At 65.0% G+C, this 57,267-nt stretch carries 49 protein-coding genes and 1 tRNA gene (2 of these 50 running past the window's edge); 25 read left to right on the top strand and 25 right to left on the bottom strand.

All coding sequences use genetic code 11. The features are described from left to right. Positions 1-251 carry the beginning of an MFS transporter gene (locus API01S_RS13225; RefSeq protein ID WP_061304737.1) on the bottom strand. It extends 1,204 nt beyond the left edge of the window, so 251 of the gene's 1,455 nt are visible here — the first part of the coding sequence; the start codon lies at positions 249-251; its stop codon lies beyond the left edge, outside the window. 124 nt (positions 252-375) lie between these two features. Here API01S_RS13225 and API01S_RS13230 point away from each other — a divergent pair, with 124 nt between their 5' ends. The 3 genes from API01S_RS13230 to API01S_RS13240 all read left to right on the top strand — a co-directional run bounded on the left by API01S_RS13230 (position 376) and on the right by API01S_RS13240 (position 2,884). Continuing rightward, a complete protein-coding gene (locus API01S_RS13230; RefSeq protein WP_061304739.1) occupies positions 376-1,248 on the top strand; it encodes a helix-turn-helix transcriptional regulator in 873 nt (290 codons plus the stop codon). Positions 1,249-1,336: 88 nt separating this feature from the next. Then, the gene (locus API01S_RS13235) at positions 1,337-2,038 is read left to right on the top strand and encodes a PadR family transcriptional regulator (RefSeq protein ID WP_061304741.1); all 702 of its coding nucleotides are present in this window, start codon (positions 1,337-1,339) and stop codon (positions 2,036-2,038) included. Positions 2,039-2,068: 30 nt separating this feature from the next. After that, positions 2,069-2,884, top strand: a complete 816-nt coding sequence (locus API01S_RS13240; RefSeq protein ID WP_061304744.1) for a siderophore-interacting protein — start codon at positions 2,069-2,071, stop codon at positions 2,882-2,884. A gap of 36 nt (positions 2,885-2,920) precedes the next feature. Here API01S_RS13240 and API01S_RS13245 read toward each other — a convergent pair whose 3' ends face one another. Further along, positions 2,921-3,802 carry a LysR family transcriptional regulator gene (locus tag API01S_RS13245; protein ID WP_050728608.1) on the bottom strand — a complete coding sequence of 294 codons (882 nt, stop codon included), beginning with the start codon at positions 3,800-3,802 and terminating at the stop codon, positions 2,921-2,923. 101 nt (positions 3,803-3,903) lie between these two features. Here API01S_RS13245 and API01S_RS13250 point away from each other — a divergent pair, with 101 nt between their 5' ends. Beyond that, positions 3,904-4,764, top strand: coding sequence for an isocitrate lyase/PEP mutase family protein (locus API01S_RS13250; protein WP_050728609.1), 861 nt, complete (start codon positions 3,904-3,906; stop codon positions 4,762-4,764). Positions 4,765-4,794: 30 nt separating this feature from the next. On the opposite strand, the gene API01S_RS13255 is transcribed toward API01S_RS13250, so the two are convergent. Together API01S_RS13255 and API01S_RS13260 are read right to left on the bottom strand one after the other, a co-directional pair. Next, positions 4,795-7,674 carry a WG repeat-containing protein gene (locus API01S_RS13255; protein ID WP_061304746.1) on the bottom strand — a complete coding sequence of 960 codons (2,880 nt, stop codon included), beginning with the start codon at positions 7,672-7,674 and terminating at the stop codon, positions 4,795-4,797. A gap of 2 nt (positions 7,675-7,676) precedes the next feature. Then, positions 7,677-10,751, bottom strand: a complete 3,075-nt coding sequence (locus API01S_RS13260) for a WG repeat-containing protein (RefSeq protein WP_084802422.1) — start codon at positions 10,749-10,751, stop codon at positions 7,677-7,679. A gap of 344 nt (positions 10,752-11,095) precedes the next feature. Between API01S_RS13260 and API01S_RS13265 the strand changes: the two genes are divergently transcribed. Further along, on the top strand, positions 11,096-12,340 hold the full coding sequence (locus tag API01S_RS13265; RefSeq protein WP_061304748.1) for an MFS transporter: 1,245 nt from the start codon (positions 11,096-11,098) through the stop codon (positions 12,338-12,340). Between the two features lie 3 nt (positions 12,341-12,343). On the opposite strand, the gene API01S_RS13270 is transcribed toward API01S_RS13265, so the two are convergent. Further along, positions 12,344-12,724, bottom strand: coding sequence for a cupin domain-containing protein (locus API01S_RS13270; RefSeq protein WP_061305552.1), 381 nt, complete (start codon positions 12,722-12,724; stop codon positions 12,344-12,346). 599 nt (positions 12,725-13,323) lie between these two features. Between API01S_RS13270 and API01S_RS13275 the strand changes: the two genes are divergently transcribed. Next, entirely contained in the window at positions 13,324-13,563 is a 240-nt protein-coding gene (locus tag API01S_RS13275) for an Arm DNA-binding domain-containing protein (protein ID WP_039883656.1), read from the top strand. Next, on the top strand, positions 13,560-14,123 hold the full coding sequence (locus tag API01S_RS13280) for an ureidoglycolate lyase (RefSeq protein WP_061304750.1): 564 nt from the start codon (positions 13,560-13,562) through the stop codon (positions 14,121-14,123). Before API01S_RS13275 ends, API01S_RS13280 begins: the two co-directional genes overlap by 4 nt. A gap of 31 nt (positions 14,124-14,154) precedes the next feature. Here API01S_RS13280 and API01S_RS13285 read toward each other — a convergent pair whose 3' ends face one another. Continuing rightward, positions 14,155-14,748, bottom strand: a complete 594-nt coding sequence (locus tag API01S_RS13285; protein WP_061304752.1) for a hypothetical protein — start codon at positions 14,746-14,748, stop codon at positions 14,155-14,157. A 173-nt stretch (positions 14,749-14,921) separates the two neighbouring features. On the opposite strand from API01S_RS13285, the gene API01S_RS13290 reads away from it, so the two are divergent. After that, the gene (locus API01S_RS13290) at positions 14,922-16,394 is read left to right on the top strand and encodes a DUF1254 domain-containing protein (RefSeq protein WP_061304753.1); all 1,473 of its coding nucleotides are present in this window, start codon (positions 14,922-14,924) and stop codon (positions 16,392-16,394) included. A 4-nt stretch (positions 16,395-16,398) separates the two neighbouring features. Further along, a complete protein-coding gene (locus tag API01S_RS13295) occupies positions 16,399-17,328 on the top strand; it encodes a LysR family transcriptional regulator (RefSeq protein ID WP_061304754.1) in 930 nt (309 codons plus the stop codon). Positions 17,329-17,417: 89 nt separating this feature from the next. Here API01S_RS13295 and API01S_RS13300 read toward each other — a convergent pair whose 3' ends face one another. From API01S_RS13300 to API01S_RS13310, 3 genes are read right to left on the bottom strand one after another with little or no spacing between them, the layout of a single operon-like run. Next, positions 17,418-18,221, bottom strand: a complete 804-nt coding sequence (locus API01S_RS13300) for an SDR family oxidoreductase (protein ID WP_050728617.1) — start codon at positions 18,219-18,221, stop codon at positions 17,418-17,420. A gap of 19 nt (positions 18,222-18,240) precedes the next feature. Continuing rightward, the gene (locus tag API01S_RS13305; RefSeq protein ID WP_006215960.1) at positions 18,241-19,440 is read right to left on the bottom strand and encodes an ABC transporter substrate-binding protein; all 1,200 of its coding nucleotides are present in this window, start codon (positions 19,438-19,440) and stop codon (positions 18,241-18,243) included. A gap of 42 nt (positions 19,441-19,482) precedes the next feature. Then, positions 19,483-20,418: a beta-keto acid cleavage family enzyme gene (locus tag API01S_RS13310; RefSeq protein ID WP_050728618.1), complete on the bottom strand. Its 936-nt coding sequence runs from the start codon at positions 20,416-20,418 to the stop codon at positions 19,483-19,485. Between the two features lie 226 nt (positions 20,419-20,644). Between API01S_RS13310 and API01S_RS13315 the strand changes: the two genes are divergently transcribed. The 4 genes from API01S_RS13315 to API01S_RS13330 all read left to right on the top strand — a co-directional run bounded on the left by API01S_RS13315 (position 20,645) and on the right by API01S_RS13330 (position 25,099). After that, a complete protein-coding gene (locus API01S_RS13315) occupies positions 20,645-22,213 on the top strand; it encodes a xylulokinase (protein WP_050728619.1) in 1,569 nt (522 codons plus the stop codon). A 145-nt stretch (positions 22,214-22,358) separates the two neighbouring features. Further along, positions 22,359-23,300 (top strand): ABC transporter permease, encoded by a 942-nt coding sequence (locus tag API01S_RS13320; RefSeq protein ID WP_039882394.1) that lies wholly within the window; start codon positions 22,359-22,361, stop codon positions 23,298-23,300. A gap of 18 nt (positions 23,301-23,318) precedes the next feature. After that, a complete protein-coding gene (locus tag API01S_RS13325; protein WP_006215955.1) occupies positions 23,319-24,284 on the top strand; it encodes a sugar ABC transporter substrate-binding protein in 966 nt (321 codons plus the stop codon). A gap of 74 nt (positions 24,285-24,358) precedes the next feature. Further along, positions 24,359-25,099 (top strand): ATP-binding cassette domain-containing protein, encoded by a 741-nt coding sequence (locus API01S_RS13330; protein ID WP_061304756.1) that lies wholly within the window; start codon positions 24,359-24,361, stop codon positions 25,097-25,099. 107 nt (positions 25,100-25,206) lie between these two features. Here API01S_RS13330 and API01S_RS13335 read toward each other — a convergent pair whose 3' ends face one another. From API01S_RS13335 to API01S_RS13345, 3 genes are all read right to left on the bottom strand, one after another. Beyond that, positions 25,207-25,488, bottom strand: a complete 282-nt coding sequence (locus tag API01S_RS13335; protein ID WP_006215953.1) for a peptidylprolyl isomerase — start codon at positions 25,486-25,488, stop codon at positions 25,207-25,209. A 144-nt stretch (positions 25,489-25,632) separates the two neighbouring features. Then, complete coding sequence (locus API01S_RS13340; RefSeq protein WP_050728621.1) at positions 25,633-27,765, bottom strand: ATP-dependent helicase; 2,133 nt, start codon at positions 27,763-27,765, stop codon at positions 25,633-25,635. Between the two features lie 154 nt (positions 27,766-27,919). After that, complete coding sequence (locus API01S_RS13345; protein ID WP_039882393.1) at positions 27,920-28,936, bottom strand: amino acid ABC transporter substrate-binding protein; 1,017 nt, start codon at positions 28,934-28,936, stop codon at positions 27,920-27,922. Between the two features lie 163 nt (positions 28,937-29,099). Here API01S_RS13345 and API01S_RS13350 point away from each other — a divergent pair, with 163 nt between their 5' ends. Then, complete coding sequence (locus API01S_RS13350; RefSeq protein WP_061304758.1) at positions 29,100-30,221, top strand: FUSC family protein; 1,122 nt, start codon at positions 29,100-29,102, stop codon at positions 30,219-30,221. 19 nt (positions 30,222-30,240) lie between these two features. Here API01S_RS13350 and API01S_RS13355 read toward each other — a convergent pair whose 3' ends face one another. Next, positions 30,241-31,182 carry a LysR substrate-binding domain-containing protein gene (locus tag API01S_RS13355; RefSeq protein ID WP_084802424.1) on the bottom strand — a complete coding sequence of 314 codons (942 nt, stop codon included), beginning with the start codon at positions 31,180-31,182 and terminating at the stop codon, positions 30,241-30,243. A gap of 221 nt (positions 31,183-31,403) precedes the next feature. Here API01S_RS13355 and API01S_RS13360 point away from each other — a divergent pair, with 221 nt between their 5' ends. The 3 genes from API01S_RS13360 to API01S_RS13370 are packed head-to-tail and all read left to right on the top strand — an operon-like array spanning position 31,404 to position 34,564. Continuing rightward, complete coding sequence (locus API01S_RS13360) at positions 31,404-32,633, top strand: metal-dependent hydrolase family protein (protein ID WP_050728624.1); 1,230 nt, start codon at positions 31,404-31,406, stop codon at positions 32,631-32,633. Between the two features lie 33 nt (positions 32,634-32,666). Continuing rightward, on the top strand, positions 32,667-34,019 hold the full coding sequence (locus API01S_RS13365; RefSeq protein WP_050728625.1) for an MFS transporter: 1,353 nt from the start codon (positions 32,667-32,669) through the stop codon (positions 34,017-34,019). Beyond that, on the top strand, positions 34,019-34,564 hold the full coding sequence (locus API01S_RS13370) for a GAF domain-containing protein (RefSeq protein WP_061304762.1): 546 nt from the start codon (positions 34,019-34,021) through the stop codon (positions 34,562-34,564). The genes API01S_RS13365 and API01S_RS13370 overlap by 1 nt, the downstream gene beginning before the upstream one ends. Before the next feature lie 65 nt (positions 34,565-34,629). Here the strand turns inward: API01S_RS13370 and API01S_RS13375 are convergent, their stop codons facing one another. From API01S_RS13375 to API01S_RS13395, 5 genes are read right to left on the bottom strand one after another with little or no spacing between them, the layout of a single operon-like run. Then, positions 34,630-36,933 carry a xanthine dehydrogenase family protein molybdopterin-binding subunit gene (locus API01S_RS13375; RefSeq protein ID WP_061304764.1) on the bottom strand — a complete coding sequence of 768 codons (2,304 nt, stop codon included), beginning with the start codon at positions 36,931-36,933 and terminating at the stop codon, positions 34,630-34,632. Positions 36,934-36,969: 36 nt separating this feature from the next. Beyond that, positions 36,970-37,659 (bottom strand): N-carbamoylsarcosine amidohydrolase, encoded by a 690-nt coding sequence (locus API01S_RS13380; RefSeq protein WP_061304767.1) that lies wholly within the window; start codon positions 37,657-37,659, stop codon positions 36,970-36,972. Beyond that, the gene (locus API01S_RS13385) at positions 37,656-38,729 is read right to left on the bottom strand and encodes a hypothetical protein (protein WP_061304769.1); all 1,074 of its coding nucleotides are present in this window, start codon (positions 38,727-38,729) and stop codon (positions 37,656-37,658) included. Before API01S_RS13385 ends, API01S_RS13380 begins: the two co-directional genes overlap by 4 nt. Positions 38,730-38,773: 44 nt before the next feature. Then, on the bottom strand, positions 38,774-39,610 hold the full coding sequence (locus API01S_RS13390; protein ID WP_061304771.1) for an alpha/beta fold hydrolase: 837 nt from the start codon (positions 39,608-39,610) through the stop codon (positions 38,774-38,776). Beyond that, positions 39,607-40,383 (bottom strand): maleate cis-trans isomerase family protein, encoded by a 777-nt coding sequence (locus API01S_RS13395; protein WP_050728631.1) that lies wholly within the window; start codon positions 40,381-40,383, stop codon positions 39,607-39,609. Before API01S_RS13395 ends, API01S_RS13390 begins: the two co-directional genes overlap by 4 nt. 271 nt (positions 40,384-40,654) lie before the next feature. On the opposite strand from API01S_RS13395, the gene API01S_RS13400 reads away from it, so the two are divergent. The 4 genes from API01S_RS13400 to API01S_RS13415 all read left to right on the top strand — a co-directional run bounded on the left by API01S_RS13400 (position 40,655) and on the right by API01S_RS13415 (position 46,828). Then, positions 40,655-41,812, top strand: a complete 1,158-nt coding sequence (locus API01S_RS13400; protein WP_006215938.1) for an FAD-dependent monooxygenase — start codon at positions 40,655-40,657, stop codon at positions 41,810-41,812. Between the two features lie 93 nt (positions 41,813-41,905). Next, entirely contained in the window at positions 41,906-42,460 is a 555-nt protein-coding gene (locus API01S_RS13405) for a (2Fe-2S)-binding protein (protein WP_061304773.1), read from the top strand. A 62-nt stretch (positions 42,461-42,522) separates the two neighbouring features. Then, the gene (locus tag API01S_RS13410) at positions 42,523-45,453 is read left to right on the top strand and encodes a c-type cytochrome (RefSeq protein WP_061305554.1); all 2,931 of its coding nucleotides are present in this window, start codon (positions 42,523-42,525) and stop codon (positions 45,451-45,453) included. 58 nt (positions 45,454-45,511) lie between these two features. Continuing rightward, on the top strand, positions 45,512-46,828 hold the full coding sequence (locus tag API01S_RS13415; RefSeq protein WP_006215935.1) for an MFS transporter: 1,317 nt from the start codon (positions 45,512-45,514) through the stop codon (positions 46,826-46,828). 50 nt (positions 46,829-46,878) lie between these two features. Here the strand turns inward: API01S_RS13415 and API01S_RS13420 are convergent, their stop codons facing one another. Further along, positions 46,879-47,346 carry a MarR family winged helix-turn-helix transcriptional regulator gene (locus API01S_RS13420; protein ID WP_006215934.1) on the bottom strand — a complete coding sequence of 156 codons (468 nt, stop codon included), beginning with the start codon at positions 47,344-47,346 and terminating at the stop codon, positions 46,879-46,881. Positions 47,347-47,486: 140 nt separating this feature from the next. Continuing rightward, positions 47,487-48,437 (bottom strand): LysR family transcriptional regulator, encoded by a 951-nt coding sequence (locus tag API01S_RS13425; RefSeq protein ID WP_061304775.1) that lies wholly within the window; start codon positions 48,435-48,437, stop codon positions 47,487-47,489. 219 nt (positions 48,438-48,656) lie between these two features. On the opposite strand from API01S_RS13425, the gene API01S_RS13430 reads away from it, so the two are divergent. Genes API01S_RS13430 through API01S_RS13440 form a run of 3 tightly spaced genes read left to right on the top strand, consistent with a single transcriptional unit; the run spans position 48,657 to position 51,984 of the window. Further along, the gene (locus tag API01S_RS13430) at positions 48,657-49,616 is read left to right on the top strand and encodes a Bug family tripartite tricarboxylate transporter substrate binding protein (protein ID WP_231689358.1); all 960 of its coding nucleotides are present in this window, start codon (positions 48,657-48,659) and stop codon (positions 49,614-49,616) included. Between the two features lie 30 nt (positions 49,617-49,646). Then, positions 49,647-51,362 carry an N-acyl-D-amino-acid deacylase family protein gene (locus API01S_RS13435; protein ID WP_061304777.1) on the top strand — a complete coding sequence of 572 codons (1,716 nt, stop codon included), beginning with the start codon at positions 49,647-49,649 and terminating at the stop codon, positions 51,360-51,362. After that, positions 51,355-51,984, top strand: coding sequence for a malonic semialdehyde reductase (locus API01S_RS13440; protein ID WP_254598444.1), 630 nt, complete (start codon positions 51,355-51,357; stop codon positions 51,982-51,984). The genes API01S_RS13435 and API01S_RS13440 overlap by 8 nt, the downstream gene beginning before the upstream one ends. Before the next feature lie 107 nt (positions 51,985-52,091). On the opposite strand, the gene API01S_RS13445 is transcribed toward API01S_RS13440, so the two are convergent. From API01S_RS13445 to API01S_RS13465, 5 genes are all read right to left on the bottom strand, one after another. Next, positions 52,092-53,210, bottom strand: coding sequence for a Fic family protein (locus API01S_RS13445; RefSeq protein ID WP_061304779.1), 1,119 nt, complete (start codon positions 53,208-53,210; stop codon positions 52,092-52,094). Positions 53,211-53,292: 82 nt separating this feature from the next. Beyond that, positions 53,293-54,267 (bottom strand): zinc-dependent alcohol dehydrogenase family protein, encoded by a 975-nt coding sequence (locus API01S_RS13450; protein WP_061304781.1) that lies wholly within the window; start codon positions 54,265-54,267, stop codon positions 53,293-53,295. A 63-nt stretch (positions 54,268-54,330) separates the two neighbouring features. Beyond that, entirely contained in the window at positions 54,331-54,633 is a 303-nt protein-coding gene (locus API01S_RS13455; protein WP_061304782.1) for an ArsR/SmtB family transcription factor, read from the bottom strand. A 245-nt stretch (positions 54,634-54,878) separates the two neighbouring features. Further along, a tRNA-Leu gene (locus API01S_RS13460) sits at positions 54,879-54,963 on the bottom strand. Between the two features lie 163 nt (positions 54,964-55,126). Then, entirely contained in the window at positions 55,127-56,512 is a 1,386-nt protein-coding gene (locus API01S_RS13465; RefSeq protein WP_050729644.1) for a uracil-xanthine permease family protein, read from the bottom strand. Between the two features lie 169 nt (positions 56,513-56,681). On the opposite strand from API01S_RS13465, the gene API01S_RS13470 reads away from it, so the two are divergent. Beyond that, a protein-coding gene (locus API01S_RS13470; protein ID WP_061304784.1) for a DKNYY domain-containing protein crosses the window boundary here: on the top strand, positions 56,682-57,267 show its 5' end (the start). 815 nt of this gene lie beyond the right edge of the window; only the first 586 of its 1,401 coding nucleotides appear in the window; its start codon is at positions 56,682-56,684; its stop codon lies beyond the right edge, outside the window.

The following is a 57,267-nucleotide window of genomic DNA, read 5'->3' on the forward strand; positions in this document are numbered from 1 at the left end:
CGGCCATGGCGGTCGCCCAGGCGGCTGCCCGCGATCAACAGCACGCCGTAGGCCATTTCGTAGGCGGCGATGATGAAGTTGATCTGCGCGAAGCTGGCGGGCAGGGTGGTCTGCATGCTGGGGATGGCAATGTTCACCACGAACAGGTCGAAGATGGTGATGAAGCCGCTCGACAGCAGGACGGCCAGGCCCAGCGGCCCCAACGTTTGAGGGGCCGGGGCTGGCGTGGAAAGGGATGCGGTCAAGGTCATGCGAGGGCCGTCTGAGTAAGAAACGGCGCTATTCTGGGCGGCTCGACAGCCTTATACAATTTAGCTGTTTATGCTGTTACTACAGGCAATGGCCTGAGTCGACGTTCCTCTTTTCTACCCGCCCATGACCTCATCCCCCGCCCCTCAACGGCTAGACCGCACGCGCGCCGATCTTGCCGAATTCCTGCGCCTGCGGCGTGAACGCCTCAGCCCCGCCGAGCTGGGCCTGCCCGCTGGCGGCCGACGGCGCACGCCGGGTTTGCGGCGTGAAGAAGTGGCGGCCCTGGCTGGGGTGGGCCTGGCTTGGTACACGTGGTTCGAACAGGGCCGCAACATCAGCGTGTCCGCCACGTTCCTGGAAAACCTGGCGCGCGTGCTGAAGCTGGACGCCGCCGAGCGCCGCCATCTTTACCTGCTGGCCCACCAGCGGCCACCCGCCGAAGCAGGCCGCACGTGGTGCACCGTACCGCCGCAGGTCCGCCGCTTGATGGATGACCTGCCCGCGCGCCCGGCTTACATCCTGAACCTGCGCTGGGACGTGGTGATGTGGAACGCCGCCGCCGACCGCGTGTTCGACTTTTCGGCGCAGCCCGAGGGGCGACGCAACCTGTTGTGGATGTTGTTCGTCGTGCCCGCGATGCGCCGCCTGTTCGTCGACTGGCCCGCGCAAGCGCCCGCCATGCTGTCCACGTTCCGGCGCGACTTCGCCAGCGCCTCCGGCGTGCCGGACATTGCTGAGCTGGTCGATGAACTGCAAGCCGTCTCGCCGGACTTCAAGGCGTGGTGGCGCGAGCATGAAGTGCATGGCGCCTGCATGGGCCAGCGCGTCCTGCACATCGAATCGCTGGGCGACATCGCCTTCGAACACACGACGCTGACCGTCGATGAAAGCCGCCATCTGCGCCTGGTCGTCTATGGCGTCGCGCCCGGGGACGCGATGGCGGAGTCATTCGCGCGCTGGCTGGGTGGCCATCGGGCCGCCGCAGCCTCTGGATAGAGCACCGCCGTTCGAAGTTGTTGACGCCAGGAATTTCCCGGGTGTATCGTAAGATCTATATCTTTAGATACATCGTAAGAGGCATTCCATGCGCCATCACGACTTTCAGACACCCGGACACGGCGTCCATCATCGCCATCACCACCCCCACCATCACAACCCCTCGCATGCCCACCACGCCGCCTCGCGCGGCGATTGGTTTTCCGGCCCCTCCGATGACGGACGCGGCGACGCCGACGGCTTTGGCGGCGATGGCCGTGGCTTTACACGCGGCCGCCGCGTGTCGGCCGACGACCTGCAACTGATGCTGCTTGGCCTGTTGGAAAAGAACCCCAGCCACGGCTATGAACTCATCAAGGCGTTCGGGGCCCTGAGCAACGGCTTCTACACGCCCAGCCCCGGCATGGTGTATCCGGCGCTGACCTATCTGGAAGAGCTGGGCTACGCCACGGTCGAGCAGGACGGCGCCAAGAAGCGCTACCACCTGGCGGACGCCGGCAAGGCGCATCTGGATGCCAACCGCGAACGCGTCGCGCTGATGTTCAGCCGCTTCAAGCACATCGCCAAAAAGATGGATTGGATGCGGCAGGCCTGGAGCGGCGAACCGCGCAACCTGGGGCCCGAGGGCGAAGACGCGCGCACCGGCTGGGTGCCGGAATTCGTGCAGGCGCGCCATGCCCTGCGCCGCGTGTTGATGGAACGCACCGACGCCTCGCCTGCGGAGCAGCGCCGCATCGCCGCCATCCTGGCGCGCGCGACCGACGAGATCAACGCCAAGCCCTGTGCCTGATCCCGGCCTTACCCAGAATCTGGAGTTTCAATGAACCGTAGCGACCTTAGCGTGGAGCGCGTGCGCCACAACCTCAAAATGCGCGTGTTGACCGTCGTGCGCGTCGAACCGGTGGCGGGGCTGTTGGCCCGCGTCACCTTCACCGGCGAGGACCTGCACGACTTTGTCTCGGCCTCGTTCGACGATCACGTCAAACTGTTCTTTCCCGCCGACCCGACGCAGCCGCCCGCCTTGCCCAGCGTCGGCCCGGACGGCGTGAAGTTTCCCGAAGATGCCCCCAAGCCCGCCGCGCGCGATTACACGCCGCGCCGCTTCGACGCCGCACGCCGCGAACTGGATATCGAATTCGTCTTGCATGGTGATGGCCCGGCGTGCACCTGGGCCGCGCAGGCGCGGCCCGGTCAGCAGTTAGGCATCGGTGGCCCGCGCGGATCGTTCGTCGTGCCCAAGGGCTTTGACTGGCATGTACTGATCGGCGACGAAACCGCGTTGCCCGCCATCGCGCGCCGTCTTGAAGAGCTGCCTGCCAGCACGCAGGCGCTGCTGTTGGTCGAAGTGCCAACGTCGGACAACGAGATCGCGCTGGACTCGGCCGCCCGGACTTCGGTGCGCTGGCTGCACCGTAATGGCATGGCGGCGGGTTACAGCACCTTGCTGTTGGAAGCCGCGCGGGAACTGGTGCTGCCGGCGGGCGAGGGCTATGTCTGGGTCGCGGCGGAATCCGCCGTCGCCAAGGCCGTGCGCGAGATCATGGTGTCGCAGCACGGCATCGATAAATCCCGCATCCGCGCCGCCAGCTATTGGAAGCGTGGCGCGGTCGCGGTGCATGAGTCGCATGAAGACTGATTGAGCCAAGCATCACACGCCAAACGCCCTTCCGCCTTACGCACCACGCGCCAGCCGCAGCAGGTTTTCCACCCGTCCTCCCGGCGCGTCCTGCCTGAGCGCCAGGCCCAACACCGCGCGCGGCCAGTCCAGCGCGAACGGGCGGTACACCACGCCATCCGGGCGCAGGTGGCGCAGTGAAGCGGGCACCACGGCCACGCCCATGCCCGCCGCCACCAGATTCACCGCCGATGACAACTGCGGCGCGCGCTGGCCGATCAGCGGATTCAGGCCGTGCTGTCGGCACGCGGCCATGATGTCCGCGCTAAGGCCGTAGCCCGATTTGCGCGAATACAGGATGAAGCGTTCCTGCGTCAGATCCTTGGGTGCCAAACGCTTGCGGCGCGCCAGCGGATGGCCCAGCGGCAAGGCCACTACCAGCGGTTCTTCGGTCAGCTGCGTGAACGACAGTCCGCCTTCCAGCGCGAACGGCGGGCGCACGAACGCGGCGTCTATCGCGCCGTCGCGCAATTGCGCCACCAGCGTTTCGCTATCGCCCTGCGACAGCGTCATGGCCACGTCGGGATAGCGCTGCCGGTATTGCCGGATCACTTCCGTCACCACGCCATTGAACGAGGCCGACTCGGTAAAGCCCAGCGCCAGTTCACCGACTTCGCCCCGCGCAGCGCGTTGCGCAGTCTGCACGGCGGCTTGCGCGCGTTGCAGGATGTCCTGCGCGCACGCCAGGAAGGCGCGACCCGCATCGTTCAAGACTACGCCGCGACCGGTGCGATCAAACAGGGGAGTGCCCACTTCCTGTTCCAGTTGCCGGATCTGCTGGCTTAACGGCGGCTGCGCCATCCCCAGTATTTCGGCGGCGCGGGTGAAGTGCTGGGCCTCGGCCGTCACCACGAAATAGCGCAGATGGCGCAGTTCCATATCAATACCTTTTACGTACTGGTTATAAACATTCCATATATTGGACATTCTATTCGCGCAGGTCGATCATGCGGGCATAGATCCCTATTCAAGGAATATCCATGACCGCTACCCTCAAACCCGGCGCCTTGCTGCGCCAGCAATTGGCCAGCGACATCGTCGTCGCGCCCGGCGCCTACGACGGCCTGTCGGCGCGGCTGGTCGCGGCAGCCGGTTTTGGCGCTGTCTATGCCAGCGGGGGCGCCATCGCGCGCGCGGCCGGCTATCCAGATATCGGCCTGCTCAGTTTTACGGAAGTGATGGACCGCGTGGAGAAGATCGTCGACGCCAGCGGACTGCCGGTGGTGGCCGATGCGGACACGGGCTTTGGCGGCTCCGCCAATGTCGAGCGCACCGTGCGCATCATGGAACGCGCAGGCGTGGCCGCGTTTCATATCGAAGACCAATCCTTTCCCAAGCGCTGCGGCCATCTGGACGACAAGAGCCTGGTGGACGCCGATGAAATGTGCCGCAAGGTACACATCGCGCGTCAGACCTTGAGCGATGCCGACACGCTGGTCATCGCCCGCACCGACGCCATCGCAGTCGAAGGATTCGACGCCGCCATCACGCGCGCGCAGCGTTACCTGAAAGCGGGCGCGGACATGATCTTTGTTGAAGCGCCCGAGACGCTGGAGCAGATCCGCGCCATCGCCGACCGGCTGCCGGGTTTGAAACTCATCAACATGTTCTACGGCGGCAAGACGCCCCTGGTGCCCTTGCCAGAGCTGGCCGCGATGGGCTATCGCCTATGCATCATCCCGTCGGACTTGCAGCGCGCGGCGATTCACGCCATGCAGGCCACGCTGGCCGCCATCAAGCAGACGGGCGACAGCAGCGCGCTGGCCGATCAGCTGACCAGCTTCAAGGAACGCGAGGCCATCGTGCAGACTCAGCGTTATCTGGCGTTGGACACACAGTAGGCGTCCAACGCCAGCGGCCGTGCGCCAGGCTTAACGGTCGCAGCGCGCGGGCATCGTGTTTGGCCACAAGCGTTGCCCGTTGCTGCCGTACAGCGTGCGCACGCCGCAAACCATCTGCACCCGCGCCAGCGCATGGCCGGCCGGGTCGATGATTTCCGAAGCGTCGGTCGTGGACACCACCGCGCGTCGGTTCAGGAACGGCGTGAGGGCGGTGTAGGCGGGCTTGATCACGTATTCGCCCTGCCGGTCGACATAGCCGAAAGTCATGTCGTCCAGCGCCGGCGCCAGGCCGTCGCGCAGCGTGCCCAGCGCGTTGAACGCGGGGCCGGTGAGCGCGCCCTTGGCATCCACCGAGCGCATCGCGCGCGTCGGTAGCAGCGCCACCGCCCGGCCTTCCGAGAACGCGGATGCCGTGGCCTCGGCCTGCAAGTGCGTCTTGCCGTTGGGCTCGACGTAGTCCGTCTTCCACTGCCCGTTGACCTCGTAATGGCGCAGCAGCAGCGGCGAGCCCTGCGGCCAGCGCCAATCGCCCGACGGCAGTGTCACGACCGTCTTGCCCGTCGTGTCGATCAGCCGCGCGCCGCTTTCATCGGCAGCCAGCGCGCGCGCCGGTGTGCCCTGGAAGGTCGAACCAGTGGCGGCGCGCGGCGCGATCTGCCAGCCGCCTTGTTCGTTCAGATAGCCGAAGCGAGGGGCGCGGCGGATTTCCAGCCAGTCGCCCAGGCGTGTGTAGAGCGCGTCTTCCAGGTCCACCACCTCGGCGCCATCGGCGGAAAAGATCCAGCGATGCTGATCGCTGCCGACGGTGATGGTGCCGTCCGGTTCGAGGGCAACCTGCAAGCGTCTGGTGAAGGGCGTCAGCGCGCGGCCCTCGTTGTTGAACAGCGCGACGGGGCGGGTGTAGTCCTCGTCCTGCCCGCCTGCCTGCATCACCTTCCATAACGAGTCGTTGACGCGCTCGATGGCGGCGTGGCGGGCGGGCACGACCCACTTGCCTTGCAGGTCGATCACGCCCACGCGGTCATGGCCCAGCGATGCGACGGCGTGGCCATTGCGGAACGCGCCGATGTCCTGGAACGCGGGCGCGGCCAGCTCCTTGCCGGCCACGAAGTCGTACAGCCCCCACGGCGCATCGCCGCTGGCAGTCTTCACGTAGCGTATGACGCCCGGCGCAACGACCTCCGAATCGAAGACGTCGGCGGGCAGGGCGTACAGCTTGCCCTCGCGGTCGATCATCTTGTTCGCGCCGTTGCTATACACCAGCGCATAGCCTTGATGAAACTCGCCGATGTGCTGCTGCAGGGGCAGGCTCATCGGGCGGCCCTGGGCGTCCAGCAGCTGCATGCCATCGACGGTGGTCGCGGCGTAGCGCAGTTGCTGCGCATCGAGCGGGTCGGTCGGCGCCATCTCGCGGCCTTCTCGGTCCGCGCCCAGGTCCAGCGGTACAAGCTCCGTCCACGCCGGGTCGGTCACCATGCTGCCGTCGGCCAGCAGCAGGACGGCGCCCGCCGGTCCGCATTGGCAATGCGATTGGCCCAGCGTGCCCAGCGGCGCGCCGGGCAGGTTCAGGGGCAGCGCCTTCAGTTCCATGTTCTGCGCGGCCTCGACGGCCTCGGCCTTGAGCAGCGGGCGGCCGTCGGCATCGATGATGTTGAGCAGTCCGCCTTCCTGCTTCGCGATCCACAGCCGGCCTTGGCGCACGTCGATGTTGCCCGCTTGCGCGAGCCCCTTGGGCGCGGAATCGCCGTGCAGCCAAACGCCCTTGGGCGTCAACAGACCAGCGCTTTCTTCGCCCTTGAACAGCACGAAGCCTTCTGCGTCGGTCGTGGCCATCATGCCCGCGCCCAAGGACACCGGCTTGGTCTGGCCGGGCACCAGCGCCATCATTCCGTCGTCCGACGGATAGACGATCGTGTCGCCAAACCGCTGCGAGGCCTGGGCCTCGGCCGTCGTCATGGTGACCACGAGCTGGCCGGCTGCATCCAGTACCGCATAGCCTTTGCGCCCGCCCAACTCGGCGCTCCAGAACTTGCGGCCCACGGGGTTCAGCGAACCATAGTGCTGGTCCGCGCCGATCACCGTGCCGTCCTTGCCCAGCAGCACCGCGCCGTCCGGGCCATAGCCCACCGCCAGCATGCCGTCGCGGGGCGACGTGATGTCGTCGAACACGGGCTCCACCACCCAGTTCCAATCGCGGTCCACCAAGCCATACCGGTACTCGCCGTTGTTGGCCAGGTACAAGCCATCGCCATAGGCTTGCGTCACCGCCACGCCGGGCTTGGCGAAGCGGCGTTCGCCCGTGGGGGATCGGTATTCCACCTTGAATTGCACGGCGGCGCGCGCGGGCATGCCGTCTTCGATGATGAGGCTGTCAATGCCCCCGTCCAGCGGTTCGCCCACCGGCTCGCCCTGCCGGTCGATAAGGTGCTGGCGTCCGTCCAGCGTGGCCACGGCCAGTCCGATTTCGGCGTAGTCGCCCACGCTGTCGTAACGCGGTGGCACGGCCATGCGGCCTTGCGGATTGATGAAGCCCCATTTGCCTTGCCATTGCACGGCGGCCAGGCCGTGGCGGAAGTCGCGCACGTTCTCGAAAATGGGGCGGACCACCAGCCTGCCGTTGGCGTCCAGAAAGCCCCAGGCGTGGCGGCGCAGGGACTCGTCGGGTGGCACGCGGCGCATCGATTCCAATGCGGATGGCAGCAGCACGGCGGCGCGGCCATCGGACAGGTTGCGGATGCAGCCGTTGGCGTAGGGGGTGTGATACGAGATGTCGTCGATGGCGGCGTCGCTGCGCGAGCGCGTTTCGTCGACGCAAAATACATGGCCCATCTGCGCGTGCGCGGACAGGGACGCGCCCAGCGCGGCCAGGGCGCAGGCGATGCGGGTGGTGCGGATCACGCGTGACGTCATGGTCATTCTGCTTTGGCGGAGTCTAGGGCGGGCGGATCGATGCGCGTCGCATCGGAGCAGGTCAGCGCTTCACGCGGCCAGCTCTGCTTTTCTTCCGCGTCGAAGATCACGATCTGGTCGCACAGCACGCCGAACGTGGTGGTGGTCTTGCCGCGCGTGTCGATGAATTCGACCAGGTGGTCGTGGAACACCATGGCGCGTTCGTCCTGGAAGTCTTGCGCCCACGTGTAGGCGGGCGGGATGGCGTAGCGGCCGCTCAGGTCGATGTAGCCGTACAGCTTGCCCGTGCGGTCCAGGCGCTGGGCCCGCGCCAGCCCGTGTTTCAGCGGGCCCAGTTGACTGAAGTGCGCGCCCACGATGCGCTTGCCCGCCGCATTCATGAAGCCGTACTTGCCGTAGTTTTCGCTATAGGGAACCACGCCTTCGCTGGCATGGTTGTATTCCACCGGATAGCGATTGGGCAGGCGCGCGACTTCGCGGCCTTGCAGGTCCGTCATCACGCTGGTGGACGAGCTGTCGTCATTGAACAGCACGCGCTGCATGGACGCCAGCGGGAAGCCGTCGCCGCGTTGCGCCAGCACGGTCTTGCCGTGCTGGTCGATCACGCGGTAGCCGCTACCCAGGTTCGCGCGCGCCAGCCCTTCGGGCTGCACGAAGAAGGGATTGAATTCGCCATACAGCGCGGGCACTTGCAGGTTGCCGCGCGCATCGATGGCGCCTTCGCGTTCGTCCTGGCGCACGATCAGCCAGTCGCCATGCTGCTCTTTGCTTTCGGGCCGGCCATCGGAAATCTTCGTGGCGCGGCCTTGCGCGTCAAACAGCACGGCGCTGCCATCGGCCAGCTCACCGATGTAGCGGCCGTCCCGCAGCTTGTCCGGCTTGCCGTAGATGGTGTCGCTGCGCTTGCCCGTGCGCAGGTTGACCATCTGGTACGGGCTTTGTCCGTAGCGGCCGGCCAGGCCCTTCCCTTGCGGGTCCGGCACCAGCATGAAGCCCTGGCCCAGATATTCCATCTCGTAGGCGCTGTCATAGGTGGCGGGAATGACCCACTTGCCCTCGCGGTTGACGAGGCCCCAGCGGTCCTTGTGTGCAACGCGCGCCCAGTCGTCCTCGAAGTCCTCGATGCGATCGAATTCAGGCTTCAGGGCGGGCGCGGCCTGGCGGATATTCCACAGGCCCCAGCGGCGCTCGCGATTCTCGTCGGGCGAGCGATAGACAATCAGATCGCCGTCCAGGCCGGAGGCCGCCGCGCTGACCTCGTCCGGCACGCGCACCGGTTTGCCGGTCGCATCGATCAGCACGGCGTCGTGGCGCAGCATGTCGCGCGTGCGCGCCCAGGTGTAGGCGCCCTTGAAGGGCCGCATGTCGCTGTATTCAGGCGGTACGGCCCATGCGCCCTGGCCGTCGATGGCGCCCACCTTGTCGTGCGATGCGCGCACCAGCAGAGGCATCGTCACGTCATAGGTGTCGATGTTTTGCCACTCCGGGTTCGACACGATCTTGCCGGCGGATGTCAGGATCGCAAGCGGCTGTTCGCCGTTGTTCGAGCGCAGCAGGGCCAGCGGCAGGGTCGGGTCGCCGGACGTGCGTCCCGCCGTCTTGCGCGGCGAAAACGGGCTGGGGTCATAGGCCCGCAGGCGCGTGACGGTGTCGGCGTCCAGCAAGGGTTTGCCGTCGGCGGCGAACACCTGCATGAGCGCGCCGTCGGCGCTGACCGCGATGGCGGCGGCCGGGACGGCCTCATCCGTGCTGGCCATGTCGGCCACTTCCGCGTCCGCTGCCGCGACGGCTACGTCTGCCGTTTCGGCGGTGTCGGTGATGACGGTGGCGCTGTCGGCCGCCGCCTCGTCTGCCGGCTTGGACGCATCGGACGCATACGTGCCAGCGGCATCGGCCACTGCGTCGGAGGCGTAGGCTTCGGCGGCGATATCCACATTGCCATCCGACGCTTCAACCGCGACGGGTGCTTCGTCGGGCGCGGCCTGGGCCGCTGCATCGACCGCTGCATCGGCCGGCATGCCGAACACCCATGCACGGCCGTGGACGATGTCGACGCGGCCCTCGCGCACCGCCAGCTTCTGCATCGTGCCGTTGGGGCTGATGAGCAGCGTCGTCGCGGCGTCGGACAGGTAGCGCCAGCCATCGCGTTCCTGCACGCCCATGTACGACGCGGTGAACGTATGCAGCGGCTTGAGGCTGCCGTCCAGCAAGATCGATTTGCCCTCGCCCGTCGTCGCCAGCCAGCGGCCGGCCGCCAACCACCGCACTCGCTCGTAGCCGGCGTCTGAAATGGCTTCGCCGCGCGGATTCACGAACGTCCACTTTTCGTCGCGGCGCACGGCCACCACGTCGCCATCGCGCATGGGCGCCTCGCGCGAACGCAGCACCTGCGGCGTCAGCGACCAGCGGCCTTGCGCATCCAGCAAGCCCCACCAGCCGGAATAGCGCGACCCACGCACTTGCGCGGGCAGGTAGCCGGCCGACGGCGGGGCCAGCATCATCACGCCTTCGGGCAGTTCGGTGGCCGAGCCGGTTGCGGTGTTGATCAGTCGCGGCGGCGTGGGCACTTCCATCGACGCCAGCTTCTGGCCGGGCAGGAAGCCCCAGGTCCGCGTGCCCAGCGCAAACGTCTTGAGCACCTTGCCCTGGCGGTCGATCAGCACGTCATGCTCGCCGTCTTCCACCAGCGCCGTGCCTTCGGCGTTGAACCCCGTGGCGGTGCCGAAGCGCGGCTTGATGGCCCATTGGCCTCGGGTGTCGATGTAGCCCCACACGCCACCCTGGCTGACGGCGGCCAGGCCGTTTTGAAACGGTCTGGCTTCCTCGTAGGCGGGCGCGACGGCCATGCGCCCCTGCTTGTCGATATAGCCCCATGCGCCGGCCTCGTCGTTGCGCGAGCCGGTCAGCACGGCGGCCAGGCCTTCGCTGAAGGACTGGTGGCAGACCGTGTCCGAGCCCTGACCGTAGTAGCTGGTGGTGCAGGGGTCCATCCAGGAATCGGCGTGCGCTGCGCCAGGCAGGGCAGGCAAGGCGAACGCCACTGCCAGCACCAACGGTTTGATCGCGGTCCGCATCATGCGAACACTCGGGCAGGGGCCGCGAAAGAAGGGAAGCCAAGCCGGACGTGCCACATGGTCTTATGCCTTGCCAAAGAATGCGAAGGCAGCACTGTAACCAGCAGTAGCAGCCAAACAAGGGGCAAATGTAACGATAGAAAACGAACCGTTAACAGTCGGGCTCGCGTGCGCTCGGCCTGGCTTGAGCCACGGCTGCGTTACGTGCGCGCAGGCGGTCGCTACGCATTCCCATGCCGCATGCAGCCGGCAAAAAATAATTGCTTGAAGGCAGGGCGCGGCGCTTCTGTAATAGAGCCGCGATGCCCGCCTTGTCCGGGCGCTGCCGCCGCCCTCGGAGGTTCACCATGTCAGCCCCGCTTGCCCCGTCTTCTCCCGATGCTTCGCGCTTGTGGCTGCTGGTGCTTGCCGGCGGCATCATCATGGGCCTGGCGCTGGGCGTGCGCCACGTGCAGGGCCTGTTCCTGTTGCCCGTGTCGATGGACCGGGGCTGGAGCCGCGACACCTTCGCGATGGCGCTGGCCGTGCAGAACCTGACATGGGGCATCGCGCAGCCGTTTACCGGCATGGTGGCCGACCGGTATGGATCGGCCAAGGTCATCGCGATCGGGTTGGTGTTCTACGCGCTGGGTCTCTTCGGCATGGCGCACGCCACGACGCCCATGGCCTTCATGCTGACAGCGGGCGTATGCATCGGCATCGCGCTGTCCGGCACGGCGTTCGCCGCGATCTACGGGGCCTTGAGCCGGCTGGCGCCGCCCGAGCGCCGGGGGTGGGCGCTGGGTGTGGCGGGTGCGGTGGGCGGCCTGGGCCAATTCGCCATGGTGCCGGCCGCGCAGTGGCTGATCGGCGGATCGGGCTGGGTCAGCGCCTTGCTGATGTTCGCGGTGGCGATGGCGCTCATGCTGCCGCTGGCCCGCCCGCTACGCGAACCCGCAAGCGCGACGCGCGACCCTGCTGCGCCGGACGCCAGCCTGTCCTTGCGCGATGCCATCGGCGAAGCCTTCACGCGGCCGGGCTTCTGGTTGCTGAACCTGGGATTCCTGGCTTGTGGTTTCCAGTTGGCGTTCATCGGCACGCACCTGCCCGCCTACCTGATGGACAAGGGCCTGCACGCGCGCGACGCCGTGGCGGCGCTGGCCATCATCGCGTTGACGAATGTGATGGGCACCTACGTCTGCGGCGTGCTGGGCGCGCGGCATCGCCGCAAATATCTGCTTGCCGGTATCTACCTGGTGCGTACAGCGGCCATCGCGCTGTTCCTGCTGCTGCCCTTGTCCACCTGGACCGTCTACGCCTTCGCCGCGATCATGGGCTTCGTCTGGCTGGGCACCGTGCCGCTTACCAATGGCCTGATCTCGCAGGTGTTCGGCGTGCGCTACATCACGACGCTGTTCGGCTTCGTGTTCTTCGGCCACCAACTGGGCTCGTTCCTGGGCGTGTGGCTGGGCGGCGTGGTGTTCGAGGCAACGCGGTCCTATGACCTGATCTGGATCGGCGCGATGGCGCTGGGCGTGTTGTCGGCCCTGCTGCACTGGCCCATCGACGACCGCCAGATCCTGCGAGTGCGAACCGCCAGCGCGCCCGGATAGCGGCTATACGGGCCGGTGCTGCGTGCCCGCGCCCATCGTGATGTGCAGCATGCGACAGGGCTCGATCACCTTGACCGTATGCCAAGCGCCCTTCGGAATGACATAAGCGTCATCAGCCTGCATCTTCACGACTTGCACGCCGGTCGCCCATTCCAGATGCAGTTCGGCCGCGCCCGACATCAGGCGCACGATCTCGTCGGCCTCGGGGTGCATTTCCCATTGCGGCCAATCGTTGGCAAAGCGATATTCCGACACCAGCCAACCCCGCCCGTAGCGGTCCAGCTCGTCGGGCGGCAGCGACCAGAAGGCGTCGCCGCCCTTCACGGTGCTGGCACTGCCGGTGGCGTCCAGCAGGACGTAATGCGATGACAGATTGGTAGTCATGTTGCGCATCCTTATGGGGGTGTCGATGAAGTTCAGGTTTCGATATCACGGCCAAATAAAGAGTCAGGCCAGATCTGAGCCGCGCAGGCCAAATTTGGCTCGCCGTAAGGCGTTGATTTTCAACCGCATATTGTTAGCCGAGCCAGTTCTGGCCCATATCTTTGCGAAAAACAGCGGTTTCCGGGATACCTGTCGCAAACGCTGCATCGGGTGTTTGCGGCGGTTGTCGGGCAAGCCATTGATTTGAGGGCAAAAGGTTTTTCATTTCAAGCTTTGGCACGGATGTTGCATTAGTCGTTGGCAGCGCTTCTTCCCCACGAAGCTTCTGGCCACTACGGCCATCACGATGACGATTTGGGAATCGACATGCCTACTCCCGCCTACATCAGCCGCCATGGCCTATCGCAAGATCACGTGGACGCACGAGATCGCTGGAACGGAAGCCTCTGACGACCGGCGCAAACCGCTGGAAAGCTAAGGCAGGCCACGCCGGGGTTGCGCAGTTGATCGCGCGCCGCCCCGGCGTTTCACTACTGCGTCATTTTTGTCATCGCGTAGCGTTTATCATGTCGCCCAACACCAACATCATGGGGAAGGCGATGAGCCAGGGATTCGAAGGCGTCCGGCCTGCGTCGGAATCGTCCATCGAGATCGGCTTCTTTTACGATGGCCGGCACTGCGTGGAACGCATCCGCGTCAAGCCTACGGCCGCCAACCTCAAGCGTGCCGCCGATCGGCGCGCCGCCATTGTTGAAGCCATCGCGCGCGGCGATTTCGATTACGCCGCCGAATTTCCCAAACGCGGCACGCCGCCCAAGCCATCACAGGGTTCTGCATGACGAGCGACCAGCAGTTGGAAGTCAATGATCTGACGCCGCAGGCATTCACGCCGTATGGCTGGATGCTGGGCAAGCCGATTCCCGATGGCAACGGGGTGCCGTTGTTCTCGAACAGCGCAACCGATTTCTGGCAGGAACACCTGTTCAACACCGGTGGCGGCGGCGATGCCGAACTGCTGTGGGTCAATTACCGCAGCCAGTCCACCGAGGTCGCCAGCCTGGAAAAGCACTTGCTGACGCAGCAGGCCATCGTGCCGCTGACCGGCGTCATCATTCAAGTGGTGGCATCCAGCACCGCCGACGGCAGCCCCGACCTGGACACGCTTGCCGCTTTTCGCGTGCCGCCAGGGCAGGGCATCTGCATGCGGCCCGGATGCTGGCATGCGACGCGCGTGGCCGATGCACAGGTGAGCTGCCTGATGCTGACGCGCCGCTCCACCACGCTGGACCTGATCCAGCATCTGACTACCGATGCGCGCGCCACCGAAAGCGCCATCGTCTCGATCCCGCCGCGCCAACTGGAAGACCTGGCGCAGCGCGAACAGCCGGTCGATGCCTGAGCGCCACGGGCGCGCTCGCGCGTGCCCGCGCTCAGTCAGCTTCGCTGCACGCAACGCCCAGGCGCGCGAATAGCGGCCACTTGTTGCGATAGCCGTCCGACCAGATCATCGACGCATAGGCCGCGAAGGGCGCGTGCACCGTGTGTACGGCGATGTGCGCGGCGGCGGCGGCGTCCTTCGGGCAGAAGGGCTGGCCCGCCGTGGGATAGAGATCGCCTTCCCACACGGCGCGGCCGCAATGCTCGCAAAAATTGGTCCATTGGCCGTGGGCGTCCGGGTCCGGCCGCAGTGCCGGGGCGGCGTCGCCCAAGGTTTGCGCCACGTCAGCCGACAACATGCCCAGTTGCGACAGCAGCGCGGGGCCGTCTATGCATTGCCAGGCCGCCGGCCGGAACAGCCAGTCTCGAAAGGCCAGCGGGTCCAGCCCGGTGCTGGCGCCATCGTCATCCAGCTCGATGTCGGCGTCGGTGCTTTCGTAGCCCGGCGTCAGCGCCAGCGCGTATACGGGCGTGGCGCACTGGCAGTGGCGGCACGTGTGCGAGGTCCGCAAAACGATATAGGACGAGGCGCGCACATTTGGCTCTATGGCCGACGCGCTGCCGGGAACTGGGGTGTCGAGGTTCATGCCGTGTGTCGTTTTTGCGTAAGAACTGCGGTAAGCCGAGCCTTCTTCATTGCCGCGAAATATGCCAGAATCCCCCGGAATTTGCAGTCCTTGCTTCCCGGTAATTGCAGTCCTTGCCCGCGACGCTGCGCCAACAGGGCGTTGCCAACATCCGAACGTGTTGGAGCATATGTATGCGTGACCGCCACCTTAGCACCGGCTTGTCGTTCCAGGCCCGCCATCCTGCCGCGGCCTGGCTGGCCATTGTTGCGCTGGCCGTCGGCCTGGCGGGTTGCAGCTTCACGTCTCCCGATGAAGCAACGGGCTCGCAGTCGGTCGGCATTCATGGCGTCACCGCGCAGCAGGCGCGCAGCATCGCCAGCGAAGCCTATCTGTACGGCACGCCGATGGTCGCCAGCTACCAGTCCCTGTACGCCCTGTACCTGGACAAGAGCAGCCCCCAGTACAAAGGTCCGCCCAACACCATCACGAACGTGGCGCGGGTCTATACGCCTGACGACACCGCCGTCGCCACGCCCAATGCCGACACGCCTTATTCCTTCGCCATGCTGGACCTGCGCGCCGAGCCCGTCGTCATCAGCGTGCCGCCAATCGAAAAGCGGCGCTACTTCGTCCTGCAACTGACTGACCTGTACACGTACAACTTCGCCTATATCGGCAGCCGCGAAACCGGCAATGGCGGCGGGCACTTCCTGGTGGCCGGGCCGCGCTGGCAGGGCAAGGCGCCCAAAGGCATCACGCGCGTCATCAAGTCGGAAACCGAACTGGTCAGCCTCGTGGGCCGCACGCAGCTGTTCAATGCCGCCGACCTGGACAACGTCAAGGGCATCCAGGCGCGCTACAAGGTGCAGCCGCTGTCCTCGTTCACGAAGCGCGCAGCCCCACCCGCGCCCGCGCCCATCGACTGGATTGCGCCGGTGCCCCCGCACGAGATGCGCACCTCGCTTGAGTTCTACAACCAGCTGGCCTTTCTGCTTCAGTTTGCGCCCACGCACGCCACCGAGAAATGGTTGCGCGAACGGTTGGCCAGCATCCGCATCAAGCCGGGCCAACCCTATCCGGCTGACAAGTTGAATCCGTCGCTGCGGCGCGCGCTGCAAGAAGGCATGCATACCGCGCAAAACGACATCGACAAGAATCGCGCGGCGCTTGCCGGCAAGACCGATACGCTGTTTGGCGATCGCGCCAAGCTCAAGAACGATTACCTGTCGCGCGCCACCGGCACGCAGATCGGCATCGGCGCCAACAGCCGCGAAGAAGCGCTATACCCGGTGCTGGAAAAAGACAGCCGTGGGCAAGAGCTCGACGGCAAGTACTCATACACGATGCGCTTCGCGCCACGCAGCCTTCCCCCCGTGAACGCGTTCTGGTCCATGACGCTGTACCGGTTGCCCGAACAACTGCTGACGCCCAACCCGCTGGGCCGCTACCTCATCAATTCGTCCATGGCGTCCTCTTTGAAGAAAGATCCCGACGGCGGCGTCACGATCTACATCCAGGCCGATTCGCCTGGCAAGGGCAAGGAATCGAACTGGCTGCCCGCGCCCGCAGGCCCGTTCATGGTGACGATGCGCTATTACTGGCCCAAGCCGGCGCTGCTGGATGGCAAGTGGGTCACGCCTGAAATACAGCGCGTGGCGCGTTAGCGGTATGAAACGCAACTTCAACATCCACGATCTGCGCATCTTCTACACGGTGGTCATGACCGGGTCGACGCGTCAGGCCGCGCAGGTCATGAACCTGACGCAGCCGGCGATCAGCCACGCGGTCTCGCGCCTGGAAAGCGCGACCGGTGTGCAGTTGTTCGACCGTTCACACAAGACCCTGCGGCCGACGGAAGCCGGGCAGTACCTGTACACCGAAGCGAAGTTCGTGCTGGACGATCTGGTGCGCATCGACGAAGCGCTGCATAGCATCGAAAAATTCGGCGGGCGCGGCCTGCGGGTGGCCTCGTCGCCCGCGCTGGCGCTGGTCTACGCGCCGCAGGCCGTCAAGCGCTATCTGGACGAACACGGCAAGCGTCCCTTCTCGATCGACGTGGAATCCTCGGTGCAGGCCATCAGCGCCGTCGAAACCATGCGAGCGGATTTCGGCCTGGGCGCGGTGGGCCGCGACAGCCCGCGCCTGAACTTCACGCCGTTCCTGCGCACCGACGTCATGGCCATCGCGCATCGCGATCACCCGCTGGCGCGCCGCGACGTGGTCGCCGTGGCGGATATCTCGCCCGAAACCTTCGTCAAACCGCTCTGGTCCGACTACGTGGTGGCGCAGGGCGACATTACCGATTCCGACGCGCTGGACTCCAGCATGCAAGCGCACATGACGCTCGTGCCCGGCACGGTGCGCGCGGTGAAAGGCATCAGCATCGTAAACGCCATCTCGGCGTCCGACATCGTGTCCGTCTATCCCGATCTGGTGGCGTTGCCGCTGGCGTCGCGGCAGTGGTTCGAGTTCGTAATGATCACGCGGCGCGAAGCGCAGAACCAGGAATTGGCCGAACGGCTGCTGGACGCGCTGCACGCCACGGCGCAGGCGCGGCGTGCAGGCGTCTTCGCGGACACGATCCAGCTGATCGCGTAACGCGCAGGCGGGCGGCGTCACGCATGCGTACGGGCTGCGCGGGCCGCGTCACCTCCGTGTTCAGTCCGCGGTCTGCGCCACCTCCGTGTTCAGTCCTCGGGCGGCTGCCAGGGCAAGGACTGCAAGTCGCCATCGATGCTGATGGCCTGGCCGCTGACCATGGCGCCGAACGGGCTGGCCAGGAACAGCGCCATGTTGGCAATGTCGGCGGCGCGCACGAACTGCCGCAGGCTGACGCCGGACAATTCCAGCTTGGTCTCTTCCTCTACCGTCAGGCCCATCGCGCTGGCGCGCGCCGCAATCACGCGGTCGATGCGCGGCCCGGCCACCAGCCCCGGCAGCAAGGCGTTGACGCGGATGCCGTAGCTGCCCAGCTCCACCGCCAGCGAGCGCGTCAGCCCGATCACGCCCCATTTCGATGCGGCATAGGGGGTGCGCAAGGGCAGGCCCATGCGGCCCGCCACCGAACTGATGTTGATGATGGCGCCGCCGCCCGCCTCGCGCAGCGCGGGCACGGCGTGCCGGACCGTGTGAAATTGCGACGCCAGATTGATGTCCAGCGTGGCGGCCAGGTCGTCGGGCTGGATATCGGTGATGCCCGCCGTGGGGCCGGCAATGCCCGCGTTGTTCACCAGCACGTCCAGGCCGCCCAGGTGCGACAGCGCGGTGTCCATGTAGCGATCGATGTCTGCGCGGCTGCGCACGTCAGCGCGGCTATGGGCGTGGCGGCACTCGAACAGCGCGCCTTCGTCCACGTCGCAAACGTGTACGCGCGCGCCGCGCTCGGCGAACGCGTCGGCCAGCGCCGCGCCGATGCCGGCCGCGCCGGCGGTAACGATGACGCGGCGGCCGCTAAGGTCTACGGGCAGGGCAGTGAAGTCTTGCGGATTCATGCGGTTTCCTTGGAAAGCGTCATTGCGTCATCAGGCGGCACTTGGATTCCTGGGGCGAGGTATAGATCTCGTTGCCCGGAATTTTTGCGACCAGCTTGTAGTAGTCCCAAGGCCCCTTCGATTCGGCGGGCTTCTTGACCTGCATCAGGTACATGTCATGCACCAGCAGGCCGTCGGCGCGCACGGTCGCGTTCTGGGCAAAGAAGTCGTTTACCGGATTGGACTTCACCCACTTCATGATCGTGTCGCCGTCCGTCGTGCCGGTGGCTTTGACGGCGTTCAGGTAGGTGGTGGTGACCGAATAGTCGCCGGCTTGCAGCATCGACGGCTTCTTCTTCATGCGCTCTTCAAAGCGCGCCGCCCACTTGCGCGAAGCGTCGTCCTGATCCCAGTACCAGGCGGTCGTCAGGTACATGTCCTGCCCAGCGGCCAGGCCCAGTGCGTGGATGTCGGTGATCAGCACCAGCAGGCCCGCGATCTTCATCTTCGGCGTCAGGCCGAATTCGGCGGCGGCCTTCACGGCGTTGCTGGTGTCGTTGGCCGAGTTGGCCAGGCCCAGCACGGTGGCGCCCGAGGCTTGCGCCTGCAAAATGTACGACGAGAAGTCCGATGTGTTCAGCGGATGGCGCACGCGCCCCTTCACCTGGCCGCCGTTGGCCTGCACCACCGCCGACGCGTCGCGCTCCAGCGCGTGGCCGAAGGCGTGATCGACCGTCAGGAAGTACCAGTCCTTGTTGCCCTCCTTGAGCATCGCGCGTGCCGTGCCGCGCGATAGCGATACCGTGTCGTAGACGTAGTGCACGGTGTAAGGCGTGCACTGAGCGTTGGTCAGTTCCGACGCGCCCGCGCTGACTACAAAGAACGGCGTCTTCTTTTCTTCCGCCACCTTCGCCATGGCCAGCGCGGCGGCCGAGTTCGCGCCCGCGATCAGCATGTCGACGCCTTTCTGGTCCAGCCATTCGCGCGCGCGCGAAGAGGCGATGTCGGCGCGGTTCTGGTGGTCGGCCACCAGCACTTCGATCTTCTTGCCGGCCACCTCGCCGCCCATGTCCGCCACCGCCATCTTGATGGCTTCGGCCCCACCCGGCCCGTCCGCGTCGGCCGACAGGCCCGACATGTCGGTGATGAAGCCGATACGGATCACGCCGTCATCGGCCATCGCCGCGCCGCTGATCGCCAGCAATGCCGAGGCTACGGCCGCGTTCAAGATTTTTTTCATGGTTTGTCTCCCGCCTGGGTTGATGGTGTTGCCGTGCCGTCGTCAGAACGCGACGTTGTCCCGGCCTTTCAGTTGCAGGATCTGGCGCGCCTCGTCGGGCGTGGCGATGGTCAGCGACAGGTCCTCAAGAATGCGGCGGATGCGCCGCACCTGATCCGCGTTGGAATGCGCGAGTTCGCCCGGGCCGTCCCACAAGGAATCTTCCAGCCCCACGCGCACAAAGCCGCCCATCGTCGCGGCCATGGTGGCCAGCGGCGTCTGCTTGCGGCCGGCGGCCAGCACCGACCAGCGGTAGTCATCGCCAAACAGCCGGTCGGCCGTGCGGCGCATCATCATCACGTCTTCCGGATGCGTGCCGATGCCGCCGCGTATGCCAAAGACCGACTGAATCAAAAACGGCGGCTTGAGCAGCCCCTTGTCCACGAAATGCGCCGCCGTGTACAGATGCCCGATGTCGTAGCACTCGATCTCGAAGCGCGTGCCGTTGTCGTTGCAGGACGACAGGATGTGCTCGATATCCTTGAACGTGTTCTTGAAGATCAGGTCGTTGCTGCCTTCCAGATACGGGCGTTCCCAATCGTGCTTGAAGTCCTTGAAGCGCTCCAGCAGTTCGTACATGCCGAAGTTCATCGAACCCATGTTCAACGACGCGACCTCGGGCTTGAAGTGGGTGGCGGGCAGCATGCGTTCGCTGACCGGCAGCACCGGCGAGCCGCCCGTGGTGATGTTGATGACGACATCGCTGCCCGCCTTGATGCGCGGCAGAAACTGCGCGTACAGGGCCGGGTCCTGCGTGGGCCGGCCGGTTTCGGGATCGCGGGCGTGCAGGTGCACGATGGCCGCGCCCGCCTCGGCGGCCTCCAGCGCCGACTGAGCGATCTGGTCGGGCGTCACGGGCAGGTAGGGCGACATCGATGGCGTGTGCACCGAGCCGGTAATGGCGCACGTGATGATCACATTGCTCTTGGATTTTTTCATGGGCCTTGGACGCGTGATGTTTTATCGTGGCCCCGGCTGTCTCCTCCGGGTGCGGCCCATTCTGTCGCAGGCACCTGGCCTTGTCACCTGAACAGAAATTATCAACTGATAGGCTTTTCGGTGCTGCGCCGCAGCGTGATTCAAGGCTCTTCGCGTTTCCCCTTAGCGCTCGTCCTGGCAGTGAAATGACGCAGCCCGATCGCTCGCTGAAATACAATCGCCCGCTATGTCCGACCGCCCGATTGCCGACCCCATTTCCCCTTCGTCACCCCGCCACGCCCATGTGCTGGCCGTAGACCTGGGCGGCACCCGCTTTCGCGCGGCGCTGGTGGACGAGGATGGCCGCATCGCGCACGCCTGCGCCATCGACAGCCCTGCCGGCACGGGCTTGCAATCGGGCTGGGATGAGATCGACGCCAACGAATGGTGGCGCGGATTGCAAACCCTTTGCGACACCTTGGCCCAGCAAGCGGGCGCGGGCTTCGATGCCGTTGCCGCCATCGCCATCTGCGGCGTCACCCGCACTCAGGTATTCGTCGATGCCGACGGCGCGCCGATCCGCCCCGCGATCACCTGGCGCGATACCCGTACGGCGGGGGACGTGGCGCAATGGTTGAGGGGCATGTCGGGTGACCATCCCGAGGCCGCGCAGATCAACGCCTTTCATCCTTGGGCGCGCGTGGCGTGGCTGCTGCGGACCGAACCCCAACACGCGGCGCGTGTGCGCGTCGTGCTGGAACCGAAGGACTACCTGAACTTGCGCCTGACCGGGCGGGCCGCCAGCGATACGGTGTCGATGGCCCGACTGGCGGCGGCGGCTCGGGCGCAGGGCTCTTCGGGCGACCTGCTGACCGCCGTGGGCGCGGCCCCGTCCTGGGTGCCGCCCTTGCTGGATCCGCTGGCCCTTGTCGGGCAGGTCCAGCCGGGCCTGCCGGGCGCGCTGGGCAGGCTGGCGGGGCGCGGCGTGGTCGCCTGCTCGAATGACACCTGGGCCGCCGTCGCCGGACTGGGCGCGCTGCGCCCGGGCTACGCCTACAACATCTCGGGCACCACCGAAGTGTTCGGCGCGGTCGGCGCCGAGCCCGTGCAGGCGCAAGGCTTGATGACGGTGGATTGGGGCAAGGGCAATCACCAGATCGGCGGGCCGGGCCAGAACGGCGCCGACACCATTGCCTGGTTGCTGCCCTTGCTGGGCAAGGCCAGCAGCGCCGGGCGACACGACGAGCCGGGCATGGCGGGCGTGGGCGAGGCGATGGATGCGCTGCTGAACGCGCCCCGCGATCCGCAGCCCGCGCTGTTCCTGCCTTATCTACAGGGCGAGCGTGTGCCTTACTGGGATCCGCAATTGCGCGGCGCGTTTGTGGGCCTGAACCGGCGTCACGGCCCCGGCGATCTGGCGTGGGCGGTGCTGGAGGGCGTGGCGTTTCTGAACCGCACGGTGCTGGCGCGCGCCGAAGCCGCATTGGGCGCGCCGGTTGCAGAGATCCGCTTTGGCGGCGGCGCGGCGTCCAATCCGCACTGGTGCCAGGTCAAGGCCGATATCTGCGAACGCGCGGTCGTGGTCGGGCAGGCAGATCAGCCGGGGATCATCGGCGCGGCCGCCGCCGCGTGGACGGCGCTGGGCCGCTACGACAGCTTTGCGCAGGCCCAGGACGCGCTGGCGCGACCCGCGCGACGCTACGATCCCGACCCGACGCGCCGCGACGCGTACACCCGCTTGTACGAACAGTTCCGTGCGGCCGAGGCGGCGCTGACGCCGGTATCGCACGCCTTGTCGGCATTGCGCCTGCCGTAAAAACCCTAAGTGCGCGGGCGCGGCAAAGCCGCCCTGTCCGGCGCTGCCCGGGTATAAACTCCTACGCCAACAGGGCGCCTACGCCCGGCAGGTGGTGGATAACCCTTGCATGACAACGAACACCAACGCAGCAAGGGTTGAGTCGATGCGCGGCATCCTGGAAAAGTACGGCACGGCAATCGCGGGATTGGTCCTGGTGGGCTTCTTCGCAATCGCCGCCCCTAATTTCGCGGCGCCCAATAATCTGTTGAACATCGCCAAGGAAACCAGCTTCCTGGCCATCATCGCCATCGGCTTCACGCTGGCGCTGGTGACCGCCGAGCTGGACCTGTCCGTGGCCGACGTCGCCAGCCTCAGCGCCGTGGTGACCGGCGCGCTGGTGCATACCGGCCAACCGGTGCTGGTCGCGATCGCGGCCGGGCTGGGCGTGGGGCTGTTGTGCGGGCTGGCCAACGGCATCGCCGTCACGCGCCTGCGCGTGCCTTCGCTGATCGCGACCTTGGGCATGGCTGCCATGGCGCGTGGCTTTGCCTTCATGCTGACCGATGGCGTGTCCTACGTGGGCCGCTGGCCCGCCGCCTTTACCGACCTGGCCCGCGCCAAGCCCTTCGGCATTCCGGCGCTGGTGCTGTGGATGCTGGGCATCGTGCTGGTCGCCTACTTCCTCATCAAATGGACGCGCACCGGCGCGCGCATGACGGCCACGGGCGAGGCCGGCGAATCCGCGCGGCTGGCGGGCATCAACATCCGCGCCATGAAAAGCATCGGGCTGGCGCTGTCGGGCCTGTGCGCGGGCATCGCCGCCGTGCTGCTGACCTCCAGCCTGTCGTCCGCCGCGCCCAATATGGCCGGCGACTACTTCCTGTATGCGATTGCCGCCGTGCTGCTGGGCATGACGATGTTCAACCCCGGCCACGCCAACATCGCCGGCACGCTGGTTGCGGCGCTGATCCTCAAGGTGCTGGGCAACGGCCTGGTGCTGATGGGCGCGCCGTACTACGTGCAGGACATCGTGCTGGGATTCATCATGATCGCATCCGTCGCGGTGTCATCGGCCGTGCTGAAGAAAGCGGCTTTCAAATTCTGATCCGAAGGGGAAACCACCATGAAGCAGTTGATCAAGCGCACCTTGCTGGCCGGCGCTTTCGCCGCGCAGGCGCTGGCCGCCAGCGCCGCCCACGCCTTTGACGTGGGCATCGTCGCCTTCCAGATGTCGTCCGAAACGCATGCCCGCGTGGCTAACGCCGCCGCGCAGGCCGCGCGCGACAAGGGCTGGACGGTCACGCAGCTGAACGCCGAAGGCTCGCTGCCCAAGCTGGCCGAGCAGTTGGACACGCTGGTCAACAAGAAGGTCGACGCCATCGTGATCGCGATGGGCAAGCCGGTGGAAACCGACGCGCAGTTGCAGGCCGCCAAAGAGAAAGGCATTCCAGTGGTGGGCGTGATGTCCGGCGCCAGCCCGCACATGCTGTTCGACGTGGAAGTGAACGAGTACGCCACCGGCGCGCAGTCGGTGCTGTACCTGCTGGGCAAGATGGGCTATCAGGGCAACATCCTGTCCGCCCGCTTCGATGGCAATTCCGGCACGCGCATACGCGGCAAGATGCTGGACGCCGTGCTGACCGAAAATACCGCCGTCAAGGACCTGGCCAAGTTCAGCATGGCCCGCACCCAAAGCTGGCGCGACGACGTGCGCAACGGCATGCAGGCCTTGTTCCTGCGCCATCAAGGCCAGTTCAAGGGCGTGTGGGCCTCGTTCGACGGGCAGGCTTACGTCATCGACGATCTGCTGCAAGCGCAAGGCATGAAGAAGGGCGACATCACGCTGGTGTCGGTGGATGGCGGCCCGGAAACCTACCGCCGCATCGCGGACCCGAACAGCCTGATCACCGCCACGATGATGATCCCGTTCGAGCAGCTGGGCGCAAGCGCCATCGATTCCATCGACCGCATCGTCGTCAAGAAGGAACCGAAGGAGACGGTCGCCGCCGGCCCGTACCTGTTCATGGATTCCGTGCTGGTCGACGCCACGAACGTGCAGAAATTCCTGCAACCCGCCGCCGCCAAGTAAATGCATCTGAAGCAGGCCGGCGAGATCCCGGCCAGCCAGATCCCATCCTGATGACCCCAGCCAGCGTGACTCCCATGACCACCGCATTGTCGCTTCGCCAGATCCGCAAATCCTACGGGGCCGTCGAGGCCCTGAAAGGCGTGGACCTGGACGTGCCGCAAGGCAAGGTCATGGCCATCTGCGGTGACAACGGCGCGGGCAAGTCCACCTTGATTCGCATCATCTCGGGTGCGCAGGAACCCACGGGCGGTGAGCTCTCGCTGGACGGCAAGGCAGTCACGTTCCGCTCGCCGCATGACGCGCTGGTGCAGGGCATCGCCACCATCTACCAGGACCTGGCGCTGGCGCCCCGGCTGTCCATCTGGGAAAACGTCTTCATGGGCGCGGAACTCGTGCGCCGCGTGGGGCTGCTGCGCGTGCTGGACAAGCGCCGCATGGCCGATGAGGCACGCGGGTACCTGCAACGCCTGTCGGTGCCCATCGACGATATGGATCGCCCCGTCGAACGCATGTCCGGCGGCCAACGCCAGGCCGTCGCCATCGCCCGCGCGCTGCGCTGGAACGCGCGCGTGGTCATCATGGACGAACCGACCGCCGCGCTGGGCGTCAAGGAAACGGCGCTGGTCCTGAACCTGGTGCGCAAGCTGCGCGAAGAAGGCCGCACCGTGATCCTGATCAGCCACAACATGGCCGACGTGGTCGCATTGGCCGACCGGGTCGCCATCCTGAAAGGCGGCGTCAAGGTGATCGAGCGCGACATCGCCGGACTGGACGCCGACGCGCTCGCGCACCGCGTGATGACGGGCAAGGACTGAACCGCGCGGGCTGCCGCCGTCACGCATCAGGCAAAAAAATCAGGCAAAAAAAAAGGCCGCCGCCGGGTTTCCCCTGGCGGCGGCCTTTTTGCGTGCAGCAGCGGGACTTAGTCCTGGCGGCTGGTCACTTCAACCAGGTGGTAACCGAACTGGGTCTTGACCGGGCCTTGCACCACGCCGACGGGGGCGCTGAACACGACGGTGTCGAATTCCTTGACCATCTGGCCCGGGCCGAAGGTGCCCAGGTTGCCGCCGTCGCGGCTGGACGGGCAGCTGGAGTTTTCCTTGGCGACTTGTGCGAAGTCAGCGCCGTTTTCGATGGCGGTCTTGAGTTCGTTGCACTTGGCTTCGGTGGAAACGAGGATGTGACGGGCGGAGGCTTGTGCCATGAGGGGCTCCTAGCGGAATGGATTGGGGAGGGGAGAGTAACGCATTTGGGCGTGCTCGCTACGGTGCAATCATAAACTGGCTTTCAGCGCGCCCATGTTGCGGGGATTAACGTTCCGTTACGCCCGTACCGCAGCCGGAATGCGTTACGCCAACCACTCCCGAAACGCCTCCAGATCCATCCCGCTGGGCACATACCAGACCTTGCGCGTCTTATCCCACTGCGCGCCCAGCGCCTTCACCACGTCCCGGTTGGCGTACGCAACCTTCAGATCCCGGTGCCCCACCGCCTGCACGGGTGCGGCCATGTTCCGGCGCAGCGCGGTGTCCGCGCGTTTCTGCGTGCCGGCCAACTGCATGCGGGCAATGAATGCGCTGCGCCGCGCTGCGTCTTGCGTTGACACCAGCGTCAGGCGCGACTTGGTCCGGGTGGCCGCCACGTAGAACAGATTTTCTTCTTCGCGGGCGTGGCGCAGCGGATCGGGAAACGCGTCGGCATCCATGAAGGGCAGGATGACGTGTTCGAATTCCTTGCCCTTGACGTTGACGATGCAATCGATCTGCACCGTGTTCTTGCCGGGGCGCGCCCCGACGAAGGCTTCGGCCGCGCCGATCCATTCCGAGAATTCGCGCAGCGTCTTGCCGGACGCCTGCGCCGAGGCGATGAAGCCTTCGACCGACCGGGTGACCACCGACGCTTCGTAAGGATGCACGTACAGGCGCTTGGCCAGCTTCTCCATGTCCATCAGGTCGCACACGGATTGCAGCGCCAGGTAGGCGGGCGTGTCGGTTGCCAGCTCGCGCAGGTGCGATACCGCTTCCGAGATGCGCGTGCGCGCGGCGGGGCTGCCGACCCGCTGGATCTGCCCGCTGAAAAAATGCTTCAGCGCCGACGGCTCTTTCGCCAGCGTGGACTGCGCTTCCCGCAGTTCCTGCGGCGTCAGCGGCACTTCGGCAAATGTGGTCAAGGCTTCCACGATGGCCTCGCGCGTGGCTGGCGCGGCCACGTGATGAAAATCGTCCAGCGCGATAGCCAGCATGCCGCGCAGGAACAGGATCTCTTCGCGCAGCAGATAGCTTTTCATCGTCAGCGTGCGGTAGGCGACGCCCGCGTTCATCAGCGCGTTTTCGATTTCGATGGACTGGTGCGCATCGCGCAGCAACACGCAGCACTGGTCCAGCGGCTTGCGGCCCTGCTTCCACTGCAAGAGCGCGCGGGCGACCTCTGCGCCGCACGCGCCGGGCGTGTCGGCGTAGGTGGTTTCGTGAATCTCGGTGCGCAACGGCAGGTTCGAATCCACGGGCTTTTGCTTGAAGGCTTCCATCGCGTAGGCTAGATGCGGGCCGTGGCGGTAGGTCATCGTCAGCGGATAATTCGCGCAGTCGGGAAAGCTCGCGCGGATGCGATGTTGCAGGAACGATTCGTCCGCGCCCAGGTGGGAATAGATCACCTGGTCCTTGTCACCCACGCCGACGAAGTAGGTGACGTCCACGTGCAGCAGCGCTTCGATGATGCAGAAGGACGCTTCGTTGATGTCATGCAGTTCGTCGCATAGCACAAGCTTGTACGGCGTCAGCACGTCGCGCGGATCAGGCGATGATCGCAGCAGGCGGGCCAGATCGTAGGTGGCGTCGAAAAAGCCCCTGGCATCGACATAGCCGAACACATCAACGCGCTGCTTTTCGTACTCGACCGCCCAGAGATAATCGGTGATCGTCACGCCCGCGCTTTCGGCGATGGTCAGCGCGTCGGCCTCGTCGTCGGGCGCCAGCCGCATCGTGGCTTTGAGCTTGAGCAGGCTGTCCAGGAACTGGCTGACGGCGGTGTTGTGGGTGCGGATATCCAGCAGCTCCGCGTATTGCGGGTTGTTCGTCGCCACGTTCTCCAGCGCGTACAAGGCGTAGGCTTGCTGCTCGCGCGTGGACGGCAGACTCTCGGGCTTGCCGTCTTCAATCCTGGCCAATACCCGCTGCGCATACTCTTCAACCGTTTGCACATTCACCCGCCGCGCCGTGTTGTACGCGATGCCGACGTCGGTCAGGCGCGTTTGCAGCACCTGGCGGGCTTCGTCGGTGAAAGTCAGCGCCAGGATGTCTTCGGGCGGCAGCCCCCGGGTCAGGGCTTCGCCGATGCGCAGGGCCAGGGTGGTGGTCTTGGCGGCTCCCGCGTTGGCGATGACAAGGCTGGTCCGGCTCCGCGAGGTCTGGATCCGGGACTGTTCTTCGGTGGGAACGAATCCGGCGGGGAAGAACTGGGGGGCGGGGGAGTTTGTCGTCATCTAGGCAAAAAGGCGCGAGCAGGGATGTCGCAGGGGAAGACGCCAGTGTAACGATTCCAAAAATCGGGTCCCCAACGCAAACGGCCGGCCAGCGCACGCAGCGCCAGCCGGCCGTTGGGCCATCAGCAGGAAGATGACGGCGGATGCGCCCGGATCAGCGCACCGGCCACCCATACATCAGGCCGCCATCGCGGTACGACGCGTTCAAGCCGCGCGACAGCTTGAGCGGGCTGCTGGGGCCGAGGTTCTTCTCAAAGCTCTCGCCGTAATTGCCGATGTGCTTGATGATGTTGTAGGCCCACTTGTCGTCTACGCCCAGGTTCTTGCCCATGCCCGGCGTCACGCCCAGCAGGCGCTGCACGTTCGGGTTGGTGCTCTTGAGCATCTCGTCCACGTTCTTGGACGTGACGCCGTATTCCTCGGCTTCCAGCATGGCGAACATCGTCCAGCGCACGACGTTGAACCATTGTTCGTCGCCCTGGCGCACCATCGGGCCCAAGGGTTCCTTCGAGAAGTTCTCGGGAAGGATGTCGTACTGGCCCGGGTTCTCCAGGTTGCTGCGCGCGGCTGCCAACTGCGACTTGTCGCCGGTGAAGGCGTCGCAGCGTCCCACCGCGAATGCGCGGATGATTTCGTCCAGTCGTTCGACCACGACCGGCTTGAAGACGATGTTCTGCGAACGGAACCAGTCCGCCAGGTTCAGTTCCGTGGTCGTGCCCGGCTGCACGCACACGGTGGCGCCGTCCAGCTCTTTGGCGCTCTTCACGTTCAGGGACTTGTTCACCATGATGCCCTGGCTGTCGTAGTAGTTCACGCCCACGCCGATCAGCCCCAGCGTGGTGTCACGCGTGAGGGATAGCGTGGTGTTGCGCGGCAGGACGTCCACTTCGCCGGACTGCAAGGCGGTAAAGCGTTGCACGGCGCTGACGGCCATGATCTTGGATTTGGCGGGGTCGCCGAACATGGTGATGGCCAGCGCGCGGCACAGGTCCACGTCCAGGCCGATCCAGCCGCCCTTGCTGTCATTGACCGAGAAGCCGGCGACGCCGGTCGAGACGCCGCACTGGACGAAGCCTTTGTTCTTGACGCTGTCGAAAGTCACGCCGGCCGTCGCGGCCCAGGACGAAAGGAATAGGGCGGTGCCTGCCGCAACGTGCTTGAGTGCTTTCATGGTGTCTCCGCGCTGGGCGCATAGGTATTCTTTCGGCTGGTAAGCCGAGGTGCGCGGAATGGTAGCCATGCGGCCTGGGCGGGAATATCAGGGAATTCCCGTTAAATCCACTGGGCGGAATTTTGGGGGGGTAATCCTTGGCAGGCCGAAAGAGGGGCGATGGATGAACCAGCAAGATCAACCGGAAGAGGCAGGCGGCGAGCGGCCGCGACGTGGCTTCGTCAAGCAGCAGGTGCAAGGGACCTGGCGCGAGCTGACCCGGGTCAACAGCAGCGACCGGCGTTGGGAGATGCCGTTTGCGGCGGCGCTGTCGTCCGGCCTGCCCTTGATGGTGGGCGCGTACTTTGGCCGCATGGACTATGGCCTGATGTCCAGCCTGGGCGGCATGGTGTTTCTCAGCCTGCCCAATTCGTCCTTGCAGCAACGCATGATGATGCTGCTGGCCGCCTCGTTCGGCATGGTCGCCTGTTATGCCGTCGGCGCACTGACGCAATTCTGGCCCACCGCCATGATCGCCGCGCTGACGATCATCGCCATCCTGGTGAACATGGTGTGCCGCTGCTACCGGCTGGGGCCGCCCGGCAGCCTGTTCTTCATCATGGCCACCGCGATCGCCGCGTATACGCCCGGCCGTATCGAGGACGTGCCCTTGCGGGTAGGGATGGTGGCGCTGGGTTGCCTCGTCGCGTGCCTGGTGGCCTTTGCCTACAGCCTGCACATGACGCGCGTGGCGCCGCCCGCGCCGGATGCGCCGCCGCCCAGACCCACGTTCGATTTTGTTGTGTACGACTCGATCATCATCGGCTTGTTCGTCGGCATTTCATTGCTGGTGGCGCAATTGATGGACCTGCCGCGCCCGTATTGGGTGCCGGTCAGCTGCTTGGCGATCATTCAGGGGGCCAGCCTGTGGGCGGCGTGGAACCGCCAGCTGCACCGGATATTGGGTACGGCGCTGGGCTTGTGCGTGGCGTGGGCGTTGTTGAGCCTGCCCTTGAATGTCTGGACGCTTAGTCTCGTGATGATGGCGCTGTCCTTCGGCATCGAGACGCTGGTGGTCCGGCACTACGCCAGCGCGGTCGCGCTGATCACTCCCCTGACCATCTTCCTGGCCGAAGCGCCGCATCTGGGCCAGGGCTATCCCGCCGATGTGATCGAGGCGCGCTTTGTGGACACGGTCATCGGCGCGTTCATCGGCGTGCTGGGCGCGGTGCTGCTGCACAACCAGCGCATCCGGCCACGTCTCACCCGCTGGATGCGCGTCGTGCTGCCCACGCGCGTCAATTGAGTCCGGGGCGAGCGCGGGGTCAAGGCGCTGGGGTCAGCCCCGCCACGCAATAGGGACAATCCGGTTCGGGCTGGCGCTTGTTGGGAACGCCCGAGCTCGCCCCATGCAAGCATTCGTGCGACAGCCATTGGCTCAGGCGGTCGTAGCTTTCCATATTGCTGCGCCAGTTCGGTGCGCACAGGTAATACCCCAGCGGGCTTTCGAAACTGCGGTCGAATACGTCGACCAGTTGCCCGGTGGCCAATTCCTTTTCGATCAGGCAATGCGGCATCAGCGCCACGCCGAAGCCTGAAGAAGCCGCCTGGATAATCATCGAAAACAGATTGAAGCCGGGGCCGAAGCGCGCGCGCTCATAATCGCCGAGATACGTGGAAAACCAGTATTCCCACGACAGCGGAATCTCGATGTGCTGCAACAGCGTGCACTGCTTGATGTCTTCCAGGTCGCGGATGGGATGCTGTTCCAGATAATCGGGCGAACAAACCAGCCGGGTTTCGCGTCCCGTCAGATACTTGGCGTCGCCGTCGTGCCAATCGCCGTAGCCATATTGGATCGAAGCGTCGAAATCCAGCTCGGTGCTTTTGTAATCCGCGACGCTGTAGCGCACGAAATTGACCGAGATATCGGGATTGAATGCGCGAAAGGTTTTCAGCCGGGGAAACAGCCACTGCGCCGCAAAGGTGGGCGCGGCCGATACGTTCAATGATTTTGCCGACTGCTGCGTGGCCATGACCTGCGAGGTGGCGCTTTCCAGCGTATGCAGCGCTGGCCGGATCAGGCTGAGATAGGTGGCGCCCATGCGCGTCAGTTGCAGCCCGTTCGTCGCGCGGATGAACAGCGCGTGACCCAGATAGCTTTCCAGCGTGGCGATGTGCCGGCTGATGGCGCTTTGCGTCACGAACAATTCCTTGCCCGCCTTGGAAAACGACAGATGCCGCGCCGCCGCGGTGAACGCATTCAATTCAGAGAGAGTGGGGCAGCGACGTCTCATAGCGGTATGAGGAAAGCGGGCAGGAACAAATGCGGAAGGGGGGATCGCAGGGGGTATGAGTATTGCTCATAAGGCTGTTCGAATTTGTGTCGAACGCCTAAGGGGAGACCCGGTATCGGACGTTTGGATTGTACCGGTAGAGTTCGCCATGCTGAATTTCCTGCATGTTGAACGGATAGCGTGATTTATTTATGAAGCCGGTTGTTGTTAAGAATTGCAAGATCTTGAATACGCGCACGTTGGTCCTCGAAGAGGCCGCCAATGTGTTGATCGAAGAAGGGATGATTGCCCGCATCAGCGCCGATGAACTGACGGCGCCGGACGCCGAAGTGGTCGATGCCAAGGGCATGACCTTGATGCCCGGCATGATCGACTGCCACGTGCACGTGGTGGCCTCGTCCTTCAACCTGGGCCGCGTGGCGGCGCTGCCGAACGCCTTGGCGCTGCTGCGCGCGCTGCCCATCATGCAGGGCATGCTGGACCGTGGCTTCACGTCGGTGCGCGATGCCGGCGGCGCGGATTGGGCGCTGGCGCAAGCCGTGCTGGATGGCGTGATCGACGGCCCGCGCCTGTTCTGCTCGGGCAAGGCCCTGTCGCAGACGGGTGGCCACGGCGATTTCCGTCCGCGCAACGACGAACTGGACCCGTGCCCCTGCTCGGTCAAGATTGGCAACATCGGCCGTGTGGTCGATGGCGTGGACAACTGCCGCCTGGCTGTGCGCGAGGAAATCCTCAAGGGCGCAACGCAGATCAAGGTCATGGCGTCGGGCGGTGTGGCCTCGCCGAACGATCCGATCCAGAACCTGGGCTTCTCCGAAGCCGAGCTGATCGCGATTGTCGAAGAAGCCAGCAACGCAAACACCTATGTGATGGCGCATGCCTACACGCCGCGCGCCATCTCGCGCGCCGTGCGTTGCGGCGTACGCACCATCGAACACGGCAACCTGGTCGACCGCGAGGCCGCCGAGGTGATGAAAGCGCACGGCGCCTACATGGTGCCCACGCTGATCACCTACGAAGGCCTGGCCAACGACGGCGAGCGCTATGGCCTGCCGCTGGACTCGGTCAAGAAGATCGCCACGGTCCGCACCCAGGGCCTGAAGGCGCTTGAGATCCTGGACGAGGTCGGCGTGAAGATGGGTTACGGCAGCGACCTGCTGGGAGAAACGCATTACATGCAGGCCGACGAACTGGTGCTGCGCGGCCGCGTGCTGGGCAATGCCAAGGTGATCCAGCAAGCAACCTTGATCGGCGCCGAGATCCTGAATCAACAAGGCCTGCTGGGCGAAGTGTGCGAAGGCGCGCACGCCGACCTGCTGCTGATCGACGGCAATCCGCTGGACGACATCTCCCTTCTGACCCAGCCCGATTCCATCAAGCTCATCATGAACCGCGGCTTGCTGCACAAGAACGCCTGCTGACGTTCTTTCACTTTTTTTCCGGAAATTCCCATCATGTATTCCGTATCGGACCGCCTGGAGCGGCTGCCGTTTTCCAGCTTCCATTTCAGGCTGCTGTTGATAGGCGGCCTGGGGCTTGCGTTTGAAGCGCTGGACGCCGGCATCATTGCCTTCATCATTCCCTCGTTGCGCACGCAATGGGGCCTTTCCACCGGCCAGATCGGCTGGATCGCCAGCAGCACCTACGTGGGCTTTCTGGTGGGCGCGCTGTTCTCGGGCATCCTGGGTGACCGCTACGGCCGCAAGAAAATCATGATGTGGGCCTTGCTGCTGTTCTGCGTGGCCACGTTCATCAATGCGTTTGCACGCAACTATCACGAGTTCTACATCCTGCGCATGATCGCCGGCATCGGCATGGGCGCGGAAGGCGCGATCATCGCGCCGTACCTGGCGGAATTCGTCAGCAGCAAGTATCGCGGCCGCTTCACGGGCGCGCTGGCGGGGTTCTTCTCGTTCGGCTTCGTGCTGTCGGCGCTGCTGGGTTACTTCATCGTGCCCATGAGCGACGATGGGTGGCGCTGGATCATGGTCATCGCCTCGGTGCCCGTGATATTCCTGCTGTGGTGGCGCAAGTCGCTGTTCGAGTCGCCCCGCTGGCTTGAGCACACGGGCCAGACGGCCGAGGCCGACCGCATCTGCTCGGCCATCGAAGCCGAGGTGCAGCAAAAGCTGGGCCGTCCGCTGCCCACGCCCGTCGCCACGCGCCGCGCCCCGACGCAGGCGGAAGATCCGCAAAGCGCGTGGGACAAGCTGGGTTCGCTGTTCTCGAAGCGGTATCTGGGCACGACGGTGCTGGTCTGGGTGTTCTGGATCACCGTGCTGTTCTGCTACTACGCCTTCCTGGTGTGGATCCCCAGCTTGCTGGTCGAGCGCGGCTTCACTATCACGAAGAGCTTTTCGTACACCATCCTGATCTACCTGTCGCAGATCCCCGGCTATTTCTCCGCCGCGTACTTCAACGACAAGATCGGGCGCAAGTACACGATCCTGGCGTACATGCTGCTGTCGTGCCTGTCCGCGCTGGGCCTGGCGCTGGCCAGCGGCGAGCAGCAGATCATCATGTTGAGCATGCTGCTGTCATTCGGCATGAACGGCGTGATTGCCGGCCAGTACACCTACACCGCCGAGATCTACCCGACGTCGATCCGAGCAACCGGCATGGGCGCGGCATCGGCCTTTGCACGGATCGGGTCGATTGCATCGCCCACCATCGTGGGCGTGGCGTATCCGGTGCTGGGCTTTGCCGGCGTGTTCGCCATGATGACGGCCATCCTGCTGGTGGGCGGGCTGGGCATTCTGTTCTTCGGCAAGAACACGCGTGGCGTGGTGCTTGAGGCGATCCACTGATGGCGCAGGCATCCGCATTGGCGCCGTGGGCGGCGCACGCGCGCGCGTTGGGCATGGCGCCCGACCGCGACGCGCAGTGGCAAGCAGTGTCGGCGCTGCTTGCCGAGGCGTTTGGGCATCAGTTGTTCACCGCGCTGCTGTATCTGGAAGAGCAGCGGCTGATGAAGCGCCTGTACACGTCTGACGAAAGCATCAGCCCGCTGGGCGGCTTCAAGGCCACGGGCAACGGGCCGTGGTCGCGCCATGTGCTGGAGCAGGGCCAGATGTATGTGGCCAGCAACGAGGACGATGTGCGCACGGTGTTTTCCGAAGCGCCCATGCTGATCGAACGCGGCCTGCAATCGGCGTTCAATATTCCCGTGCGCTATCAGGGTCGCGTGGTGGGTTCGTTGAACATGCTCGCTGGCCGCCACGCCTATGACGGCGTGGACCGGGAGCTGGCGGCGGTGATCGCCGGGATGTGTGCGCCCATCTTCGTGGCGGAAATGCAGGACGCACAGGCGGCAGCCGCGCAGATCGATCGCGCGGGGCTGGATAGCGTTTGAGTGATCAGGTGGCGAGCATGGCGGGCCTTGCCGCCTGCCATGCCGCGCATCGCTGATGCAGTTTCTTATGCCGCTAGCGCCGCATGCACAGCCTGCGGCGTAAACGGGGCTTCATAGAAGCGCTTGCCGGTGGCGTCGAACATCGCGTTCGCAATCGCGGCCGGGCCGGGCACTGACGCCGATTCGCCCGCGCCCATTGGTGGCTCGTCCTGGCGCGGCATCAGCAAGACTTCGATGGGCGGCACGTCCTTGAATCCGATGATGGGGTAGCCGCCCCATTCGCGGCTGACGACGCCGGCCTCATCGAAATCAACTTTTTCAAGCAGGCAGCGGCTCAGGGTCTGGATGACGTTGCCGTGTACCTGATGGCGCACGCCGTCCGGGTTCACGATCATGCCCGTGTCCTGGCCGACGACGATGCGTTCGACGCGCACGCGGCCCGAGGCCGGGTCGACGCTCAGGTCGATCACCCACGCGGCCCACGCCGCGCCAAAGCCGGGAAACTTGCTGTGCACGTAGCGCGCGTAGGCAACGCCTCTACCGCGCAATAGGCCGTCGGCCTGTGGCTTGCCCCGGCTGCCCCTCGCTTGCGGCGTCCAGCCCGCCTGCTTGGCGGTGGCTGCGATCAGCGCGGTGGCGCGCGTGTCGTCCAGGTTGCGCAGGCGGTATTCAACGGGATCGACGCCTGCGGCCTCGGCCAGTTCGTCGATCATGCAGTCATGTGCGAAGGAATTGGGCAAGGCGGACACGCCCCGCAGCCACGACGCGCGCACCAGCGGCGGCATGTCGTGGCAGACCACGCGGCGCGCGGCGTAGCGGTACGGGGGCGTGGCGGTGCGGTCGCCCATTTCCAGCGTGCGCGGCTCGCCCGAGACGACGCCCGTCAGCAGCAAGGCCAATAGCGGCGCGTCGTTGGACGGGTAGCGTACGGCGAAGTCGACGGCCAGCAGCGTGCCCTGCGCGTCGATGGCCGCGCCCACGTCCATCAATTGCCCGGTGCCTTTCGGTTCCCATTGGTGCTCTTGTTCGCGCGACAGTTGCACGCGCACGGGCGCGCCGACGGCGATTGACAGCAGCGCGGCATCGGCGCAGACGTCGTCCGCGCAGTTGCGGCCATAGCAGCCGGCGGCCTCCAGCCGGATCAGGTCGATCTGGCCTTCGCCCAGGTTCAGCAAGCGGTCCAGGTCGGTGCGCAGCATGTGCGGGTTCTGCGTGCCGGTCCACACGGTAAGCCGGCCATCCTGAAATTCAGCGACAGCGCACGACGGGCCGATCGAGGCGTGCATCTGATACGGCCATACATAGGTGCGGCGCAGATGCGTGGCGGCTTGCGCGCAGGCGGCGTCCACGTCGCCCTCGTCGATCAGCGGGCGCGCGCGGGCGGGTTGCGCGCGGATGGCGGCGGCCACGTCGGCAAGGCTGGGCGCGGGCGCGGTGGGCTGCCAGCGCACCTTCAGCGCCCGCATCGCGGCGATGGCCTGTTCTTCGCGGTCGGCCACCACGCCGACGAAATCGCCTTGCACCACCACCTGCACGTTGCCAGGCAGATGCGCGACCGAGGCGTGGTCCACGTCGATCAGGCATCGGCCGATGAAGTCACCGGCATCGCGCCCTGGATGCGGCGGACGGACGACGCGGCCGTGGCGCATGCCGGGCACGCGCACATCGTGCACGAAGCTCAGTTCTCCGGTGGCCTTGGCCGGGATGTCCACGCGCGCGACGCCCTGGCCGACGATGCGGTATTCGCTGGCGGGCTTGAGGCGCACGGGCTGATCGGGCGGCAGCAAGGTCAGGCGAATGTGTTGGCCGATCAGCAGGTCGCCGTAGCTGAGTCGGTGCGCCTCGCCGTGGGGGGCAGCATCAACGGGTTGCACTACGCCATCGCGCACGTGCAGCGCGTCGCGCGGGAGGTCCCAGCGCTGTGCCGCCAGCATCAGCAGATGCTCGCGCGCCTGCGCGGCGGCGCGACGCAAGGGCACCGCAGAGATCTGGATGCTGGCGCTGGCGATGGTCGGGCCTTGGTTGGGGGCGGCGTTGGTATGGCCCAGCACCATGTCCAGCCGCGACAGGGGCACGTCGAGTTCTTCGGCAACGATCTGCGCAAGCGACGTGCGGATGCCGGTGCCCAGGTCCACGTGCCCGTTGAACGCCAGCACGCGCCAGCCGGGCGAGGGCAGGTCGTCGGCGATCAGGCCGGCGTCGCGCACGATGGCGATGAAGATCTCGGGGGTTGGCTGGACGTAGTTCGATGCGCTTCCCGGCTGGCCCGGCGCCGGCTTGGGCGGCGCGGACGGCTCGCGCACGACGAGCAGCGCGTCGGGGTGCGCAAGCAGCGCGCCGGGCAGCAGTTGAGGCTGGGGCAGGGGCATGAAGAAGAGGGTCCGGATCGGTAGCCGATTATGCCGCTATCGCGTCGCGCCCGGCACTGGGGCATTTCCCAGCGCACGCGTCTGCGTCAACGCCTCGTCCATGGGCATGACGGCGGCGTATTTCTGCGCCATGTCGAACAGGTTTGCATCATGCGGACCAATGGCGCGGTCGCCGCAGCAATCGGACACGACCAGCGGCCGGAAGCCCGATTGCATCGCGTCCACCACGCTGGCGCGCACGCAGCCGCTGGTCACGCAGCCGGCCACCAGCAGCGTCTGCACGCCGCGCTGCGCCAGCCACGGGGCCAGCATGGTGCCAAAGAAGGCAGACGGCGTGCTCTTGCGCACCACGTATTCGCCGGGCGCGGGGGCCAGTTCCGGCACGATGGCGCTGTTGTGGCTGTCTTCCTTCAACGCCAGCATGGCGGGCACTTTCAGGCAGAAGATATTGCTGTCGGCGTCGTCGTCCGAAAACACGATGCGGCTGTGCGCCACGGGCCAGCCGGCCTGGCGCGCGTGGGCCAGCAGATGCCGCGTCTGCGCGATGGCCGGCGCGATGTTGCCGCCGCCCAGCACGGCCGGGTCGGCAAAGCCGTTCACGAAGTCCACGATCAGCAGACCGAACGGTGCCTTGAGAGGCAGCGGCGTGCCGAAGCCCTGGCGCGTATAGGCGGAAATGTCGCCGGGCACGGCGTCGCTGGGGATGGTTTGCGATGAGGCGTTCATTTGTTGTCCTTGCGGCGGGCGGCATGGGCCAGACCGGGTTCGTCCTGCACCACGCCGTGCGTCACGACGGGCTGACCGTCCAGCGCCACGCTGCAATGGCGCATGGGGATGTCGATATGGCAGGCGGTGGTGCGGCTGCCGCCCGCTTCGTTGTTGGGGCCCATCGACCACAGGAAATTGCCTTCGAAGGCGCGGGCGTCCATGCCGATGTGGGCTTCCTTGTTGTAGTGCGCCAGCATCGACCACTGCGCGCGCGGTTGCAGCCCCCAGCCGACGTGCGACACGGCGTAGGCTTCGGGGTCTTCATACGCCGCCATGTATTCCTTGAGGATGTCGGCCTGCAAGCCGCCGTTGATGCGCGTGACGTAGCCGCGTTCGATGACCAGCTCGATGGGATCGGTGACGTAGTCCTTCATGGGCAGCAGGATGTCACCCCGGTCCAGCACCACGCGGCCATGGCTTTGGCCTTCGTTGGGCCAGGTCAGCACGAAGCCGCTGGGCCAGTGGTCCCAGCGGCCCGGCTCGTCCACGAAACCGTATTCAGAGATGGCAGGAAATTCGCCCAGCTGGCAGCGCAGGTCGGTGCCGGCGTCTGACGTGATGTGCATCTGGCTGGCCGCCTGGATGCGCTTTGCGGCGGCTTGCACGCGGCTGCGGTCGGCCTCGGTGGGCACCAGCCGGCACAGCACTTCGGGCGGCTCGATGGCCAGCAGAATCTTGGTGCCCGTCTGCAATATCTCGTGCTGCTCGGGCGAGAACAGCAGCGTCATCAGGTCCAGCACCAGATCGCTGGCGTTGAGCGCGGCGATGGCGGCAGGGTTGCCCGTCAGCGGCGTGGCGCCCAGGTACGCGAGCGCGTCGCGGCTGATGGATTTTTCGGCGTTGACGGGCGGCAGGTCCAGCCGGTTGACGCGTGCGCCCAGGTCGGTGGCGGCCGCGATGGCGCAGCGCAGCGTTTGCGGGTGCGTGTCGGCGCCGGTCAGCACGGTGACGATCTGGCCGGCCTGGAGCCGCGACAGCGTCAGTACCTGCTTCCAGGCGTGGATCAAATCGATATCGCTGACGGACATGGCAAGTTCCTTGGGGTTCAGCAGCGCAAAGGGAAGAAGGCGGATCAGTCGATGGGGCAGCCGAGGAAGTCGCCAAAGGCCCGGTAGAAACCGGCTTCGTTGTCCCACGGAATCATGTGGCCTGCGCCGGGCACGCGCACGTGCTGCGTCTGCGGCGCCAGCCCCTGCCATTCGGCCACGTCGTCATCGCCCACGACACCGCCCTTTTCAGCGGTCATCAACAGCAGCGGGATCTTGATGGCGGGCAGGTCGGCATGGATGTCGTCGCGGCCGAAGTCCTCGAAGCTTTGCACGATGGCCGGTTCGAAGCAGGTGTGCAGCCATTGCGCGCGCAACTGGCGCTGGGCGTCGGTCCAGGTGGGGCAGAAGGCCAGCATGTCCTCGGCGCTCATGCCGTGCGTGGCTTGCCGGATGGAATCCACGTACCACGCCAGGTTGGCCGGGTAGGGGCGGCGGCCCGGACCCGAGACGGGCGGGTCCACGATGACCAGGCGCGCGAGGCCTTCGGGTTGGCTGCGCGCCGCGCGCACGGCGATGCGGCCGCCCATGGAATGGCCCACCAGCGCGTAGTCGGTCAGGTGCAAGGCTTGAGCGAAGGCCGTGACGTCGGCGGCTTGCGCGTCCAGTCCGTAGTCCAGCCCGGGGCCCGATGCCGACAAGCCCCGGCCGCGCACGTCCAGCACATAGGTGTCGAAGTGGCGTCCCAGGTGTTCGGCGACAAAGCCCCACGTGACGGCCGGGCTGGTGATGCCGGGAATGAGGATGACGGCGGGGCGGCCGGCGCGCTCGCCCGTGGCGCCGCCGTAGCGCAGGTAATGCTGGCGGATGCCATTGGCGTGTACGTTGCCGCCGTACAGATAGGTGCTGGTGGATTGCGTCATTGTGCGTTCCTGGAATAGGGGTAAGCGCCCGAGAGCAGGGCGCCTGCGCCGGGCACCACCGGATCCAGCCCGAGTTCTTTCAGGATGGCGTAGGTGGTGGCGATGGAGGCGGTCAGCACGGGCTTGCCGGTTTCCGCTTCCACTTGCGAGACGGCGGGCAGCGAGGGCATCTGCACGCAGGCGGACAGCACGATCACATCGGCGTCGGCCACGTTCATGCCAGCGACGATGGCCGGCAGCTTGGCGGGGTCGTGGCGGCCCACTTCCAGGTTGTCGGGAATTTCCAGGGCGCGCCAGTCGACGATCTCGAAGCCTTCAGCGGCGATGTAGTCCATGACGAGTTCGGTCAGCGGCACCATGTAGGGCGCGACCAGCGCGATCTTCTTGGCGCCCATGACGTGCAGCGCTTCGACCAGCGCGCCCGCGCTGGTGATGACGGGCGCCGACGCGCCGTTCTCGGCCGTGCGTTCGGTCAGGCGTTGTTGCGAGACGCGGTGATAGCCGCGTCCCATGGCCATGATGGCCACCAGGCAGGCATAGCCCAGCACGTCCACGCGCGCATCGCTCAGTTCCAGCGCGCACCGATCGCTTTCGGCGTCCATGGCGGCCAGCTCTTCCTTTTGCACCTTCTTCATGCGCATGCGGCTGGAGTGGAAGGTGAAGCGGTCGGCGGGGCGCAGCGACGAATGCGCCTGCAACATGGCGGGCACTTCGGTTTCCATCGTTGTGTTGGAGCTGGGGACGATCTGCCCAATTCGGAATGTCTTGGTCATGAAGAGCCTTGAAAAGCGTCGGGACTAGGGTTTTCGATAAATTCAAAAGAAGCGTATACGCTCTATTCTTGCAAAGAGCGACGCAGAAGGCCAGCCCGGTTTCCGTAGTGGTTTTCACCTAATAGGGTGAAAAATATGCACTATTTTGGTGATGCGTCTTGGGGTTTACGCTTGGATTGCACATGAGGTGTATCCATAAATTAAGCGTGTACTTCATAATTTTGCAGAATTCGCTTGAACAGTCTTTCACCATCCAGCAAGGAGAAGTTCCGTGTCTACATCCCCTCGTATCGCCATCGTCGGCGCGGGTCTGGGCGGCGCCGCCACCGCCGCGCTGCTGCTCAAGCAAGGGCTGAACGTCCGCGTCTACGAGCAGGCGCCCGGCTTTTCGCGGCTGGGGGCCGGCATCCATGTGGGGCCGAACGTCATGAAGATCCTTCGGCGCATCGGTATCGAGGACGCGCTCAACGCGCAAGGGTCGCATCCGGACTTCTGGTACAGCCGTCATTGGGAAACCGGCGACATCCTGGCCCAGATTCCGCTGGGCGATTACGCCGTCAAGGAATACGGCGCGTCCTACCTGACCGTGCACCGGGGCGACTTCCACGCCTTGCTGGTCGATGCCCTGCCCAAGAGCGTCGTCGCCTACGACAAAAGCCTGACGCGCGTGGAAGATCGCGGCGACGTGGTGCTCATGCACTTTGCCGACGGCACCTCTGAAGAGGCCGACATCGTGATCGGCGCCGATGGCGTGAATTCCCGCATCCGCGAAGAACTGCTCGGACCCGAGCTGCCCAAGTACGCCGGCTATCTGGCGCACCGCGCCGTGTTCCCCACGCCGCAGACCAAGGCCGGCATGCTGCCCTTCGATTCCTGCGTGAAATGGTGGAGCGATGATCGCCACATGATGGTCTATTTCGTGACCAGCAAGGCCGATGAGCTTTACTACGTCACCGGCGTGCCGGTGGAACACTGGGACCTGAACGACCGTTGGCTGCCCAGCAGCAAGGATGAAATGCGCGAAGCGTTCAGCGGCTGGCATCCCACGGTGCAGGCCTTGATCGACGCCACGGTCGACGTCACCAAGTGGTCGCTGCTGGAGCGCGATCCGCTGCCGCTCTGGAGCCGCGGCCGCCTGGTGTTGCTGGGCGATGCCTGCCACCCCATGAAGCCGCACATGGCGCAGGGCGCCGCCATGGCCATTGAAGACGGCGCCATGCTGGCGCGTTGCTTCAAGGAGGTGGGCGTGGACAATCACGAGCTGGCTTTTGCGCTGTACGAAGCCAACCGCGCCGAACGCGCAAGCAAGGTGCAACGCATTTCGCACGACAACACCTGGCTGCGCACCAATGAGGATCCGTCCTGGTGCTTCGGCTATGACGTGTTCAACGAACCGCTGGTGGACCCGAAGGCGCGCGCCGCGGCCTGATGCCTGTCCGCCGCGCGGGCACAGGGGCTTGCCCCCTGGCCCGCGTCGCGGCAACCTTCGTACTTTTCGAACCGCGAGCCTGCGCCACGCCCCATGGGATCCTCAGTCAATTCAAGCACCGCCCCACGCCCGATCCGCTTGAACGTCAACGGATGCGAGTGCGACGTGCCCGCGTCGTCCGACACGGCGTTGCTGCACGTGCTGCGCAATGACCTGGCGTTGAACGGGCCCAAGTATGGTTGCGGCCTGGGCGAGTGCGGCGCGTGCACGGTATTGATCGACGGCGTTGCGGCACGCTCTTGCGTGATCCCGGTCAGGGCCGCGCAGGGCAGGGCGGTGACCACGCTGGAAGGCCTGGGCACGCGCCAGCAGCCCGGGTCTACACAACAGGCGTTCATCGACTGCCAGGCGGCGCAGTGCGGCTACTGCCTGAACGGCATGATCATGACGGTGGAGGCGCTGTTGCGCCGCAATCCCAATCCTTCCGAGGAAGCGTTGCGCAACGAACTGCATCACAATCTTTGCCGCTGCGGCACGCATGTGGAAATCATGCAGGCGGCGTTGCGGGCGGTGCGCTTGCGTGCGGGCGGCGATGGGGCATCAGGCTTGATCGCGCCGCATGCCGTGGACGGCGGGCCTGCACGATGAACCGGGACGCCCTGGGGCCGACGTCGGATCCCGCTTTGCTGTCTACGCAGGCCTTCGGGAACATGCCCCGAATTCCGCCCGCGGATCTGCTGCATGGCCTGGCCTTGCGGCCGCCTGCCGTGCTTTGGGATGGCGCGCGGTATCGGGGCAGCGTCTTGCAAGCGGTGCAGCTGGATCACGCGCGCACGCTGGCGGGTGTGGTGGCGACGGTGCGGCGCGCGCACTATGCAGGCGTCGTCGCCGTGTCGCCCGTCTACGCAAGGCAAGCGGCGGCGGCCTTGGCCCCGGTGTGGCAAGCTCCAGATAGTTTGGCGTCAACGCCCCACTACGAGGACGAGGGGGAGTCGCCCCATTACACGCTGCGGCTGGCCAGCGCGCCATCGGCCGCCGGCGCGCGGGTCACGGCATGGACGCTGAACGGACATGCCAGCGTGTGGCTGCCTGCGTGCGCGCAAGGCGTGCAAGCGCAGATCCGCCGTGACCTGGCGGCTCTGCTGCACCTGCCCGACGCGGCAATCAGCCTCTTTGCCGAAGACGCGCATGTCGATGGACCGAGCGCGGCGCACCCACTGGATTTGATGGACGCCGCCGCCGATGCGGCATTGTTGTCGCAAGCAGCCGGGCGGCCGGTGTGCGTGCCGTGTCCGGTGGGCATGGCAGATGAATTGAGTTTGCGCGTGCAGGCGGGGCGTCCCGCGATGGATGCCGCGCACGATGTGAACTTGGATTCGATGTTGGACGTCGTAGCGCCGGCTTTCGACGCGAAGACGACGTTGGCATCGGACGCACCCTGGGCCGTGCGCCCAAGCCTTGCACGGCTGTTGAGCGAGCCTGCCCAGTCTGGCCCGTCGGCGCACGCGACGGTGTGTGGCGGCATTGACGTAACGTCCACGAAGCGCGCGTCGCAACCCCTGCGCGCCAGTGTGGACGAGTTGAATGCCGCGCAGGTGTTCGCGGAAGAAAGTCTGTGGCACGAAGACGCGCTGGCCAAAGGCGAAGATCCCGTCGCCTGGCGGTTGCAGCATCTGCAGGAGGGCAGGGGGCGCGAGCTTGCCCGCCAGGTGGCGGACCGCGCGGTTGAGCCGACCGACGCCGAGGCGCCAGCCGTTGCAGGCGCATTGCACGGCACGGGCTTTGCCACCGCGCAGGTGCAGTGCGTTGACGAGGATGGCGCATCGCGCATGGTCTGGGCCGCCTGGGTCGCCGACGTATCGGTCGAACCCGGTACGGGGCGGGTCGATGTCACCCGCGTCGTGGCCGGGCATGACAGTCAACGCTTGCAGTCGGCGCAGGCGGCAAGCGTGCACGCGCGGATCGAACAGCAAACCCCGTGGCTGCTGGACAATGCGCGTCGGCTGCTGGCAGCGCCCTCCGCCTTCGACGACTGGAGCAGTCCGTCGTTCAGTGATGAAGGGCTGGCTCTGCGTCCTGATGAGGCCGACAGCGCGATGCAGCTGGGCGATTCGTCCGTAGGCGAGCTGTCGCAAGGGCGTTTGGCGGTGGACGGCGTCGTCACCTTGCCGGCCGCTGCCGCCATCGCCAACGCCATTCACAACGCCACCGGCGTGCGTCTGCGGCAAGCGCCTTTCGACACCGAATCGTTGCGGCAGGCATTGCAAGCCCCGCGCCGTGCGACGACGCGCGGCCGGCTTGCGCGAGCCGGAGCGTGGCTGGCGGCGGGCATGGCGAGTGTCGCGGGCGTGGCCGGCATGGCGGTGGCGCTGTGGCCGTTCAAGCCCGCGCTGCCGTTGACGGCTGGCCCGGACGTGTCGCTGTATTCGATGCGGGCCATTGAACGCGGCCGGCTGGTCGCGGCGGCCGGCGACTGCGTGGCCTGCCACACCGCGCCGGGCGGCCAGCCCAACGCGGGCGGCCTGGCGCTGGACACGCCATTCGGCACCATCTACACCACCAACATCACACCCGACAACGACACCGGTATCGGCCGCTGGTCCTACACCGCGTTTGAACGCGCGATGCGCCAGGGCGTGCACCAGGACGGCCGCCAGCTCTATCCCGCATTCCCGTACACCGCCTACGCCAAGTTGAGCGACGCCGACATGCAGGCGCTGTATGGCTACCTGATGTCGCAACCTTCTGTTAAGGCCGAACCGCCCAAGACGCAGCTGGCCTTCCCCTTCAACATGCGTCCGCTGCTGGCCGGTTGGAACGCGCTGTTCCACGACGCTACGCCCTTCACGCCGGACCCCTCGCGCAGCGCGCAGTGGCTGCGCGGCGCGTATCTGGTGGAAGGCGTGGGCCACTGCGCCGCCTGCCATTCGCCGCGCAACTCCTTGGGCGCGGAGAAGAAGGGCGTGCATTATCTGGCGGGCGGCGAGGCCGAGGGATGGACCGCGCCCGCGCTGAACCAGTTGGCCAGCGGCCCGCGCGCATGGTCGGGCGACGAGCTGTTCCAGTATCTGCGCACCGGCTATTCGCCCAGCCACGGCGTGGCGGCCGGGCCGATGGCGCCCGTCATCCACGGCCTGGCTGAATTGCCCGACAGCGACGTCAAGGCCATCACGACCTATCTGCTGGACTTGCCGACGCCTGCAAGCCCGCGCCCCGAGCCCGTCGTGGCGGCTGCGGCTGCGGCTCCGGCCGCCAACATGCAGGCGGCCAGCGATAGCGCGACCCTGCATTCCCTTCAGGGCCGCCGCGCCAACGGCGAGCGCATCTATCAGAACGCCTGCGCGATGTGTCACGACACAGCCGCCGGCCCCACCTTGTTCGGCGCCAGGCCCTTGTTGAGCGCGAACACGAACCTCTATGCCGACACGCCCGACAACCTGATCCAGGTGATCCTGAACGGCATCCAGGAACCAGCCGATGACGCGCTGGGATACATGCCCGCGTTCAAGGACAGCTTGAACGACACGCAGGTCGCGGATCTGGTCGGATATCTGCGCGAACGCTTCGCGCCAGACAAGCAGGCTTGGCCGGACACCACGGCAACGATTAAACGGCTGCGCGACTCTGCGCAGCTGGATTAAGGAAACGCGGCCACAACGCGTGCAGCTTTAGTGATGATCACATCAAGGGGTTTCATCTATGTCAGCTTCATTGGTATCCGTGGACAAGGCCATTCAGGTGGCCGGTGTCGGCAAGTTCCAGTATCGGCTTTTCGTGATCTTTGGCCTGGTCTGGATGGCCGACGCCATGCAGGTGTTGTCCATCGGCTTTTCCGCGCCGTCCATCGCCAAGACCTTTGGCATCACCGTGCCGCAGGCGCTGCAAAGCGGCACGTTCTTCTTTATCGGCATGCTGATCGGCGCCTTCGTCTTCGGGCGGATGGCGGACCGCATCGGCCGTCGCCCGGTCCTGATGATCGCGGTGGTCATCGACGCCTGCGCGGGCGTGGCGTCGGCCTTCGCGCCTGAGTTCACGTGGTTGTTGCTGCTGCGCTTCCTGACGGGCATCGGCGTGGGCGGCACACTGCCGGTGGACTACACGATGATGGCGGAATTCCTGCCCAGCGATCGCCGTGGCCGCTGGCTGGTGCTGCTGGAATCGTTCTGGGCCGTGGGCACCATCTTCCTGGCGCTGCTGGCGCTGGCGGCCGTGTCCTGGGGCGATGACGCTTGGCGCGTGATCTTCTTCGTCACGGGTCTGCCGGCGCTGATCGGCGTGGTGCTGCGTTTCTACATTCCCGAATCGCCGATGTACCTGAACCGAAACGGAAAATCGGATCAGGCGCGCAAGGTGCTGGAACGCGTGGCCCGCGTCAACGGCCGAGGCGCGCAAGTGCCCGAGTTGCAACCGGAAACGCCCGTGCACAAGTCCATGTTCGCCCTGTTCTCGCCCAACTACCGGCGGCGCAGCATCGGGCTGTTTCTGGCGTGGGCGCTGATCTCGATCGCCTACTACGGCGTCTTCGTGTACCTGCCCGTGAAACTGAGCACCGAAGGCTTTGCCTTCATGCGCGGCCAGGAATTCCTGGTGCTGCTGGCGCTGGTGCAGTTGCCCGGCTTCGCGCTGTCCGCCTATGGCGTAGAACGCTGGGGCCGCAAGCCCACGCTGGTCGGCTTCCTGATCCTGAGCGCCGTGGGTTGCATGCTGTACAGCCTGGGCACCTCGCCCGCCGTGGTGATCGGTTCGACCTTGCTGATGAGCTTTTCGCTGCTGGGCACCTGGGGCGCGTTGTACGCCTTCACGCCCGAGGTCTACCCGACCGACCTGCGCGCCAGTGGCATGGGCATGGCGGGCGCCGTGGCGCGTTTTGGCGGGCTGTTCGCACCGGCCATCATCGCGCCCATCATGACCAGCCACTTCACGCTGTCGCTGGTGGTGTTGTCCAGCATGCTCGTGGCGGGCGCATTGGCGATCTGGTCCGTGGACGTCGAATCGCGGAACCGCGCGCTGGATTGATCACGCGCTAGAAAGGCCGCCTTGCGCGGCCAGACACGGCGGCGAATGGGTCAGACCTGTTCGTCGCCGTTCAGCATTTTGCTCAATAGAAAATGCAGCGCCACGCGTTCGGCGGGATTCAGATTGCCGTAGGTACTTTCGGTGATCTGCTTGGCGAAGGGCTCCATCTCTTGAACCAGGGACTGCCCGATAGGCGTGAGGTTGATCACCACCTTGCGCCGGTCGGTCGGGTCGTGGTCCACCTGCACCAATTCGCGCTGCTTCAAGCGATCCACCACGCCTCGCACCGTCGCCTGATCGATGACGGTAGCCTTGACCAGGTCCGCCAGCGAGCTTGCACCGTTATCCCGCACCGAACACAGCACGACGAACTGCGCCGCCGTGAGCTGGGAGTCGGGGATGTAGTGCTGGAACAAAGCGGTATGCCGCTGATAGACACGCCGCAGCAGGTGGCCGATCTGATCAGAAAACAAATAGCCTTCCGTGGTGGACGAGGACTTGCCTTTTAGATTGCGCATAAGCCTATCCGAAGCAATGCAAGGGTCATGATGATTTATGTCAATGGTGAATAGGTTGCTAGTTTGCCAGCAGCGGGCGGGTTTGCGGGGTGAAAGGCGGGCGTGTTAGGACTGGCTGCCCTGAGCCTGATCACGTAAGGTTATTGTCGCTTGCGCGTGGCGGGCGGCTCGGCGGCCGATGCGTCGCTGGCCAGAAAGCTCTGCACCAAGGTGATGATGCGCTCTGCTGTGGGCGACAAGCTGCGCCGCGCGCGGTGTATGACGCTGTAGGTCAATTTGCCAGAGGCGGGGTAGGGCAGCGGCAAGGCGACCAGCTGGCCCAGGTCCAGATCCGGGCCGATGGCTTCCCGTGTACAGAACAGCACTACGTCGCTATTGATGGCGACGTCGCGCAGCACGCTCACGCTGTCGCATTCAAATGCGATCGGCAGTTCGTGCGGTCCGCTTACTTGGTACAGCTTGGCCAGATACTCGCGCGCTCGCTGCGGCAGGTCGGTGGCGGCCAGCCGGTACTGCGCCAGGGCCGCGCGCAGCTTCGGTTTGCGCACCGCCAGCAGGGGATGGCCTGCCCGCACGAACAAGCCGCCATGCTGAGGCGGCAGCGCGCGGACGGTGAAGTCGGTGGGTGGGGGAAGACTGTGGGTGACGGCCACCGCGAAGTCCAGCTTGTCCAGCAGCAGTTTGTCCAGCAACCGTTGCCAGCTTTCAATTTCCACATGCACGCTCAGTCCCGGATGTTCGCGAGCCAGCTGCACCATGAGCGGCGACAAAAAGCCGGCGGCGGGAAACGCGCCTATTCCCAGGTTGACGTGGCCGGTGTCGTGGCCTCGCATCAGTTCAGCCTCGCGCCGTAAGGCGATCACATCGGCCAGGATGCGCTGCGAACGATCCAGCACCATTTTCCCCGCCTGCGTTGGCGTGACGCCGATGGAAGCACGGTCGACCAATACCAGCCCCAGCGTTTCCTCCAGCGACTGGATGCTGCGAGTCAGAGCGGATTGCGTCAGGTGCAGGCGCTGGGCCGCGCGCGAAAAATGTCGTTCCTCGGCAAGGACGGAAAAGTGCTGAAGCGAACGTATCGTCAGACTCATGAGATTTCCTCATTAAGAATCTGCTGAATATGCATTTGATTGGCGTACGTAGCAAGATCTAAAACAGGCTGTCTGCGGAGCCTGCATCGGTTGAAACCGGCCGGACGGACAGACCATCAGAGTGCCGCGCGATCTTCGCGACGGCGCCAACCTCGGCGAGGAGACAATATGAGAATCAAGCCTTTCTTACGTAGGGCGGGCAGGAATGGCGTCGCGGCGTTGGCGGCGCTGACCTGTTCAGGGATGGTCGTCGCGGCGTCCGGGGCGGACGAGGCCTGGCCGGTGGCAGGCAAGCCGATACGTCTGGTTGTGCCGTTTCCTGCCGGCTCGGGTTCCGACGCGCTGGCGCGGATGCTGTCGGCAAAGGTCACGCAGCAGACCGGCGCGGTCATCATCGTCGACAACAAACCGGGCGCCAGCACGATGATTGGTGCGCAGGACGTCGCGCGCGCCAAACCCGACGGCAATACCTTGCTGTACACCATCGTCGTCACGCATACGCAGAATCCCCATATCTACAAGAAGTTGTCCTATGACCCGGTCAAGGACTTCACGCCTGTCATCCAGGTGGTGCGGTCGGCGACGGTGCTGGTAGCCGGCAAAGACACGCCGTTTTCCACCACGGCCGAGATGATCGCGTATGCGAAAGCGCATCCGGGAAAACTCAACTACGCCTCATACAGTCTGGGATCGACGTCGCATCTGAACGGCGAAATTCTCAAGATGCAGACCGGAACGGACATCGTCCACGTGCCCTACAAAGGGACCGCTGACGCCAGCCGGGCGTTGCTGGCCGGCGATGTGCAGATCTATTTCGATGGCACGGCGACGGCGGTGGAAAACGCCAAGGCCGGCAAGGTGAAGCTGCTGGGTCCCGCCACCGAGCGTCGGCTGAGCGTACTGCCCGACTTACCCACACTTGAAGAGCAGGGCATCTCCGGTTTGAACATCGTGGGCTGGCAGGGAATTTTCGGGCCTGGCGGCATGTCGCCGGCGCTTTCCGAGCGAGTGGCGAAGGTGTTTCGCGCGGCGCTGGAGCAGCCGGACGTCCGTCAGTCGATCGAGTCGTTGGGCAACGAAGTCAGCGGGGCGGGGCCGGATGAGTTTTCGGCCATTGTGCGGCGCGACAGCCAGCGGTGGGGCGAGGTCATCAAGCGGATTGGGCTGGTGCTGGAATAACAGGTCGGAGACGGCTGCAAGGAGCATGGGATGCACGAATTAGTGATACGTGGGGGCACGATAGTGGACGGGTCAGGCGCCCCGGCCCAGGCCGGCGACCTGGCTATCGACGGCGGACGGGTGACGCAGGCGGGAGGCAAGGCCGGACCGGGCTTGCGCGAGATCGACGCGCAGGGCGCGCTGGTCACGCCCGGCTGGGTGGATATCCATACCCACTACGATGGCCAGGCAACCTGGGACCCATATCTCAGTCCCTCGACTTGGCACGGGGTCACGACCGCCATCATGGGCAACTGTGGCGTCGGCTTCGCACCGGTCAAGCCTGATCGTCGCGAATGGCTGATCAAGGTCATGGAGGGGGTGGAGGACATCCCCGGCTCGGTGCTGTCCGAAGGAATACAGTGGGACTGGGAAACATTTCCCCAGTATCTTGATGCGCTGGACAGGCGCCCCAAGGCACTGGATATCGGAGCGCAGATTCCGCACAGCGCGGTGCGCGCCTATGTCATGGGCGAGCGGGCAATCCATCACGATGAAGCATCGCCCGAGGATCTGCTGGCGATGCGCGCAGTAGTGCGAGAGGCCCTCGTGGCCGGCGCTGTCGGTTTTTCCACGTCGCGCACGTTTCTGCATAAGTACGACGACCGCAAATATCCGCCGGGCACGTTCGCCACCGGCGAAGAAATCAGCGCGCTGGGATCGGTCATGGGAGAGGTCGGCCACGGCGTATTCCAGATGACGGCCAACCATCCTGCGATGGAAGCGGAGCTTCCCTGGCTGGAGCAACTGGCTCGCCATAATCGCCTGCCCGTCTTGTTCAATCTTCAGCAGACCGACGCGGCGCCGGACGTCTGGAAACAGATCCTGCGGACCTTGGATCAGGCGCGCGACGAAGGCGTGCCATTGCTGGCCGGCATCAGCGGGCGTCCACTGGGCATTCTGTTTTCATGGCAGAGCTCGCTGCATCCCTTTATTGCGCACCCGAGCTACCAGGCTCTGCAGGCACTGCCCTTTGCCGAGAAGCTGGCTCGCCTGCGCGAGCCGGAGACCCGCCGCAAGATCATGAATGAGCAGCGCGGGTTGCTGGATCGTCGCGCCGAGACGCTGTTCAGCAGCTTCCACAAGATCTTCCGGCTGGGCAAGGAACCCGACTACGAACCCCTGCCAGAGGAAAGCGTGGCGGCGATGGCGCAGCGCACCGGGCAGGCGCCGCTGGAGATCGTGTATGACCTGATGCTGGAGAACGACGGGCACGCCATTCTCTACTATCCTTCGTTCAATTATTCCTACGAGAACCTGGACCATCTGCATCAGTTGATGCAGCACGGCAATACCGTCAACAGCCTGTCGGATGGCGGCGCCCATTGTGGCTACATCTGCGACGTCAGCCTGCCCACGTTCATGTTGACGCACTGGACGCGGGATCGTCGCCGCGGCCCCTTGCTTGCGCTGGAACACGTTGTGCGGCGGCAGACGCACGACACGGCGATGGTGTACGGTCTGGCGGATCGCGGCCTGCTGCGGGCCGGCTACAAGGCCGATGTGAACATCATCGATCCCGAGGCATTGCGCGTGCATTGTCCGGAGATGGTGTTCGATTTGCCGGGCGGCGGGCGCAGGCTGGTGCAGCGCGCCGACGGATACCTGGCCACGTTGGTCAACGGCGTGCCGATTTTTGAGCAGGGTCTGGCCACGGGAAATTTCCCGGGCAAGCTGTTGCGCGGCGGAGACCCGCGCCATGTTTGATCCCGCAGAAGCGCTGTCAGCTACCCCGTGGGAAGATGGGGTGGGCAACTGCGGCCTGGACCGGCTGTTCCTGTCGGCGCGCACCGTGCGCCACTGGCGCGACACGCCGGTGCCTACGTCGATGCTGGCGCAGCTCCATGAACTGGCAAGCCTGGGGCCGACGTCCGCCAACTGCCAGCCGCTGCGTATCGTCTTTGTGACGAGTCCAACAGAAAGAAGGGCGCTGATCGATTGCCTGGACGACGGCAATATTCGGCAGACCCAGGGTGCGCCTGTAACGGCCATCCTGGGCTACGACCTGCAATTCGCCGACAGGCTGATCGATCTATATCCGCATCAGCCGCAGGCAAAGCAATGGTTCACCCAAAGCCCCGCCGCAACCCGGGAAGCCGCTTTGAAGAACGGGAGCCTGCAAGCGGGTTACTTCATCTTGGCCGCGCGCGCGTTGGGCCTGGATTGTGGGCCGATGGGCGGCTTTGATGCTGACCGCGTCGGCGAACGTTTCTTTCCGCAGGGCGGTGTCGAGGTGAACTTCCTGTGCAACCTGGGATATGGCGAGCGGTCGGCAATGCATGAGCGTTTGCCCAGATTGGCGTTTGGGGATGCTTGCCGGATTGTTTAGGGGTTTCCCAGCAGCGGGCGGGTTGCGGGGGCAAGCAGAGTATCCCTCTGAAGCCACTGGCAGGCCTTTTGAACCCTGCGTATGCGTCCACGAGATCGTAGCAAGGCTTAGCGGCCTGGGACGATTTCATAATGCGTGCTACGTCCGCCCGCAGCGGCTTTTTGCAGGACGCCTAATTGGAGCAGCTCGGTTATGTCGCGCAGCGCCGTGTCTTGCGAACACTTTGCAAGCGATGCCCATTTGCTCGTCGTCAGCTTTCCTTCAAAACCATCCAGCATCCGGTTCAACACTTTGATTTGCCGTTCATTCATCGGAATGATCGCGGCCCGTCGCCAGAAGTTCGCCTTGCTGAACACCTGATCGAGCACTACATGAGCGCGCTTGATCGCCTTGAGCAGCGCCGCAAGAAACCATGCCAACCACGGCGTCACGTCCATGCCGCCTTTCTGCGTGTGTTCCAGGATGTCGTAATACGCCTTTCTTTCCCGTTGGATTTGCGCAGACAGGCTGTAAAAGCGTTGCGCGCTGCCATCGGCACGCGTCAACAGAAGATCCCCGATAGCACGCGCAATGCGGCCGTTGCCATCGTCAAACGGATGCAGCGTGACAAACCATAAATGACCCAGGCCGGCGCGAAGTAAGGCGGGCTGTGTCGGGGCAGCGTCATTCAGCCAGCCAAAAAAGCGCGCCATTTCCGCTTCCAGTGCGCGCGCGGGGGGCGTCTGGAAGTGAACTTTCTCACGGCCGATTGATCCCGACACAACCTGCATAGGGCCTTTGGCGTCGTTCCTCCAGCCCCCCACGTGGATGGTGCTGATGCCTGCGTAGCCGGTGGGAAACAGGGCTGCATGCCAACCGAACAAACGCTCGTGGTTCAGCGTAGCCATCGCATTGCTGGTGGCATCCAATACCATGTCCACAATGCCCTCGACATGGCGGTCAACTGGCGCCAACGCGCCGATCTCCACACCCAAGCGACGTGCTACGGAAGAACGAACCGATGCCACGCTCAGCGTCTCGCCTTCGATTGCACTGGTTTGCACGACGTCTTCGGTCAGTGCTGCCAAGCTGGCCTCGCCACGCAGAGCCAAGCCCACGTCCGCCAGACGGCCCAGCAGCAGACCTTGCTCGCGGCTGACCGCCGCCAAGGAGTCGGCCAGGGCGGGGAGGTCATATTGCCAATTGGGCCAATGCGGCGATTGCCAGATGTATTCACCGTAATTCATGCGGTGATTGTGTCGAGGGCGTAGTGCTGCCGTCAAACATTCGTGGGAGAGGATTGAGGACGTGGCAGGTCAGATGTGCATCTTAAGCATGATCCGGTGGCACAACGGCAATTGCGATTTTTCCTTGTAAACCATTGCCAGGGCTTTCCAACCGGGCATGGGCGAGCGGAATGTCGGCTAGGGAATACACGGCACCGATGTGCGGCCGCAGTTGTCCACGTTCCACCAAAGCGCTTAGTTCATCGAGCTTGCCGCGATTCTGCCTGGTGAATACGTAGTGGTAGCTGGCGTTTTTTCCCCAGGCTTGAATCAGGTTTTGGGGTTGCGCAGTATCTACAATCGTGACCACGCGCCCAAGTTGAGCCAGCGCGTCGGGACTACGAGACAGCGTGGCCCCGCCGATCGTGTCAAAGATCACATCAACGCCCTGGCCGTCCGTTGCGCGCATGACGGCATCGACATAGTCTTCCTTTTCATAGTCGATAAGAACGTCGGCGCCAAGGCTTCGCGCAAATTCAAAGTTTGCTTCACGCACCGTCGTGAATACCCTAGCGCCGATGGCCTTTGCAAGCTGGATCGCCAAGTGCCCGACGCCTCCGGCACCGCCGTGTATCAGGATGCTCTCTCCCACTCGCAGCCCGGCGCGCACGACTAGCGCTTCCCATGCCGTTCCGCCTGCCAGCGTCAGGCTGGCAGCTTCAAGATGACTCAACGAGGGAGGTTTCTTGCCGACGATGATTTCAGGCGCTACATGGTATTCGGCGTAACTGCCAGGGCCGTCAAAAATTTGCGGCGTGTACCAGACTTCATCTCCAGCAGAGAAAGCCGTCACGCCCAGACCGACTGCTTCCACAACGCCCGATATATCGTGACCGGTAATGCCCGGCAACGGCACCAGATCGGCGTAGTCTCCACGTCGAACCTGATAGTCCAGCGGATTGATCGAGGTCGCGTGTACCCGCACAAGAACTTGGCCGGCAGCCGGTGCTGGCTTGGGTACTTCAGATAGCTCGAAGGAGTTCGGGCCGCCAAATGCTCTAAGTACTAGTGCTTTCATTGTGGTTCCTTGTTTCGATAAAAAGGGATATCGGGAAATATCGATGTGTTGGGGCAAAAAAAATCAGAGCTCTTTACCGATTAACTCCGCCAGCGCGCTAATTGCCGCTTCATTCCGCTTGTAATAGGTCCATTGACCAATGCGGCGCACTTCGACCAAGCCTGCCTTTTGCAAAGTGGCGAGATAGTCAGACACCGTCGACTGCGAGAGTCCAACGCCTTCCTGGATGCTACTGACGCAGACTCCGACGGTATGTACATCCCCTTCATCTTGGGGCGGGAAATTCTTGGCCGGATCCTTTAGCCCACGCAAGATGTCCAGGCGCGTGCGATTGGAGAGGGCTTTGAATATCTCGAGCAAATTCATGGGGCGATGATATCGGAATTTAGCGATATGTCAATGCGGGGGTTGTCGATCGAGGTTTGCCTGCGCGACGACGTACGCACTCGTCAGTGCAGGATGAAGGCCTGCCGAAGTATCGCTCAGAGGGGTCGCGACGCGGGCGCGCGAACGAATAGGACAGCGAGTGACTCATTGTTGAGTCTGGCTTTTTTGCGTGTACGAGGGAGTTTGCTGCTGTTGCCGTCTTGCGAAACATCGACAAGAGGTCATGGTGCCCGGGGCCGGAATCGAACCGGCACGCCTTGCGGCGGGGGATTTTGAGTCCCCTGCGTCTACCAATTTCACCACCCGGGCAAGGGGGTCGCGAACACGTCCAGATGACGGCTGCGGGAGAACGAAGACAGCGATTATATGCAAACTTTCGGAAATTGTCAGGCGTCCCCTTTTCAGGGGCCGCCCGACCAGAGCGGAACGTGGCCATGCCCTCAAGCAAAGCCTTCCCGTCCCGCTCCCAGCATCACTTCTTTTCCGGCAGGAACCAGTTCATCACCAAGGCACAAATCCCTCCGGTGGCGACGCCCGACTCAAGCACGCTTTTGACTGCGTGCGGCAGGTGCGACAGGATCTCCGGGACTTGCGATACGCCGAGCCCTAAGGCCAGCGACACGGCGATGATCAGCAGTGCGCGGCGGTCCAGCTGGATGCCGGCCAGGATGTTGATGCCGGATGCGGCGACCGCGCCGAACATCACCATGGCCGCGCCGCCCAGGACGGGTTCGGGCACGGCCTGCAACACGCCGGCCACGCTGGGGAACAGGCCCAGCACGATCAGCATGCCCGCGATCCACACGCCGACGTGGCGGCTGGCGATGCCGGTCAGCTGGATCACGCCGTTGTTCTGCGCGAACACCGAGCTGGGGAAGGTGTTGAACACGCCTGCCAGCAGCGAGTTCGCACCATTGACCAGCACGCCGCCCTTGATGCGCTGCATCCAGAGCGGGCCTTCAACGGGCTGCTTGGACACCTTGCTGGTGGCGGTGACGTCGCCGATGGCTTCCAGCGACGTGACCAGGTAAATGATCAGCATCGGCACGAACAACGCCCACGAGAAGCCCAGGCCGAAGTGCAGCGGGACGGGGATCTGGAACAGGGCGGCTTCGCGGGCGCCGGTGAAGTCGAGGCGGCCCATGGCAGCGGCGGCGATGTAGCCCACGGCCAAAGCCAGCACCAGCGCGGTGCTGCGGATCCACACGACCGGCACGCGGTTCAACAGGATGATGGTGCCCAGCACCAGGCCGGACAGCGTCAGGTTCTCGGCGCTGGCGAAGGTGCCGTTGGCCATGGCGCCGAAACCGCCGCCCATGCTGATCAGGCCGACCTTGATCAAGGTCAGGCCAATCAGCAGCACGACGATGCCGGTGACCAAGGGCGTGATCAAGCGCTTCACGAAGGGCAGGATGCGGCTGATGCCCATTTCCACGAAGGATCCGGCGATGACGACGCCGAAGATCGCGGCCATGACGGCTTCGACCGGCGTGCCCTGCTTGACCATGACCGAGCCGCCCGCGATCAGCGGTCCGACGAAGTTGAAGCTGGTGCCCTGCACGATGAGCAAGCCCGCGCCCAGCGGGCCGAAGCGTTTGCACTGCACGTAGGTGGCGATGCCGGAGATGACCAGCGACATGGACACGATCAGCGTCGTGTCGCGGCTGCTGACGCCCAGCGCCTGGCAGATCAAGAGGCCGGGGGTGACGATGGGCACCAGGATGGCCAGCAGGTGCTGCAAGGCGGCCACGAAGGCGACGGGCGGCGCGGGGCGGTCGTCGGGACCGTAGACCAGATCGTGGCTGGGCGCGTCGTCGGGCGCGTGAGGGGCGGGTTGGGACAAGGAGGCGGGTTGCATGGGCGGAATAAGGCCGGCCGGATGGGGGAGGGAAGGAAAGTGCGCGATTTTAGCGGGGAAGTCATCGGACCGCCCTGCGAGATGAACGCAGGGCATGGCCCCGGGGCCGCTTGCTAGAATTTCGCGCCACCAACGTGATATCGACGAGGGCCCGCCGGGCGGGACAGAGATGCAGAAACGCACTAGATGGATCGGGATCGTTCTGGCTTTAGTGATTGCCGGCCTGCCGATGGCGTTATTGATACTGATCTTGGACGATGACGGCCACGCGTCCGCCGACGACGGGCAATCGTATCGATCCAGCATCTACAAGCGTTATCAAGACCATGTCTACGCCGCCGTGCCCAGCAATGGCTATTACCGGATGGACGAGGCGGACCCGGCCAGCTTCGAGCCATTTCCCACACAGGTATTCGACGGACGCCAAGCGGCCAAAGATAAACGCAACGTGTATTGCGGCAATCTGATCCTGCCGGGCATGGCGCCAGACAAAGCCCGATTTATCGGCAACAGTTATTTCAGCGACGGCGAGCAGACGGTTTACTGTTCGATGTTCTCGATAAGAAACCCGGACCTGGGCGCCCTGCGCGAAGTCTGGCAGACGATTCTGTATAAGACGGGGCATGGCCCCAAGCCGCAGACCTATCTGTACCCCTACCGCGTGTTGCCGGCCAGAGCTCAACCCTATCGGGCGTTATTGGACGGCGACCTGGCCACCGATGGGGCCCGCGCGTTTTACCGGGGGCGCGAGATGC

Origin of the sequence: Achromobacter piechaudii NBRC 102461, from assembly GCF_001571245.1 — a bacterium.
GTDB classification, from domain to species: Bacteria; Pseudomonadota; Gammaproteobacteria; order Burkholderiales; family Burkholderiaceae_B; genus Achromobacter; species Achromobacter piechaudii.

Coding starts and splice junctions, on each gene's coding strand:
- API01S_RS13230 (WP_061304739.1), top strand. CDS start 376: ATGACCTCATCCCCCGCCCCTCAACGGCTAGACCGCACGCGCGCCGAT.
- API01S_RS13235 (WP_061304741.1), top strand. CDS start 1,337: ATGCGCCATCACGACTTTCAGACACCCGGACACGGCGTCCATCATCGC.
- API01S_RS13240 (WP_061304744.1), top strand. CDS start 2,069: ATGAACCGTAGCGACCTTAGCGTGGAGCGCGTGCGCCACAACCTCAAA.
- API01S_RS13245 (WP_050728608.1), bottom strand. CDS start 3,802: ATGGAACTGCGCCATCTGCGCTATTTCGTGGTGACGGCCGAGGCCCAG.
- API01S_RS13250 (WP_050728609.1), top strand. CDS start 3,904: ATGACCGCTACCCTCAAACCCGGCGCCTTGCTGCGCCAGCAATTGGCC.
- API01S_RS13255 (WP_061304746.1), bottom strand. CDS start 7,674: ATGACGTCACGCGTGATCCGCACCACCCGCATCGCCTGCGCCCTGGCC.
- API01S_RS13260 (WP_084802422.1), bottom strand. CDS start 10,751: ATGATGCGGACCGCGATCAAACCGTTGGTGCTGGCAGTGGCGTTCGCC.
- API01S_RS13265 (WP_061304748.1), top strand. CDS start 11,096: ATGTCAGCCCCGCTTGCCCCGTCTTCTCCCGATGCTTCGCGCTTGTGG.
- API01S_RS13270 (WP_061305552.1), bottom strand. CDS start 12,724: ATGACTACCAATCTGTCATCGCATTACGTCCTGCTGGACGCCACCGGC.
- API01S_RS13275 (WP_039883656.1), top strand. CDS start 13,324: ATGAGCCAGGGATTCGAAGGCGTCCGGCCTGCGTCGGAATCGTCCATC.
- API01S_RS13280 (WP_061304750.1), top strand. CDS start 13,560: ATGACGAGCGACCAGCAGTTGGAAGTCAATGATCTGACGCCGCAGGCA.
- API01S_RS13285 (WP_061304752.1), bottom strand. CDS start 14,748: ATGAACCTCGACACCCCAGTTCCCGGCAGCGCGTCGGCCATAGAGCCA.
- API01S_RS13290 (WP_061304753.1), top strand. CDS start 14,922: ATGCGTGACCGCCACCTTAGCACCGGCTTGTCGTTCCAGGCCCGCCAT.
- API01S_RS13295 (WP_061304754.1), top strand. CDS start 16,399: ATGAAACGCAACTTCAACATCCACGATCTGCGCATCTTCTACACGGTG.
- API01S_RS13300 (WP_050728617.1), bottom strand. CDS start 18,221: ATGAATCCGCAAGACTTCACTGCCCTGCCCGTAGACCTTAGCGGCCGC.
- API01S_RS13305 (WP_006215960.1), bottom strand. CDS start 19,440: ATGAAAAAAATCTTGAACGCGGCCGTAGCCTCGGCATTGCTGGCGATC.
- API01S_RS13310 (WP_050728618.1), bottom strand. CDS start 20,418: ATGAAAAAATCCAAGAGCAATGTGATCATCACGTGCGCCATTACCGGC.
- API01S_RS13315 (WP_050728619.1), top strand. CDS start 20,645: ATGTCCGACCGCCCGATTGCCGACCCCATTTCCCCTTCGTCACCCCGC.
- API01S_RS13320 (WP_039882394.1), top strand. CDS start 22,359: ATGCGCGGCATCCTGGAAAAGTACGGCACGGCAATCGCGGGATTGGTC.
- API01S_RS13325 (WP_006215955.1), top strand. CDS start 23,319: ATGAAGCAGTTGATCAAGCGCACCTTGCTGGCCGGCGCTTTCGCCGCG.
- API01S_RS13330 (WP_061304756.1), top strand. CDS start 24,359: ATGACCACCGCATTGTCGCTTCGCCAGATCCGCAAATCCTACGGGGCC.
- API01S_RS13335 (WP_006215953.1), bottom strand. CDS start 25,488: ATGGCACAAGCCTCCGCCCGTCACATCCTCGTTTCCACCGAAGCCAAG.
- API01S_RS13340 (WP_050728621.1), bottom strand. CDS start 27,765: ATGACGACAAACTCCCCCGCCCCCCAGTTCTTCCCCGCCGGATTCGTT.
- API01S_RS13345 (WP_039882393.1), bottom strand. CDS start 28,936: ATGAAAGCACTCAAGCACGTTGCGGCAGGCACCGCCCTATTCCTTTCG.
- API01S_RS13350 (WP_061304758.1), top strand. CDS start 29,100: ATGAACCAGCAAGATCAACCGGAAGAGGCAGGCGGCGAGCGGCCGCGA.
- API01S_RS13360 (WP_050728624.1), top strand. CDS start 31,404: ATGAAGCCGGTTGTTGTTAAGAATTGCAAGATCTTGAATACGCGCACG.
- API01S_RS13365 (WP_050728625.1), top strand. CDS start 32,667: ATGTATTCCGTATCGGACCGCCTGGAGCGGCTGCCGTTTTCCAGCTTC.
- API01S_RS13370 (WP_061304762.1), top strand. CDS start 34,019: ATGGCGCAGGCATCCGCATTGGCGCCGTGGGCGGCGCACGCGCGCGCG.
- API01S_RS13375 (WP_061304764.1), bottom strand. CDS start 36,933: ATGCCCCTGCCCCAGCCTCAACTGCTGCCCGGCGCGCTGCTTGCGCAC.
- API01S_RS13380 (WP_061304767.1), bottom strand. CDS start 37,659: ATGAACGCCTCATCGCAAACCATCCCCAGCGACGCCGTGCCCGGCGAC.
- API01S_RS13385 (WP_061304769.1), bottom strand. CDS start 38,729: ATGTCCGTCAGCGATATCGATTTGATCCACGCCTGGAAGCAGGTACTG.
- API01S_RS13390 (WP_061304771.1), bottom strand. CDS start 39,610: ATGACGCAATCCACCAGCACCTATCTGTACGGCGGCAACGTACACGCC.
- API01S_RS13395 (WP_050728631.1), bottom strand. CDS start 40,383: ATGACCAAGACATTCCGAATTGGGCAGATCGTCCCCAGCTCCAACACA.
- API01S_RS13405 (WP_061304773.1), top strand. CDS start 41,906: ATGGGATCCTCAGTCAATTCAAGCACCGCCCCACGCCCGATCCGCTTG.
- API01S_RS13410 (WP_061305554.1), top strand. CDS start 42,523: ATGCCCCGAATTCCGCCCGCGGATCTGCTGCATGGCCTGGCCTTGCGG.
- API01S_RS13415 (WP_006215935.1), top strand. CDS start 45,512: ATGTCAGCTTCATTGGTATCCGTGGACAAGGCCATTCAGGTGGCCGGT.
- API01S_RS13420 (WP_006215934.1), bottom strand. CDS start 47,346: ATGCGCAATCTAAAAGGCAAGTCCTCGTCCACCACGGAAGGCTATTTG.
- API01S_RS13425 (WP_061304775.1), bottom strand. CDS start 48,437: ATGAGTCTGACGATACGTTCGCTTCAGCACTTTTCCGTCCTTGCCGAG.
- API01S_RS13435 (WP_061304777.1), top strand. CDS start 49,647: ATGCACGAATTAGTGATACGTGGGGGCACGATAGTGGACGGGTCAGGC.
- API01S_RS13440 (WP_254598444.1), top strand. CDS start 51,355: ATGTTTGATCCCGCAGAAGCGCTGTCAGCTACCCCGTGGGAAGATGGG.
- API01S_RS13445 (WP_061304779.1), bottom strand. CDS start 53,210: ATGAATTACGGTGAATACATCTGGCAATCGCCGCATTGGCCCAATTGG.
- API01S_RS13450 (WP_061304781.1), bottom strand. CDS start 54,267: ATGAAAGCACTAGTACTTAGAGCATTTGGCGGCCCGAACTCCTTCGAG.
- API01S_RS13455 (WP_061304782.1), bottom strand. CDS start 54,633: ATGAATTTGCTCGAGATATTCAAAGCCCTCTCCAATCGCACGCGCCTG.
- API01S_RS13465 (WP_050729644.1), bottom strand. CDS start 56,512: ATGCAACCCGCCTCCTTGTCCCAACCCGCCCCTCACGCGCCCGACGAC.